Consider the following 57671-nt stretch of genomic DNA (forward strand, 5'->3'; position numbering starts at 1 on the left):
CTCTTCAGAAAGCTTATCTCCTATTGAAAGGGACATAGAAAAAGTGTTGCGTCCCCAGGCTTTTGAAGATTTTACTGGTCAGGAAAAAATCATGGAAAACCTGAAGATCTTTGTTAAAGCAGCTAAACTGCGGGGCGAACCTTTAGACCATGTATTACTGCACGGCCCTCCGGGATTGGGAAAAACCACGCTTTCTTATATTATCGCCAATGAAATGGGTGTTGGTATTAAAGTGACTTCCGGTCCTGTACTGGATAAACCAGGTGATCTGGCAGGGCTTTTAACAAACCTGGAAACCGGAGATATCCTTTTTATTGATGAGATACACCGTTTAAGCCCTCTGGTAGAAGAATATCTGTATTCTGCAATGGAAGACTTCAAAATTGATATTATGCTGGAAAGCGGGCCTAATGCCCGTTCTGTTCAGATTACTTTGAATCCATTTACATTGGTTGGTGCAACTACACGCTCCGGATTATTGACCGCACCATTAAGAGCAAGGTTCGGCATTAATTCCAGACTGGCTTATTATGACGCTAAATTACTCACTACCATCGTACTGCGCTCTTCAGAAATCCTTAAAACACCAATTACAGAAGAAGGTGCCTATGAAATTGCAAGACGAAGCCGCGGTACACCAAGGATTGCGAATGCTTTGTTAAGAAGGACAAGAGATTTTGCACAGATCAAAGGAAATGGTACGATTGATACGACTATAGCCAAATATGCATTAACAGCCTTAAATGTTGACGAACATGGATTGGACGAAATGGATAACAAGATCCTGCTAACTATTATCGATAAGTTTAAAGGTGGCCCGGTTGGTTTAAAAACTATTGCAACTGCCGTTGGTGAAGATGAAGGAACAATAGAAGAGGTATATGAACCTTTCCTGATTCAGGAAGGCTATATGATGCGTACCTCCCGCGGAAGAGAAGTTACAGAAGCGGCTTATAAACACCTTAAAAGACAGTACCAGGCACAGTCTGGCAAGTTATTTTAAGAAATATCTTTTTGAGGCATCATTTATGTATAGGAACAGATATTACATATCTTTCATGCCAATTCTTGCTTATAAATGGTTTTAATGACTATTTATAAGCAAGAATTGGCTATAAAATAACGCAAATGAATATTGAAACAAGAAAACTGACCCTGGAAGACTATGACGATTTGAAAGAGTCAATGTTACAGGCATATGATACCCTCGGCGGACAAATCTGGAGTAAACAGACCATCGCCAAACTACTCAAACTATTCCCAGAAGGTCAGCTCTGCATCGCCGTAGATGATAAAGTAGTGGCCTGTTCACTGGCACTGATCGTAAACTACGATGAATACGGCGATAAACACACCTATGAAATGATTACTGGTGGCTATACTTTTTCTACACACGATCCTAATGGAGATACTTTATATGGTATTGAGATCTTTGTTTCTCCCGAATATAGAGGATTGAGATTAGGCCGCAGGTTATATGAAGCCAGAAAAGAACTTTGCGAAAGCCTTAATTTAAAAAGTATCATTGCAGGCGGACGGATACCCGGCTACCATGAACACGCAGATGAATTGAGTCCAAGACAATATATAGATAAGGTTAAAGCCAAAGAAATCTATGATCCTACCCTTACTTTTCAAATATCCAATGACTTTCACGTCAGGAAAGTATTAAAAAATTACCTTCCGGGAGATCATGAGTCTAAAGAATTCGCCACATTAATTGAGTGGAATAATATCTATTATCAAGGTGTTGATGCTTCAGCACGTTCGGCTAAAACAATCAGAATCGGATTGGTGCAATGGCAAATGAGACTTTTCCCTGATATGGATGCCTTTTATGAGCAGGTGGAGTTTTTTGTAGACGCTGTAAGCGGTTACAAATCTGATTTTATCATGTTCCCCGAACTTTTTAATACCCCATTATTACAGCCTTATAATCATTTACCAGAAATGGAAGCTATGCGCAAACTGGCAGAGCTTACACCAGAGATTGTAGAGAAAATTCAGAGCTATGCGGTTTCTTATAATGTGAATGTTATTTCGGGCAGTATGCCGATTTTAGAAAACAACAAGTTGTATAATGCGACTTATCTATGCCACAGAAGTGGAAAAACTGAAGAGTATAGAAAGATTCATATTACACCAAATGAGCTGAAGTATTATGGTATGGTTGGTGGCGATAAAATCCAGGTATTTGATACAGATTGTGGTAAAATCGGTATTCTGATCTGTTATGATGTTGAATTCCCGGAATTAAGCAGAATTTATGCTGATCAGGGAATGCAAATCCTGTTCGTCCCTTTCTTAACTGATACACAGAATGGATATACCAGGGTGAGAAGATGTGCACAAGCAAGGGCAATAGAAAACGAATGTTATGTAGCTATTGCAGGTTGCGTAGGTAACCTGCCAAAGGTGAATAACATGGATATACAATTTGCACAGTCTGCAGTATTCACCCCTTCAGATTTCGCCTTTCCTACAAACGCAGTAAAAGCAGAAACTACGCCAAACACCGAAATGATGCTTGTTGTAGACGTAGACCTGCATTTACTTGATGAGTTGCACCATTTTGGTACAGTTAAAATATTGAAAGACCGTCGTACTGATCTTTACGAAGTCAAATTACTTAAATAGTAAAAAGATTATTTACGTAAAAACAACCAATAAATGAGCAGGAGCAATATAATAATGGGCACTCCCCATTTGATTACTGGCCCTGCTCCTTTATCATTATCTTCATTTACGGCCTGTGGAGATGGCCCCGGGTCATCCTGATGTTTTGGATAATCAGTCTCTACTTCTTTAGGTTTATTTTCTGGGTTCTCTTTGAAATCAGATTCTGTATTTTCCATGTTTGACAGTGTTAAAGTTAATTTCAGACAATTATTTTAGTTGATACATAGATAACAAAGAAAAGATCCAAAAGTTTCCCTCAAAGCAGGACATAGTATTTTCCAACGCGCTCTCAGTACTAAATTATCTTAGACAAACATAAGTCTCAATTTCAGCACCTACTTCTGAATCTGCATCTATAGCTGCATTTGAAGGTCGAGGTTGTGCTTCGCCACTTATCAGTGCATTTGCAATATGATCCAATACACTAGAAGGAATATAAGCAGGATAAACGCTACCTACATTTCCATCTTCATCTTCAACATCAGGTAAATAAACCGCAGAAAGTACACTGCCATCTCTTTTAAAAGCAGGTTCAACGCTCGTTCTTCTGTAACTTGATGTCAAAGTCACATCTCCTCCTAAATAAGCATACCAGGAATTAGCCATAATCAATAATACTTTTATTCATCAAAAAATATCAAAAACTTTAATTTACACCTACTCTTTTAAGGATTTTCAGTTTTCTCCTTTTTATATTTTTGTAGCACCAAATTATGGTTTAAAAAGACCAAATAATAGGGTCATATGACTCAAAAATCACCTCTTGAACGTCACATAACACCATACACCAATTTTTTTATAGACAACAGAAACGTACCTTTGCAGTGAGAAATGTACAATAACCCTTCAAAATACAGCCAGCTTATCAAGGATGAAGCCCTAAGACTAGGCTTTATGCAATGCGGTATAGCTAAAGCTGGTTTTCTCGAAGAAGAAGCGCCCAGATTGGAAAAATGGCTCAAAGATAATCGTCATGGACAGATGAGCTATATGGAAAATCACTTTGACAAAAGGTTGAACCCAACACTACTGGTAGACGATGCAAAATCTGTTATCTCACTCACTTTAAACTACTTCCCAGAAGAGCGGCAAACAGACCCGGATGCACCAAAGATCTCAAAATACGCCTATGGAGCAGATTATCACACGGTCATTAAAGATAAATTATTCTTATTGCTCAGTTTTATTGAAGAAAACATAGGTGAAGTAAGCGGAAGAGCTTTTGTAGATTCTGCACCAGTACTGGACAGAGCCTGGGCAAAACGCGCAGGTATAGGCTGGATCGGTAAAAACAGCAATATTATCAGTAAAAAAAGTGGTTCCTTCTTTTTTTTGGCAGAGCTGATTATTGACCTTGACCTGGTCTATGACGAACCCTTTGCTACTGACCACTGCGGTACCTGTACCAAATGTATAGATGCCTGTCCAACAGATGCGATCCTATCCCCTTTTATCATTGATGCTACCAAATGTATCTCTTACCTCACTATTGAGCTCAGAGATGAAATCCCTAAAAGCTTTGATGATAAAATGGAAAACTGGATGTTTGGCTGTGATATTTGTCAGGACGTTTGCCCATGGAACAGATTTTCAGTTCCGCATACTGAACCAAAATTCAAACCGAATGAGAATTTACTGGGAATGAAAAGAGAAGATTGGCTGGATATTACCGAAGATGTATTTAAACAGATTTTTAAGAATTCGGCAGTAAAGCGGACTAAGTTTAAAGGCCTAACCCGCAATATTGATTTCATCAGGCAGATTCCTGATGAAAGTTAAGAATTGATTAAGCTCAAAAAAGCTTATTTAACAAACAAAATGTTATTGTAATCGTTTTTATCAGGTACATAAGTACTTCCAAGCACAGCTTTCTTTATTTTCTTGCTGGTCTTGAAAGGAAGAGAAATATTCAGTTCAGGTTTCTCCCAGACACCAATATTCCAATGTGCTTTTTCTGTAGAACCATCATCATAAGTTAAAGTAAGGTCAACAGGTAATGGTTTAAGACTTTTGTTCTCTATTTTGAAAACATAACCATCAGCAGTTTTATCTGCACCAGTAATACCCAGGTCAATATCTCCCTCGCCAAAAAACCATCTGTTCCAGAACCAGTCCATATTTTTACCTGATCCTTCGTTCATACTGTAAAAGAAATCAAATGGCATTGGGTGTTTACCGTTCCATTGCTCAATGTAATGGTGTAAAGCTTTAGTAAACAATTCATCACCCAGATAGTCCTTCACAAACAAATAGCCCAAAGCAGGTTTAGGATAAGAGTTGGTAAAAGAACCTGAACCAACAAGGTCTGGAGTAAGGGTCATGATTGGCGTGTCATCTTTTTTACCAGAATTAAATGCTGTTGGCTGTACACCATATTCATCAACCATAGTAGAGTCAATCATTGGAGAAATTAACCACTCCCCTATAGTTGCCCACCCTTCGTCCATCCAGCCATATTTTGTTTCGTTGGTTCCCATGTAAAAAGGGAACATGGTATGAAAAATCTCATGGATAGTCAGCGTAATTGAGTTCTCACGTTTTTCAACTGGGTTATCATTCACCATCATTGGATATTCCATTTGGTCAAGACCATCAAAAATAGTCTCATGTGCATAAGGATATGGCCATTTCGGGAATTCATAACTCATCGCATGTACAGATTTACGTGCAAAATCTATCACTTCATAATAATCTTTATGAATTGGATTAAATGCAGCATCCACACGTGTTCTTCTATTGGTTTTCGGATCAACGACTAAACTCGTTGACTTCCACAAATAATGGTTACTAGTTGCAAAAACAAAGTCAGTTACATTTTTAGCTTCAAATTTCCAGGTATTAAAATCCTGGTTCTTAGTAATCGTTTGTGTCGCCAGGTCATTCTCATTGATTACATTGACAACACTATCTACCTGCTCCGCTAAAGCTAACTTATCTGCAATTTTCTTTTGAAACACACTTTTAGCATTCATCAGATCTCCTGTTGCCCAGATCACGTAGTTTTTAGGCACGGTTACCGCTGCCTTGAAAGTACAGAAGTCATTATAAAACTCAGCATCCCCAAGATAAGGATACTTGTTCCAACCATCAACATCATCGTAAACAGTGATACGCGGAAAGAAATAAGCCACAAAATAAGAACCTTCATCAACCATACCAGTTCTGTTATGAGATCCCTTATTCAAAGTATATTGATAAGCAATTTTAACTTTTATACTTTTTCCAGGAGCCAATCCAGCAATAGCAGTATGCATATTTGTTCCATCGATCTGAAGTGCATTCCCAGAAACCATTTTATCATTAATTGATAAGGAACCAATTTTCACCCCCTCACCCAAATCTCTGTCTGCAACCTTACTTGCACGCGGACTGCCATCTTTGTATAAGTTTGGATATAATTTAAACCAGACCTCCTTTAAAGTATCAGGACTTTGATTCTTATATATAACATCAACAGTACCTTTCAGCAATCCTGACACAGGATCGAAATCTACTTTCAGCTCGTAATCTGCTGTATTCTGCCAGTATTTTAATCCTGGTTTGCCATTCACAGCTCTTGTTCCTTTGTTATACGCTTGCTGAATATCCGCAGGGACAGGCAAACCTTGTTGAGCAAAAACGCTCAGACCTATCATACTGAATAGACTGAGCATTGTTATTTTCTTCATCGACTATATATTTTATTTTCCCTTTTATAAAAAAACCTGCATATGAATATAATATGCAGGTTTTTGCTGGCTATTTACCGAATTTCATTTTTAACTGTTCCAGCATGTCCGGTGTAACATTAACTGCTGGTTTCTCTTTTTTAGGTTGTGGAGCTGATTGTCCTCCAGCCTGTTGCGGCCTTGATTGTACAGCGGCAGGTTTAGGTTTTACAGGATTCCCGGCAGGATCTGCTGGCCTTGGCGTTGCTGGCATTTTTGCTGCTCTGCTCAATTCTTTTTTCTTGTTCCAGCGTGTCCAGATTTCTTCCAGTTTCTTTTTAGTATATAAAGGAAAATCTCCCTGTTTCATCCAGGCATAATAACTTGGCTCCGTATCAAATACCTGCTCAACTGTTTTATTTTTATGCTTTCCGAAATTAAACACTTCCTCCCCATTCTCATTGAAGACCATTCTGCCTGCAAAATCAACAGGTTTGTTCATGTTTGTAAAAGCATGAAGTGCATCTACATCATTTTTAACCGGCTGAGAAATATTACCTTGTTTATCTTCAAAATCTACATTCTCATAACGGTCAAGCTGTGCAAGTAAAACATGATAAGTAGCTTTAATATCTGCCTCTGCAGAGTGTGCATTGATAATATCCTGACCACAATAGAATTTATAAGCCGCACGCAAAGTACGTTGCTCCATTTGATGAAACACATTTTGTACATCTACAAATCTTCTTCCAGTCATATCAAAGTCTACACCTGCACGTAAAAATTCTTCCAGTAATACAGGAATATCAAAACGATTAGAGTTGTAACCTGCAAGATCCGCATCACCGATAAATTCAGCAATCTCTGCCGCTACCTCATTAAATTTAGGTGCGTCAGCAATATCCTTATCATAAATCCCATGAATCAGCGAAGATTGCAAAGGGATTGGCATATCCGGATGGACACGTAATGTTTTTACCAGCTCAGATCCATCTGGCATGGCTTTTAAAATTGCAATTTCAACGATACGATCAGAACCAACGTTAATTCCTGTGGTTTCCAAATCAAAAAAAGCAAGAGGACGGATTAGATTTAATTTCATTAGTATTTTTAATTTTTTGATGGTCAGATGGGGCCTTTGATCATTAAAATAATTATTGCCCTTCGGGATCTGATAATTATTTTAAATGCTGTCGGGTTCATCTATTTAATATGTTTTTTTAATGGATCAGATGGTGTAGTCAATGATACGATTTAAATCCCTGGCAGAGAAAACTAATTTTTAGCTAAGAAAAACAATACCTAATCCTATACCAATTATCATAATAAGATACATTAATATTTCAGTAGTAGCGAATTTTTTATACTTATTCCAAAATGATATCTCGTAATGCTTGTCTTTCATCTATTTATATATTGTGTCTTTTTAATCTTTTACAGGTCCTGCTTTAACCAGTACGCGCTGGTAAGCAGGCAGGCTTAAGTCATCTACAATCACACCACGCGTAGTAGAAGCATGTACAAAGAACCCGTGATTAAGATAAACGCCTACATGGTCTATTCCATTGCCCCCAAAAGAGAAAAAGATCAGATCTCCCTCTTTTAGCTGCGAAACATTTTTTTCTTTAATCACGTCGGCCTGGTCTTTAGAGCGTCTTGGTAATTTTAATCCATAAATCTCCTTATTCAAAAGTAAGGCAAATCCTGAACAATCTATCCCACTTTTATCTAATCCACCAAGCCTGTACCTCACACCACTCCAATCGGTAATGAAACGGTACAATTCCTTACTTTTAACATTTGCCATGGCTTCAGCAGCTTTGGCACCCCTGCTTTCTTTGTAAACTGTTGATCTTCTGCTTCCACAAGAAGAAAGAAAAGCCATTGCGGCCAACAATATGATCAGGTGAGAGGCACGGATACTGCGTAAAGTCATAAGCCTTATTTTATTGTTTAATTAATCGCTGAATTTCGTCCAGTTTCAGTAAAGCCTCCACAGGAGTCAGTACATTCACATCCAGATTGTTCAGCATATCTCTTATTTGTACCAGAACCGGGTCATCCACAGCAAACATATGCAGCTGGTAAGCCTGGTTCTGAACCTTTTTGAAACTATCTTTAATACTCTGTCCCTCAGTTCTGTCTATTTCAAGTTTTTTAAGGATCTCATTAGCCCTGTTGATCAATTTCGGAGGCATACCCGCAATCTTAGCGACATGAATACCAAAACTATGTTCACTTCCACCAGGAATCAGCTTACGTAAAAAGATAATCTTGTTGCCAACCTCTTTAATTGACACGTTGAAATTCTTAATCCGGTTCATCGTTCCCGCCAGCTCATTCAACTCATGGTAATGCGTAGCAAATAATGTTTTAGGTCTTGCCGAAGGATGCGTGTGTAAAAACTCAGCAATCGCCCAGGCAATAGAAATACCATCATAAGTACTTGTACCACGGCCAATCTCATCCAGCAAGATTAAACTTCTGTCAGAAATATTGTTCAGGATGCTCGCTGTCTCATTCATTTCTACCATAAACGTACTCTCTCCCGAAGAAAGGTTATCAGAAGCACCTACCCTGGTGAAAATCTTATCTACTAAACCAATATGAGCAGCTTTAGCAGGAACAAAACAACCCATCTGTGCCATTAACACAATGAGACCCGTTTGTCTTAAAATAGCCGACTTACCCGACATATTGGGCCCTGTAATGATAATAATCTGTTGCGTATCATTATCCAGGTAAACATCATTCGTAATATACTCTTCTCCCACCGGCAAACGCTTCTCAATTACCGGGTGCCTGCCACCTTTGATATCGAGTACTTTGGAAACATTCATTACCGGCTTAACGTAATGATTTTTAATCGCTAACTGCGCAAAACATAACAAAACATCGAGTTGTGCAACCAGGAAAGCATTCAATTGAATTGGCCTGATATAAGCAGCCACTTGTTGCATCAATGCCTCATAAAGTCTGACTTCTATCTGCTGTATCTTATCTTCAGCCCCTAAAATCTGTTCTTCGTATTCTTTAAGTTCCGGAGTAATATATCTTTCTGCATTCACAAGCGTCTGTTTACGGCTCCATTCTGCAGGTACTTTATCTTTATGCGTATGCGTAACTTCCAGATAATAACCGAAAACGTTATTAAATGATATCTTTAGTGAAGGAATACCAGTTTTTGCAGCCTCCCGCTTCTGAATTTCTACCAGGAAATCTTTTCCGCCCGATGAAATCTGGCGGAGCCTGTCCAGCTCTTCATCAATCCCATCCGCAATTACATTCCCTTTGATTAATAAAGCCGGAGGATCTTCCTGAAGTTCTCTCTGCAGTTTCTCACGAATACTCACACAGGGATCCAACTGCTCTGCAAGCTGAATCAGATACGGATTATCTGAAGTTAAAGCCGTATCCTTTATTTCTTCAATATGATATAATGCCTTTTTTAGTTGACTCAACTCCCTGGGCCCGCATTTCTGCAAACCAACTTTAGAGATCAGCCTTTCCAGGTCACCAATTAATTTAATATGTGTTAAAAACTCTTCGATCAGTCCTTCATGTGCCACCATAAACTCAACCGTACCCAGACGTTCCTGAATCGGTTTGATTTCCTTTAAAGGCATCACAATCCATTTATGAAGCATCCTGGCCCCCATAGGCGTAGAAGTCTGGTCCAGCACATTGAAAAGCGTCATTGCATTTTCATTGGCAGAACTTACCAGCTCAAGATTGCGGACTGTAAAACGGTCCAGCCACATATAATTATCCTCTTCCAGGCGGGAGATGGCCGTGATATGCTTTAAATTCCGGTGTTCAGTTTCATTCAGGTAATGTAATACAATACCCGCAGCAATAATACCAGTCTGGATCTTGTCTACACCAAAACCCTTTAAGGAACTGACTTCAAAATGTTTGTTTAAAGTTTCATTGGCATAATCAGTGGTAAAAGCCCAGTCATCCATCGGGAAAGTATAGAACTTATCACCGAATAGCTCAAAAAATTCCTGACGTTTACTTTTCTGAAAAATAACCTCAGTCGGCTTAAAGCCTTGCAGAAGCTTATCTATATACTCCGCATTACCCTGTGCAACATGGAACTCACCCGTGGAAATATCCAGAAATGAAACGCCAATCATTGACTTATCAAAGTATACTGCGCCTAAATAATTATTGGATTTCTGGCTAAGAATATTATCATTATATGCCACTCCTGGTGTCACCAATTCGGTAACTCCGCGTTTGACAATAGTCTTCGTGGTTTTAGGATCTTCCAGCTGATCACAAATTGCCACCCGCTGACCTGCGCGGACTAATTTAGAGAGGTAAGTATCCAGTGAATGATGCGGAAAACCAGCAAGCTCTATATAAGCAGCCGTTCCGTTTGCCCTCCTTGTTAAAACAATACCCAGTATCTGAGAAGTTTTAATGGCATCCTCGCCAAATGTCTCATAAAAATCCCCAACCCTAAACAATAATAATGCACCAGGATACTTTGCCTTGATCGCACTGTGCTGTTGCATTAATGGTGTTTCTTTCGTCTTATCTTTAGCCAAAATATATGTTACGTTACAAAAATGTAAATATACTATCTAAGGATTAGCTTTAGGTTTTTTTTTGAAAAATAAGGAAGAAGAATCACCACTAATATGACCTACAACTGTTCTATATAGGATAAAAACAATGATAAGGCTTCTCTTTTCTGAGCCGTCAGCTCAAAATCCAGCTTATGCATCAGGTAATCATCCAGATCAAAAACAGGATTTACCGGTAATGTTTTCAGTAATTCTTTTCTGGCTTCCAGCCCCGCTTTCAAAGCAGTATTGAACTCATTTATAAAGGCTTCAGGAATAACTTTATTCGCTACCCAGGCCGCATATACAAAAGGAAGACCAGTAAAATTCATCCATTCCTCTCCCATATCGTAAGCAAAAGCATAATCATCCTTTTTACCAAAAGTCCGGTCACCTATTAAAACGATCGCATCAGTTTGCGCATTAACGTCTGTGGTATAGCTCACTTCCTGCTTAAAATGGAATTTCAGCAACACTTTAGCTAAATTATTAGAAGTTCTGGAATGACTATCCAAACGCAAAGTCCTGATTTCACCCACAGGAACATTACTAAATATAAATACAGAGTTTACAGCACCTACAGACCCGATACAGTAATCAGAAATAATATTTGCATTCGGCACCTGCGGAATCGCCGCAACAGGGATCAAACCCAAATCAACAGTACCATCAATTAACTTGGCAGCACAATCTGAAGGGATATCTAAACTTAAATCTATCTGGTTTAATACTTCGGAATGATTGATCCCATAAATAAAAGGCTTGGTATTGGTATAGGCAACAGCAGAAATTCTGATCTTATTCAATGTTATACGTTTAAATGGTCGGTATTGTTCTGGGTTAGAACCGTAAAGGTATCACCCGTTAAATCAAGTCTGTAAAGACCCGTATTCTGATGCGGAAAGTCATACATTTCAGACAAAGGCTTGTTCATCAACAAACACATCAGCAAGCGTAAAGAACGTCCGTGCATACAAATCAAGATCAGCTTTTCGGCTGTTCTGGACTTAATCACTGCAACAATTTCTTTTAACCTGATTTCTACGTCTGCCGGGCTTTCGCCACCTGCAAAATGTGCCTCATAATCTCCAGCCTGCCACTTTTCAGTGATATCTTTGAAAGCTCCGATAACCAATTCACTGGTATGCTGCCCTTCAAATTCCCCCCAGGCCAGTTCATCCAGCTCCGTATGTTTCTCCCAGGGAAGGCCCGCATCAATAAACTGCTGAACAGTTTGCTGCGTACGTTTAAGCACTGAAGTATAAACCTTATCAAAAGGGACGTCTTTGTATAACTTATAAAATGCAGCAGCCTGAGCTCTTCCAGTAGCATTTAAATCGCTATCTATCCCTCTGCCCTGTATAATTCCTTGTTTATTTAGCTCCGTCTCGCCATGACGGATGATATATATTTCCTTATCCATTAATTAATTACCGGGAGCTTATAATACTGAGGCTTCACGTCCTCCTCAAAAACAAAATCTGTATAATCTGTAACTACATTATAAAAAGTATCTCTTTCGATAGGCTGACGGTGTACCTGTTTAATCAGATTAGCCAACTCGCGCGTACTCATACCAGGAGTCTGTTCTTCAGCACCCGCCATCGAATAAATCTTTGTTGTATCATCCAGCGTACCATCAATATCATCCACTCCAAAGTTTAAAGATAACTGAGCAGTCTGACGGCTGATCATTGCCCAATAAGCTTTGATATGATCAAAGTTATCCAGGTAAATACGTGCAATCGCATAGTTTCTTAAATCCTCTACCACAGAAACCTCAGGAACATGTTCCATCTGGTTATTCTGATTTCTGAACTTAAGTGGAATAAATGCCTGGAAACCACCTGTCTTATCTTGTAACTGGCGCAAACGTTCCATATGGTCAACCCTGTGCTTAAATTCTTCAATATGACCATATAACATAGTCGCATTCGTTTTTAAACCCAATTTATGTGCCTGCTCATGAATATCAAGCCATTGTTCAGCCGTACATTTATCATTCGCTATCTTTTCTCTTACCTCCGGATGGAAAATTTCCGCACCACCACCTGGCATTGAATCCAAACCGGCTTCTTTGAAATATTTTAATCCATCATAATGACTGAGTTTAGCCTTTTTAAAGATATAAAAGCATTCAACCGGTGTCAAAGCTTTAATATGCAATGACGGACGATGTGCTTTCACACTTCTAAAGAAATCTGCATAGAATTCCAGATTTTGCTTCGGTACTACCCCACCCGTAACATGTACTTCAGTTACTGGTTCATTATCATATTTCTTCAGGATATCCATCATCCCGTCTACACTCATTTCCCAACCGTCTTCTTTATTCTTAATCAAACGCGAATAAGAGCAGAAATTGCAGGTATAGATACAAACATTAGTAGGTTCAATATGAAAATTCCGGTTAAAATAAGTCTTGTCCCCGTGCTTTTGTTCCCTGATATAATTAGCTAAAACGCCTAAAAATCCTAGTTCAGCATGTTCATATAAATAAACACCTTCATCGAAAGTGATCCTTTCTTTTTGCTGAACTTTTAATGCTATCCCTCTCAGTTCCTGAGATAAATCGGCATTGTCCAGTATAAAAGTAAGCTTTGCAGTCGTATCCATCTTTGATTGATTTATACGTCAAAAGTAAGATAAAATCGACATAACACGGCGTAACAATACTTTTAAGCTGTCAGCTTTGTGTAAAAGCTATCTGAAACTACCTATAAAAGCTACCCGGAACTGCATGTAAAAACTATTCTGAACTGCTAGGTGACTGATGCTTTCAGACCCGGTTTTAGCTAACGCGGCAAGGACATTTAGCGCATAAAAAAAGCTGCATCTTGTTTAGAAGAAGCAGCTTAAAGATGTTATGTTTAATTAAAATCTATTTCATTGCTTTTGTAAAGTTCAGGATAATATAAGCTGGATTTTTTCCATAATCTACAGGTGATTTCAATACCAGACGATCTCCTGTTGCTTCAGAAAGAATTAACCTGTAACCTTCTGTTACATTCTTAGCTTTATCACCTTCATATAATTTCTTAAACTGGAAAGTCTGGTCTGCAGTACTTACTGACCAGAAAATACTTTGTGTTCTTGCTGGACAATCAGTAGTTCCAGGAAGCATATAAGATCCATTTCCACTGTTTGTTAATTTCCAGGTACTACCAATAAAACATTTGTACGAAGCTTCACTAAAAAGAGATTTTACGTTCATTGCAGGAACGCCATCAAAAGTGACGTCATTCAGTACCCAATTTCCAGACACATTTCCCCTTTTTAAACTAGCACCAGCAGATGCACCCTTAGGTGAACAGCCTTGTAAAACCATCAATGAACTACATAAAATGGCTGCTATAAATAATATTCTTTTCATATCTTGTATTTTCGAAAACAGCTTACACAAATCCTGCCAAAAAACCCAAAAACCTAAATTCTATGCAGACTGAAACCATTGCTATACACGCAGGAAATTTAACTCGCAGTACCACAGGGGATGTAACCGCTCCCATTAGCCTTTCCACCACATTTTTCAGAGACGAACAAGGTGGCTACCCTGGCGGACATATGTATAGCCGTGTCAGCAATCCAAACCGTTCTGCATTGGAAAAAGTAATGGCCGATCTGGAAAAAGGTGCAGATGCCTGTGCTTTTTCTTCTGGAAATACAGCTGGAATGACCCTTTTTCAGGCCTTAGCCCCCGGCAGCCATATTATCGCACCAGACGACATGTACTGGGGATTTAAAAAACAACTGCAATCTATCTTCGAAGGTATCCTGACCATAGATTTTATTGACCTGACTACCACAGCCACAATAGAAAGTTATATTCAAAGTAATACTGTGATGATCTGGGTAGAAACACCTTCAAACCCCCTGTTAAAAATCACCGATCTGGCAGCGATTTCCGTTATAGCTAAAAAACATCAGCTCATTTTTGCATGCGACAGCACATTTGCCTCTCCATGTTTCCAAAATCCAATTCTATCAGGAGCAGACATCGTGATGCATTCTTCTACTAAATATATTGGAGGCCATAGTGACGTATTGGGAGGCATCCTGATCACAGCTGCTAAAAATGAATTTTGGGATAAAATCAGGAATATTCAGCAAATCGGAGGCGCGGTACCCTCTCCTTTTGATTGCTTTTTGCTCTTAAGAAGTATCAAGACATTACCATACCGGATGCGCGGACACGCAGAGAATGGTATGGCATTAGCTAAACACCTCGCTGCACACTCAAAAGTTGAAGCCGTATATTATCCCGGCCTGCCTTCACATCCGCATCATGAAATAGCTAAAAAACAAATGAGCGCTTTCGGCGGCATGTTATCTATATTAATTAAAGGCGATGCTGAAAATGCAAAAAAGGTAGTGAATAAAGTCAAATTGTTTGCACAGGCTACAAGCCTTGGTGGCGTGGAAAGTCTGATTGAGCACAGAGCTTCTGTAGAAGGCCCCGACACCAAAACACCACAGAATTTAATTCGGATATCTGTTGGACTGGAACACATTGATGATCTGATTGCCGATCTGGAGCAGGCATTAGCCTGAATAAGCTACAAAAACAGCCTAGAATATTCAATTTAAATAGCTTAAAAACAGCGTATTAATTATTTTTCAGAATATTATTTTGGAAGTATACACAAATACACTACATTTGTAATTATATAGTGAAAGCTATTCAAGTCAACCCGTAATCTGGGTTTGATTTATAAAGAAGTGGCGAGAGACAGGCTCCGTGACCCACTGGCAACCCTCCCAAATGGAGAAGGTGCCAATTCCTGACCAGTTTGCATAGTGTATTCTGGAAAGATAAATTAAGACAAAATGAAAACTAACCACCAACTATCGCAATCAGGCGACCCTGTTTCTTACACGATCCAACACCTGCAAACTATTGCATGTATGTGTTGTTGCATCGGCTAAAAACAATCTTCCACGTAAAATTAGTTTTAGTTCAACCGGAAGGCCTTTTTTCAAAGGTATGCAATCCCTTATACGGATTCTGCAATCGCATTAAATCCCGTATCTGTCTGTAAAAATCCATTTTATCATTTTAAATCAGCGAAATCATGTCAGCTAATTATAGATTCGAAACATTACAACTTCATGCAGGTCAGGAAATTGACCCAACAACAGGTTCAAGAGCGGTGCCTATTTATCAAACTACTTCTTACGGATTTAAAAGTGCCGAACATGGTGCAAATTTATTTGCATTAAAAGAATTCGGTAATATTTACACCCGCTTAATGAACCCTACTACAGACGTTTTCGAGAAACGTGTAGCTGCACTTGAAGGCGGTGTTGCGGGACTGGCAGTAGCCTCAGGACAGGCAGCTCAGTTTATTGCCTTAAACAATATTCTGGAAGCGGGCGATAACTTTGTCTCTTCTCCTCATTTATATGGTGGTAGCTACAATCAGTTTAAAGTTGCTTTTAAACGTTTAGGTATAGAAGTAAGATTTGCTGAAAGTGATAACACACAAGATTTCGAAGCTAAAATCGATAAAAACACCAAAGCAATCTACCTGGAAAGTATTGGCAACCCATCTTTCAGTATTCCTGACTTCGAGAAGCTTTCTCTGATTGCTCAAAAATACGACCTTCCTTTAATCGTAGACAATACATTTGGTGCAGCAGGCTATTTATTCAAACCTTTAGAACATGGTGCGCACATCGTTGTACAATCTGCTACCAAATGGATTGGCGGACACGGCACAAGCATTGGTGGCGTAATTATAGATGGCGGAACCTATAACTGGGGAAATGGTAAATTCAAACAGTTTACCTCCCCTTCCGAAGGTTATCATGGCCTGGTCTTCAACGATGTCTTTGGAATTGGAAGTGACTTTGGAAATATTCAGTTTATCATCCGTGCAAGAGTAGAAGGATTAAGAGACTTCGGCCCTGCTATCTCCCCATTCAACTCCTTTCTTTTAATTCAGGGACTGGAAACTTTATCCCTGCGCGTGCAAAGACACGTTGACAATGCTTTAGCGCTGGCAACCTGGCTTGAAAACCATGAAGCCGTGAGTAAAGTATTTTATCCAGGCCTGGAAAGCAGCCCTTATCATCAAAACGCAAAGAAATATTTAAAGAACGGATTTGGCGCAGTGCTCTCATTCGAACTCCACGGTGGCAAAGAACAAGCAGTACAGTTTGTAAATGAACTGCAGCTCGTTAGCCATCTGGCCAATGTAGGTGATGCAAAAACACTGATCATACAACCATCAGCAACTACACATCAGCAATTAAGCGATGCAGAACAAGCAGCCGCGGGGATTACACCTCAATTACTCAGAGTATCTGTAGGAATTGAACACATCGATGACATCAAAGCAGATTTCGAACAAGCTTTTGAAAAGTTGTCATCAGGAAAATAGCTTTAAGCTTAAAAAAGAGAGAAATCAAATGTCATCAACACACCTATATAATTACCCAAAGCAATTTAAACTGGAGAACGGAAAGAAATTGCGCGGGATAGAAATTAGCTATCAGACCTTTGGAAAGCTAAATGCCAGCAAAGACAATGTGATCTGGGCATGTCACGCACTAACTGCCAATGCAGATGTCCTGGATTGGTGGAAAGGACTCTTTGGAGAAAAGAACTTATTTAATCCAGAAGAGCATTTTATAATTTGTGCAACGGTTATTGGTTCACACTATGGGAGTACAAACCCACTAAGTATTAATCCAGTAACAGGAAATCCATACTACTTATCATTCCCTGAGTTTACCATCAGGGACCTGGTTCATGGACATCAGCTCCTTGCCGAACATTTAGGCATTCAAAAGATCCGCGTATTGATCGGTGGATCATTAGGTGGACAGCAGGCTAGTGAATGGGCAATTATGGAAAGCAATAAAATAGAGAACCTGATTCTTGTAGCGACCAATGCGTATCATTCTCCCTGGGGAATCGCTTTCAACGAAAGTCAGCGCCTGGCCATCAGCACCGACCGTAGTTTTTACGCGCAACAACCTGATGGCGGTTTGAAAGGCCTGAAAGCAGCAAGAAGCATCGCACTGCTTTCTTACCGGACCTACGAAGCCTATAATGCGACACAACTAGAAAGTGTCAATGAAAAAACTGACGGCTTCCGTGCCTCTTCTTATCAGAATTACCAGGGAGAAAAACTTTGCAAAAGATACAATGCCTATAGCTATTGGTATTTAAGCAAAGCAATGGACAGCCACAATGTTGGCAGAGGAAGAAAAAGCGTTATTGATGCGCTGAAAACTATCAAGTCCAACACCTTGGTGATCGGAATTGAAAATGACTTCCTTTTTCCCTTAGTGGAACAGGAGTTTTTAGCCAAACACATACCAGGAGCAGAATTTCACAGTATCAATTCAGCTTATGGCCATGATGGATTCTTAATTGAAACAGACATACTAACTAATATCATCGGCAATTTCCTCAAAGAAAGTGTCAATAAAAAAATTATTAAACTGCATAAAACAGCATAAATGAGCAAGAAACTTAAAATTGGAATATTCGGTTTTGGAGTTGTGGGACAGGGACTACATGACATCATCCGTGGCCAGGATTTAAACCTGGAAATTATTAAAATAGCCATCAAAAATCCGGATAAGAAACGTAGTCTGGATGCCGGACTATTCACTACTGATCATGATGAGATTTTAAATAATCCAGAGATTAACACAATTGTAGAACTAATAGATGACGCGGATGCAGCGTTTGCCATTGCAAAAAAAGCATTGACCAGTGGAAAACACGTAGTCTCTGCCAACAAAAAAATGATTGCCAATCATTTAGCAGAATTGGTAGAATTGCAGGCTAAATACGGCGCTTCTTTACTTTATGAAGGTGCAGTATGCGGTAGTATTCCTATTATCAGAAACCTGGAAGAATATTATGACAATGAATTGCTGCATGGAATAAGCGGGATCTTTAATGGTTCATCGAACTATATCCTGTCTAAAATATTCAATGAAAACATGCCTTATGACGTGGCTTTAAAACAAGCTCAGGAACTTGGTTTCGCAGAAACCGATCCAATTATGGATGTTGGCGGCTATGACCCTAAGTTTAAACTGGCCATTGCAACAGCTCATGCTTATGGCTTATTTATTGACCCGGATAAGATCCTGAACGTTGGTATCCAGAATTTATCCGAACAGGATATTCAATATGCAAGAGAAAAAAATTACAAGATTAAGTTAGTGCCAACAGCCCGAAAAATCAGTACAAAACAGGTCATTACTTATGTATTGCCTAAGTTTGTAAAAGCTGATGATTTCTTATTTAACGTAGAAAATGAATATAATGGAGTTACTGTTCAGGCAGCTTTTGCAGACAAACAGTTCTTTTTTGGAAAAGGTGCTGGTGGCCACCCCACAGGTGCAGCAGTTTTATCTGACATCGCAGCGTTGAGATATGGTTACAGATATGAGTACAAAAAATTTCATCAGCAAAACGGACTCATCCATACAGACAATGTAAATATCGAAGTCTATTTAAGATATACACATGAATATACAGTTGAAAAGTTAAAGATCGAAAATATTGTAGAACGTTTTTCAAGGAATGATTTTAAGTATGTGATCGGTAGCGTAAGCTTGAAATCACTATTAGCAAATAAGGATTTACTCGTGCAGAAAGATGTTTTTATAGCACATACCGGAAGATTCACTTATACAGATAAACAAATCGAAGTGATTGCCGGCGAAGAAGCACTTGTGCACTAAAAGAGAAAGCTCTTATCTACCAAGAGAGAAAAGCTCTTATTTACGAAAAGAGAGAAAGCTCTTGTTCACTAAGGGAGAAAAAACTCTTATTAAGATACACAGCAACCCACTAATTAATAAACGAGAAAAGCCTTTCAGTTAATTCTGAAAGGCTTTTCTCGTTTATGTTTTTTTTACCAATTAGAATGCGGTAAATGATGCATAATGATCTCCGGTATAATATCGGCTGCCATCGTTACCAAGAACGATACGTTCCGCTCCTCTGTTTTGTCCGTTCACTTTTGGATTGACGTCATATTCTTTATAAGCCACCCCTTGTGGCAACAAACCTTCACGATTCTGGAATACTGTCCCTCCTACATAACCTTGAGGAGCTTTTCCATTTTTAGCTACATAATCAGCAACTGTATAAGCTTTTTGTGGAACTGTTACTGCTGCCTGTTCAGTCGTATGACCTGTAAGGCTAACTGTTGTGGCTTGCAGCGAATTTACTAAAGCTAAAGAAGGATTGCTGTCTTTCGTGAAAGATGAAAACAGCAAACCAAAAGTTAGCAGCGCGAATAAAATTTTAAAGTTTTTCATAGATCTTTTTTTTAGTGATTATTTATTGATGAATAGATAAATTAAAGATCAGTGATTTAAGTTAAACTTTTATGCGTTCAGCAAAACTTAATGCATTGTTCATAGTAAGCAAACATAACAGACAGTAAATATCATCAGCTTCTTAAGCAAAGGGACTTAGCCGTAATAACATAAATAAGCTACATCCTGATCACAGCTCACCTCAAATGAAGTACCCGCAGCAACATCAAATTCTTCTTGCGCACCGTAGACCTGGTAAGTATCCGTTAACTTCACTTTCATACTACCTGTGATCATGATCATCTTCTCTGGCGAAGAAGCCGAAAAAACATACGTTCCTTTCTTCATCACGCCTAGCGTAGCTTTACCCTTCTCGGTTTCCAGCCCAAGGCTTTGAACTTTGCCTTCAAAATATACATTATGGGATACTGTTTCATTTACAACAGCAGCATTAGTCTGATTACTCATGGTTTTATGGGTTTTTAGGTTATTCAAATATATTGACTATACACCCATTTACGTAAATTGCGGGCAGATATTTTCGAAGATAACAGTAGATGTTTATGAATATAATAGCAGACAATTTATACGGCAAATTCAGCATTTCTCCACTTATCAATGAATTAATTAACTCCAGGCCTTTTGAACGCCTTCAAAGAATACATCAAGGTGGTGGAATCTTTTTGGTGAATCCAAAACTAACATTGACCAGACATGAACATTCTATCGGGGTCATGTTATTGATTAAACTACTGGGCGGAACTGAAATAGAACAAGCAGCAGGATTACTTCATGACATTTCACATACGGCATTTTCTCACGTCATTGACTACGTATTTGAACATGCCGGAGAAGATTACCATGAAGAAATTTACCATAGAATTTTAAACAACTCTGAGATCCCGGAAATACTGAGCAAACATGGATACACACTTTCACAGCTAACAGCTCAAGACTTTAATATTCTGGAGCAACCCCTTCCTAACCTTTGTGCAGACCGGGTTGATTATGCTTTGAGAGACCTGTTTTATGCCGGGTTTATTAACAAAAAAGAAGTTAAAGACTTTATTTCAGCAATCTCCATTCATGAAGGAAGAATCATGCTGACTTCCATAGCAGCAGCAAAATGGTTTAAAAGTAAATTTGAGATTTTGAACAAGGACTATTTTGCAAAAAAAGAACACCTTTATGCCAATGAGAAACTGACAGCAATAATTAAACAGCTACTCTCTGAAAAGGCAATCACAACAGCCGACTTTGAAAAAGATGACACCCAGCTCCTGAAACTAATTGAAAATACGGTTGCCGGAAAGCAGCGTATTGAAGAAATTAAAAAACTACAGGATTTTGAAGCATACACACCCGGCTTCAACTTAAAAGACCGGGTAGTAGATCCGGAACTTTATATCGGCGGAAAATACGCCAGGCTCAGTGCGGTCTGAGACCAAATGTAATTCAAAACAAAAGGGGTATCCAGTTCACCAGATACCCCTTTGCTATAATTATATCCCTGCTCAGGGATTAAATTTCTCTGTTGATATCCCAGTTCTCCAGGTAATCTGCTACCCTGCGTACAAAAGTACCACCAAGCGCACCATTGACTACTCTGTGATCATAAGACAGCGAAAGGAACATAATATGGCGGATTGCAATTACATCACCGTATTCAGTCTCTAAAACAGCTGGTTTCTTTTTAATAGCCCCTACTGCAAGAATAGCTACCTGTGGCTGATTGATAATAGGTGTTCCCATTACGTTTCCGAATGAACCTACGTTAGTCAAAGTAAAAGTCCCCCCTTGCGTCTCATCAGGTTTCAGTTTAGAACCCCTTGCGCGGTTTGCCAGATCATTTACAGACTTAGTTAATCCAACAAGATTCAGCTGATCTGCATTTTTAATCACAGGAACGATTAAATTACCACTAGGTAAAGCAGCAGCCATACCAATATTTATATCTTTTTTCTTGATAATCTTAGTTCCATTCACAGAAACATTGATCATTGGAAAATCTTTAATTGCTTTAGTTACCGCTTCAATAAAGATTGGCGTAAAGGTGATCTTTTCGTTCTCCCTCTTTTCGAAGTTTTTCTTCACTTTATCTCTCCAAAGCACCATGTTCGTCACATCAGCCTCCACGAATGAAGTTACGTGCGCAGAAGTCTGCTTACTCATCACCATGTGGTCAGCAATGATTTTACCCATGCGGTCCATTTCAATGATCTCATCAGCACCACTTAAACTCACTACCGGCTGCGCACTAGCAGACTTTGCAGCCGCAACAGGCGCCGGTGCAGCAATAGTATTAACTGGCACATCTTTAACAGCAGCAACAGGCTGGCTTTGTTCAGCGCGGTTGGCTAATACAGCTCCGGTACTTTTACGGCCATTCTGAATATAATTTAACAGATCATCCTTAGTTAAACGGCCATCAGCACCACTACCAGCAATATCATCAAGTTCAGTTACACTAATCTGCTCCTGAGCAGCGATGCTCTTTACCAAAGGAGAATAAAAGCGATCCGAATCACTGCTATGCTGTGCAGAATTTACAGTTGAATCATTCAATTGTTCTGTTCCCGGAATATTTACCGCTGGCTCAGCTGCAGGAGCCTGTTCAGCCACTACTGGCTGCTCTTCCTTTTCAGCAGTTTTACTTTCAGCAGCATCCGTCTCGATTATTGCAATTACAGCACCAACCTGAACAACATCATCTTCTTTATATAATTGTTGGACCAATTTTCCAGCCACTGGTGACGGAACTTCTGAGTCCACTTTATCCGTTGCGATTTCTAACAGGGTATCATCCAAACTGATCATATCACCAGGTTGTTTTAACCACTTGATGACGGTTGCTTCTGCAACACTTTCTCCCATTTTAGGTAATAATAATTCGTATTGTGCCATTTAGTTTACAGTAAATTTGGTATTTCCTATCGGATGCAAAAGTAAGGCTTTTTTGCAGTTAATTGTTATCTTCTTTCAGCAGATTCAAAATCATTGTTAATGCAGCTATAGCCGAACGCTCAATATTCTGTGCTCTTTTACTTCCAAAAGTAAATAACTTAGCCACTACCCCATTCCTGTTTGCCACTGCTATCCAGACAGTTCCGACTGGTTTATCGACAGTTCCACCATCAGGTCCGGCGATGCCGCTTACCGCAACACTATAGTCCGTATTAAAATGAGTAATTGCACCAGAAGCCATTTCTTTTACAGTTTGCTCACTAACCGCACCATATTTTTCCAGCGTTTCCGCTTTTACACCCAAAACAGACTGCTTCAATTCATAAGAATAAACTACTGCACCACCAGCATAAACAGAAGAACAACCCGGATGCTGCGTAATTAATTGCGCAATAAAACCACCCGTACAGCTCTCCGCAGTAGAAAGCGTTAATCCCTTTTTATCCATGAGATCAAGAATTGCTTTCTCAATAGCAATATCATCCTCAGCAACAATATAAGGCTTGATTTTTTCAATAATCCGCTGCGCATACACCTCTACTTCTTCCTTCAATTGAGCCTCATTAGTACCAGAAGTACTTAATCTCAATCTTACCTGCCCAAGTTTTGGTAAATAAGCAAGTTTAATCGAAACAGGTAAACTATCTTCTATCTCCTCAATCTGCTGTGCCAGGAAAGACTCCCCTAAATTTGCCGTCAAAATTGTTTTGTGGTAAATGAAAGGCAATTCAAAAGCCTGCTTAAGTTTTGGCAAGATTTCTTCATCCATCAAATACATCATTTCAAAAGGTACACCCGGCATAGAAACAAAGATGGTCCCATCCCGCTCAAACCACATGCAAGGAGCAGTTCCATTTTTATTCGGGATCACCGTACAACCATCAGGGACATCAGCCTGCCTGATATTTGATTCAATCATCGGACGGTTAAAACGCCTGAAAATCTCTTCAACCTGTGCCAGTACCCCAGCATCACGGCGCATACCCATATTAAAGTATTTTGCCAATGTATATTTGGTAATATCGTCCTTAGTCGGGCCTAATCCACCGGTAATTAAAATGATCTTTGCTCTTTGCTCTGCCTGGCCCAGCGCCGCTATAATATGATCAGCATCATCAGAAACCGAGGTTATTTGTTTTACTTTAATGCCCGCAGCATTCAGTTGTTTGGCCATCCATGCAGAATTTGTATCCACAATCTGGCCGATTAAAATTTCATCGCCAATCGTAATAATCTCAGCTAACATAAAAATTCGTTAAAAACGTGTATAATAAGCTTGTTGCTTGCTCAGCTTTAAATCTTGTAAGATTGAAGCTTTTACCTTAATTGTCAAATTATAACTTCTGTAGGGACCAATAGGAATCCAGTTGATACTCATATCCCAGCAGTGTAAATCTCTGTATATCGCAAAAGACGTAGGTGACAAACCCGCACTTTTAAAATCATATCCAGAGGTAAACTGTACTTTCCACTTAGGGGTAACGTTAAAATCCCCGTTAAAGTTTAGTGTATTCGTTGCTGTCGGCAATAAACCAGTTGCTTGTCTGGAATAGTCAAAACGATAAGAGAAAGTAAAATTCCATGGAATTTTAAAATCGACAAAGGCATTAGGATCCTTGCTCACTTCTGCCAACTGTGCAGCCTGCTCCGGCGTCATCCCATTCTGCTGCACCTTTTTAGTCGTCTTATCCAGACTTTCATTACGTTTGCGGAAAGCCTCCGCATTTAAACTATAGCCAAATGAAACGCTAAACCTTGTTAACCTTGGAAGCGTATACCTGTCAACCAGTTTTTTAGTTTGATATACCCCATTAATCGTTGAATCCGCCACCGCATAAGGGTTAAACGATCCATCATAAGTGATTCCGAATTTATCTGTAAACTGTGAACGTCCACTAAAACTCAGCTCAGAAAGCTTAAAAGCTGGTGCAAGGAAGTTATAAGACCCATTAAACCCTAAACCCTGGATAATAGGGACCTTTCTCATTCCCGTACCCGTAGTATCTTTTTTTGACAATACCTTAGCCTCTAAAGTATTATCCAGTCCAAAGCTAATACTCGCATTTCTGCCTTCCCCTGGCCCACCATATAAGGTCCCCTCATGAATAGAATACCGTTTATTTCTACCATAAAAAGCATCATAAACCGGCGTACCATCCTGGTAAAGTAAAGTCTTGTAATTTCCTTTCGAAGGATCTGAAAAATCAGGGCGGTAACTAAAGTTCGCATTCGGTGTCATCACTAAACGCAAAGCCTTTAAATTACCCATTTTCTTAAATTGCAGCGTATTATAGATCTTGGTCGATAAACCCATATTAATACTATACTCACCAGAACGGTTAAAACCCTGAACCGTATCCCGGACAATCTGATCTGCCTGAAGAACACCATTGGACATAATTCCGCGGATTGCAGTTTGACGGACAGACTGGAACTGCCATTTCTCCAAATAAGTTCCACCTGCCGAAAAGTTAAAATACTTCAATGCCGTAAAGTTGATACTTACCGGAACCGTATGACTGAATCCATTCTTCAGCCTATCTAATGATTTTCTGGTAAAAAGCAAACTATCAGAAGTAGAAATAGAGTTTGAAGCTACCATCGAATAACCCACAGTAATCTTATTATACCATTTCTGCTCCCCTACACCCTTTTGCTTAAAAAGCGGAAAAGTCTGCACACCTAATGCAATATCCGGTAAAGTAACATCCACAGTTTTGGACTGTGTATTCTGGTTATGTCTTGCCGCAGCCGAGAAAGTAACCTTTCCATCAGCGAATGTCCTGCCATAACTTACACTGGAAGACAATGCATTTTCAGTAATCTGTCTGAAATCATAACTTGTCCCACCCGCAGTATTTAAATTGTAACCACTGGTTTTGATATTTACACTCGCCCCAAAGTTTGTTCCCGGATGCGCATTGGCATTCTGTGAATGCACCCACTGGATACTATAATCCTTTCTGGGTTCATATGCCGGTGTACCTTCCAAACCATAACGGTTACTGTTATAATCCACTTTGATACTTCCATTATACTTATAACGTTTCACATAATTTGAAGTTACCGACATCCCATAAGAACCCCGGGTATAAAGCGTACCCAGAATCTTCGCATCCCAGTAATCATTCAGGTTCAGATAATATCCACCATCCCTGAAAAAGAACCCCCTGGTATAATCATCACCCACATTGGGCATGATAATCCCTGAATTCCTTTTATTAGGTTTCGGAAAAAAAGCAAATGGCAAACCCAAAGGCAACGGTATATCCTCAATCTTAAGGTATACAGGGCCCGTAATAATTTGTTTATCCGTCACAATACCTTTCGTAATAAATATCCCAAAATGCGGATGCGGTAAATTACAGGTACTATAAGTCATTCCCTTCAGGTGAATTTCATTGTCAGGTTGTCTCTTACTCTGTCCACCAGAAAAGAATCCACCCTCCTGTTCAGTGAAAGTATTGAAGACCGTACCCTTCCCTGATTTAGTATTGTAGAAAAGTGAATCCGCAATAGAAGACCCTTGTTTCTCCATCTTAAAAATAGGTTTTCCCAAATATTTACCTTTGGAATCCTTTCTTCCGCTGGCAAAAACAGTATTGGTTTTAGAGTTATAAGTGATATAATCCGCATCAAGCTCAAAGGATTGATAAATAACCCGCGCCTTTCCATACAAATAGATGATACTATTGTCCTTACTGTATTTTGTTGAATCGACCGCAGAATATTCTATTTTAGAATCACCCTGTTTCACCACACCACCCTTAGCTCCTGCAGCACCACCAACCTTAACTTTGGAAGTGTCTTTTTTTGCTGTATCCTGCTGTAACCCAACTGGGATTTTAGCACCAGTAATCGAATTAGGTATAACTTTATTAATAGCTTTCTTGGTGGTGTCCTGCTGTTGCAATAGCTGGCGGGTAGAAGAACTTTCCAAGGCAAAAGCAGAGTGACCGGCCAATACCAGTAAAAAGATAGAATTCAGTAAGAGGATAGTTCGTAAAAATTTCAAATTCTTGTGTGAATGTAATAAGTGCAACTGTAGTTAAAGTCTGTCTAAATTTATAGATTAAAATTGTTTAATATCCATTTTTGAATGAAACAGCTCAACTGTTGCAAAGAAAGCTATTACCTTCCCGAAACATTTAACGCCATTACAGCCAAAAATTGTGCTTAAACAAATTAATAGCGCTGTTTAAAACAGCCTTTTAACCCAAAACGTCCAAAATTAGCGAAAAATATAGCATTGCCGGGGGCAAATGCCATTTTGCTTAAAAATATTTCCTAACACCTCTCTAAACACTACATTATCAACAAATTGAACAAGATAATTAATTAAAATCAACCCTATAAACCAATCGGGATATACCAGTAACACACCAGATCGCCAGGCCTGCTGCAAAGCAATTTGAAACAATAGGCACCATTTATGCGCTAAAAATTATATTATACTATCTTTGTGCGCAAATAAGCTACAATCAGGGGGTAATAATACCTGTTTAAGTTTATAAATTTAAAACAGATCTGAGGCTATTAAACAAAAAGATTAAATGATATTGAAAAGGAATATATTCTTATGCGCTATTTTTTTATTAATTGGTTCAAAAGCTGCCTTATCTCAGGGCTATAAAGTAAAGACCATTGTGATCGACGCTGGTCACGGCGGAGATAAACCAGGCGCTGCCGGAAGCTATTCCTTAGAAAAAAACGTAACCCTCCAGGTTGCCCTGAAACTAGGCCGGAAGTTTGAAGAAGATATGCCAGGCGTAAAAATCGTTTATACCCGAAAAACAGATGTTGACATATCCCTATACCGCAGACCAGAAATTGCGACAGCTGCAAAAGCTGATTTATTTATCTCTATTCATTGTAATTCGATGCCAGACCACAGGGTTGTGACCGGCTATACCACCAGAAAAGGGAAAAGAATACCAAAATACGGTTATGTAAAAAACAAAACTACCAGTGGTGCTGAAACATTTGTAGCTGGTAGTCACCGTTTAAACGAGCAAGACGGTGCACTCCGTGAAAATGCCGATATTAGTCTGGAGAAGGATTATAAAAAAAATTATAATGGTTATGATCCAAAGGATCCTGAAACATTTATTATACTATCTTTGTTTAAAAACATATACAGGGACAAAAGTTTGAAGTTAGCGCGGCTAATGCAGAACAATTACACCCACGACAACAAGAGATTTAACAGAGGTGTTAAAGAGCAAGGAATTTTAATCTTACAAAGATGCGGTATGCCTGCAGTGCTAACCGAGATTGGATTTATATCTAACCCAGCCGAAGAAGATTATATAAACTCTGCAAACGGACAAGCTGAAATTGTGAATGCAATCTTCAAAGCCGTAAAGACCTACAAACAAGAAACAGAAGTAAATTAAGTAAAAAGACTATAAGTGAAAATAACTAACGAAACCAAAGTAGGCATATTAGCAGCCTTTTCTATCGCCGCATTAATTATCGGATATAACTTTCTTAAGGGTAACTCATTATTTTCGAGCGAAACCTTATTATATGCCAAATACACTCACGTTGACGGTCTGGCCATATCAAAACCCGTATTAATAAACGGCTTTCAGATTGGTCGTGTAGATAAACTTGTCTTACAACCTGACGGAACTATTTTGGCTACCCTGAAAATAAAAGGTAAATACGACATTCCAAAATCGACCATAGCCAGATTGGAAAGTACAGACCTGTTGGGAAGTAAAGCAATTGTAATGGCATTAGGAACCGGTAAAGACTTCGCTCAGGACGGTGACACTTTAAACTCAAACGTAGAGAAAAACCTGATGGAGACTGTTCAGCCTGTCCAAAAGAAAGCAGAGCTGATTATCGGTAAAATGGATTCCATCCTGACCAGTGTCAACTCCATCCTCAACCCTGACTTCCAGAAAAACGTCAACAAGAGTTTCAACAGCATTGCTGGTACCCTTGCTTCCTTAGAAGGAACTTCTAAAAAAGTAGATGGATTAGTAGGAACTGAAAGTAAAAGGATCGCTGCTATTTTAGCAAATGCCGAATCAATTTCAGGAAACCTTAAAAACAACAACGAGAAAATTAACGCTATCCTGAGCAATATCAATAAAATCACTGATCAGGTTGCAGCAGCGAACTTCAAGCAGACTATTGACAACGCAAACAAAGCCGTTGCTGACCTTCAAGGCATCGTGAGTAAAGTAAATGATGGTAAAGGAACATTAGGCTTGCTGGTTAATGATACTAAGATGTATGACAACCTGAACAATGCCTCTAAAAACTTAGACGAACTGATTATCGATCTGAAAGCTAACCCTAAACGTTACGTACACTTCTCTGTATTCGGCGGTGGTGGTTCGAAAAAGGACAAATAAGAAATAAACACTAAATAAAAAGGGAAAGCGCTTTGCTGTCGACGTTCATAAAAAATGAACAATGTCAGCAAAGCGCTTTCCCTTTTTTAGTTTAATTCTCCCCCTATTTCCTGGGTAAGCTGATTGCTGGGAGCTTAAAGAAAACCTCGGTAATGAACTTAGATTAACAACTAGCTATCGCTATCAGTTAATCCTAAACTTTACCACGGACTCACACCCGTTTCCGGCGAATTATCATCACTAAAAAACTGGCCAGTTGGACCATCCTTCCCTAACGTTGCAGCTTTCACTACTCTTGCAGCAGCATCCTCTATAGTTCCCGGGCCACTATGATGATTAAAATCTGTCGCAGTATAACCAGGATCAACCGCATTAATCTTAAATGAAGTAAAGCGCTGATCATAAGCCAATACAATAGTATAAGCATTAAGCGCGGCCTTAGACGCTACATAACTCGTTGGTTTAACCGCATAATACTTCCATGCAGGATCATTATGCAAGGCCATTGAACCCAATCCCGAAGTTACATTAACAATTCTTGGCTCCTCAGACCCCTTCATTAAATCAACAAAAGCCTGTGTAACCTCTATTACCCCAAAAAAGTTAGTTTCAAACACCTCCCTAAACACCGTGATATCAGTTTCCAGTGGAGTCTGTGGCATAGCACCACCAATACCCGCATTATTAATCAATACATCCAATACCTTAATCTTATGCCCTAAAGCCTCACGCGCGGCCCCTACCGATGCAATATCATTCACATCAATCTCTATAGCCTCCACCTCACTTAAGCCCTCAGCACGCAGCTGGCTAACCGCCTGCTCACCCTTTTCAATATCCCGGCTACCCAGATATACATAATACCCCTGCCCTAACAATTGTCTTGCCGTTTCAAAGCCAATGCTTTTATTTGCACCCGTTATCAATACTGTTTTCATAATCTATTTTTATATCAACAAATCTACAAAGCCCATATCCTCCCAACATAGCACATCCATCAGTATTCATGGTACATTTTGCGGGTACTCGTACGATACTCAACCGGTGTAACCCCACACTCCCTTTTAAAAAAACGATTGAAATAAGACGCATCCGAAAAACCAAGATCAAAAGCAATCTCTTTCAGAGAACTGCCCGTATGAAAAAGCAAACGCCGCGCCTCCAGTGCTAACCGCTCATGTATATGTTTAATAGCCGGCTTACCACTCTGATTCTTGATCACCTCACTCAAATGCCCCGCAGAAATATTCAATAAAGAAGCATACTCACTCACCTCACGCAACTCCCGGAAGCGCTCATTAATCTCCGACTGAAAACTCTTTAACAACAACTGATCAACAGAAACACCACTATCCTTAAACTGCTCCACATACAAACGGCTCAAATAAGTAAGCAACACCGTCAAATAAGCAGCCAACATACTCTGCTGCCACTCACCAGGCATCCCATACTCCACATTAAGCTTAACTATCATATCCTCCACAAAAACAACATCACTCTCCGAAAGCAAAAGCTCATGCCCACTTTGCCGATTCTGAACCAGCGGTAACTTGCCTAAAGCCGCATTTCCCTGAACAGACAGAAACTCAGCCGTAAAAGCAACTCCCGTACTCCATAACTCATGTAAACCATCCTTTACAATAATCTGATTTGGTCTCGTAAAATAAATAGTATTATCCTTAAGCGGATAAGGAACCATATCTATCCATAAATTACTCCCACCCCGTCTCATAAACACCAATAAATAATGATCCTTACGATGCGGTATCAAAAAATCTTTATGCGCAGGTAAAGTCCCATTAAAATTATACATCCTAAAATGCCTGTTATTTCCTATTTCATCCGGCTCCAAAGCATAAACCGGCAACTGTTGATTATAGTTAAGCATATACGTTGACTAAAACTAATGATTTTTCCGAACACGCAGACCGCGTAATCAGCCCTAAAACTTACTAATTATCCAGGCCGTCAGTACCCATAAAATACTAACCAAAACAGCAAAGATCAAAAACAAAATAACCAATGCCGTTACGATTGTACCCTTTCCACTCCCCTGATGCTTACCCTGCTCATAATACTCCTCCATCAAACGCATATTCCGCGTATTCGACTTAAAGAAAAAATCCCAAACCTGTCCAACCCCAGGAATTGCCCCAATCGTCGTATCCAATAAAATATTGATACACATCAACACAACAATCTTACTCGTGAGTCCTTTACTCGCCATAGCCAATACCAACCCACCCGAAACAGCAAAACCAACGATATCACCAGCAAAAGGAATCAAATTCAGCAAAGGATCCAACCCAAACCTGTACTTAGTACCCGGAATCCTGAACTGTTCATCCATCAAAAAAGAAAGTCTGGAAACCCATCGCAAAACACGAACATCAGGAACCGAAGAATTTTTATAAGCAGAATCATATCCCATTATACCGTAACCAAATATCAGTCAGATTGTTTTCTCACACTTAACCTCTTTCGACTTTCTTCACTAAGCTTCCCCAGTATTACACACAGTGAGTTTCCCCAATTTCTCCAACAAACAAGTTTCCCCTATTTTCTCCACCAAACAAATTTCTCCAATTTTCCGCACCAAACAAGTTTCCCCTATTTTCTCCACCAAACAAATTTCTCCTATTTCTCTATCAACAAGTTTATCCAATTTTCTGCATCAAACGAGTTCTCCTATTTCTCCACCAACAAGTTTTTCCAGTTTACTGCATCAAACAAGTTTCGCCTATTTTCTCCAACAAACAAGTTTCCCCAATTTCTCCATCAACAAGTTTATCCAATTTTCTGCATCAAACGAGTTCTCCTATTTCTCCACCAACAAGTTTTTCCAGTTTACTGCATCAAACAAGTTTCTCCTATTTCTCCACCAAACAAGGTTCTTCTATTTCTCCACCAAACAAGGTTCTTCTATTTCTCCACCAACAAGGTTCTTCTATTTCTCCACCAACAAGGTTCTTCTATTTCTCCACCAACAAGGTTCTTCTATTTTCTCCACCAAACAAGATTCTCCTGTTTTCCACACCAAACAAGTTTCCCCTATTTTCTCCACCAAACAAGATTCTCCTGTTTTCTACATCAAACAAGTTCTCCAATGTTCTGCATCAAACAAGTTCTCCTGTTTTCTACATCAAACAAGTTCTCCTATTTTCTGCATCAAACAAGCGTCTCCTATCTTTTTTTCCTCCCAATCTGCATCATGCCCAAATTGAATGAACCTTTACTAATATTAGTGGTAAAAAAAAAGGAAGGCGTAGTAATGTCCTGACAATGATTCATTCTTCATGAATTCCGTCAGGACATGCTACCCTTCCTTTTTTTTCTAATTGAATTAAACGGTGAATGTAACCCCTTCCAAAGCCAACGCAGTATTTTCAAAAACACCCTGCGCCTCCTCCAACAACGGCAACAACGCCTTATACCTCGAAGAAAAATGACCAATAATCAACTTACCAGCACCAACCTCCTTCGCCACCAACCCCGCCTGTAAAGCCGTCGTATGATGCGTCACATTAGCCCTCTCCAGCAAATCGTCCATAAACGTCGCCTCATGATACAACATCGTGCACCCGCGGATACTCTCCAGATAACTCCCATCCGCCATCGTATCCGAACAATAACAATAACTCTTAGGCACATCCGAATCAATCGTATAATCCGCATTCAAAATCACCTCACCACCCGGCAAAGTCAAATCCAAACCCTTCTTCAACAACTGATAATAATCCGCAGGAATATTCGCAGCCTCCAGCTTATCCACTAAAACCTTACGTAACCTCTTTTTCTCCGTAAACTTGAACCCCGTACACGGGATCCTGTGATTCAGCACAATCGTTTCTACCGTCAAATCCTGATTCTGGAAAATTACCCTCGGCTCATCCGCAACAATCGGACAAAACTCAATCTCAAACCTTAAACTCGTCTCAGAATACCTGAACTGAATCTCCAGTATCTCCATCAAAGCAGCCGGCGCGAATATCTGGAAAGGCTTAATACGACCATTTAAATTCATCGTAGAAAGCAAACCAATCAAACCAAAATAATGATCACCATGAAGATGACTAATAAAAGCAACATCAATCTTGCTCGCCTTAAAACCAAACCTGATTAACTGCTGCTGAGTACCCTCACCACAATCAATCAAATAAAACTTATCCTTACAATTTAAAAGCTGTGCTGACGGATTTCTATTAAAAACAGGAGTAGCAGAACTACTTCCTAAAATGGTAACCTCAAACTTCATTAATTTTCCTGATCAAAGCTCCCTAGTAATTCCTTCTCTATCTCTTCCATGAAGAACAAATCTTCCGCCTCATCCAGGTTGCCCACGATGTTTAATGACTGGTCAATAGACGACATTTCCAATAACCTGGCAATACACTCCGCTACCCCTGTAACCAGGAATAACCCATTTGCCTTTTTACAAAGCCTGTTGCCGACCAAAAGACAGCTCAGATCCTGTGAATCATCACAATCACTCACCATCGATAAGTCCAGGACGATATTACAATACCCCTCAGCATTCAACAAAATGAATTCGGATTTCAATCCCGGCGTATTCTCAGCAGTCAGACTACTTTCATCCAACCTGATTGCCACATACTTTTCGTGTTTATCTACTGAAAATTTCATAATATCCCCCTTTTTTTAAGATAACAAATTAAGCAATTAATTTGATAACAGACTTCCTAAAACATTCTGCTCAATCCTGTTCAGAATATCATCCTGCTCATTCTTTACAAACTGATCACCAGTAATCTGCTCATACAACTCAATATAACGCTCAGAAATCGAAGCAATAATTTCAGGAGTCATCACCGGGATCTCCTGTCCATCCTTACCCTGGAAACCATTCTCAATTAACCACTTGCGCACAAACTCCTTAGAAAGCTGTTTCTGCGGTGTATTTTCCGCCTGGCGCTCCTCATAACCCTCCGCATAAAAATAACGCGAAGAATCAGGCGTATGAATCTCATCAATCAAATAAATCTCCTCACCAATTTTACCAAACTCATACTTCGTATCCACTAAGATCAAACCACGTTCAGCAGCCATCTCAGTTCCTCTTTTATACAAAGCATAAGTATAATTCTCCAGCTGATCATAATCAACAATGGAAACAACTCCCTTCGCTAAAATATCTGCTCTGGAAATATCCTCATCATGCCCAACAGACGCCTTAGTCGTTGGCGTAATAATAGGCTGGGGCAATTTATCATTCTCCTTTAAACCATCCGGCAACGCTACACCGCACACACTTCTTTTACCCGCACTATACTCTCTCCACGCATGACCAGCAAGATAGCCCCTGATCACCATTTCTACCTTAAAAGGCTCACAAATGCGACCAATCGTCACCATTTCATCCGGTACAGCAATCACCCAATTCTGAACGATATCCGCTGTTGCCTTTAAAAACTTAGCCCCAATCTGATTTAACACCTGACCCTTGAAAGGAATAGCCTCAGGTAAAACCACATCAAATGCAGAAATCCTGTCAGTCACTACCATGGCCATCAAACGATGATCAATAGTATATACATCACGCACCTTACCCTTGTAAAAACTACTCTGTTTAGGAAAATTAAAATTTGTTTCTTTAATTGCTTTCATGTTGTTGATGGATCACATCAATTATTGTTTATAAATTACTGTATATCTCCGTATGCCTTCAATATCCTTTTCACCAGCTTATGCCTTACCACATCCTCCCCTGTCAGGTAAATGATTTCAATACCCGGAATATCATCCAGAATACGCAAAGCATTATGCAAACCCGACATCTGTTTCTTTGGTAAATCAATCTGCGTCACATCACCAGTAACGATGAACTTCGCAGAAGGCCCCATACGCGTTAAAAACATCTTCAACTGTAAATCCGTTGAATTCTGTGCCTCGTCCAAAATTACAAAACAATTATCCAAAGTACGGCCACGCATAAATGCAAGCGGTGCAATTTCAATCGTTCTGTTCTCTAAATACAACTTCAGCTTTTCTGCCGGGATCATATCATCAAGCGCATCATACAGCGGGCGAAGATAAGGATCTACTTTCTCTTTTAAATCACCAGGTAAAAAGCCTAAGCTCTCCCCAGCCTCTACAGCCGGCCTGGTCAGGATAATTCTTTTAATCTCTTTATTTTTCAATGCCCGTACAGCAAGCGCTACCGCCGTGTACGTTTTACCAGTCCCCGCAGGGCCGATTGCAAAAAGCACATCATTCTTCACAATGCTGTCAACCATCCGGCGCTGATTGGCCGTCCGGGCCTTGATCATCATACCGCTATTCCCGAAGACAATGACTTCTCCACCGCCACCACCATTCACTTTTTCCGGTGCAGCATCAGCACCATAAGCATCAGCGTTATATTTAAACGCTAAAATTGATTCAATATCACCCGGACTTAAAGAGCCATATTGCTCCAGATGTCCGACCAATTTACCAAACTTTTTCTCAAAGAGTTTCTGCTCACCTTCATCCCCTAACACCTTAACCTCGTTGCCTCTGGCAACAACTTTCAGTTTAGGGAATGCATGTTTGATCAACTCATAATGCTCGTTGTTCGCACCCCAGAATTGTACCGGATCTACTGTTTCTAATGTTAGTTTTAGTTCGTTCAAAATATTGTTTTTTAGATTGGAGTGTATATTTTGATATAAAAGTTGAATATTTGTAGCGCTTTACCGCATACGCAAGAATAAGAATAAATATTCAATTTTTAATGGCCATTATCACTTTAACAACAGATTTAGGATCCAAAGATTTTTATCAGGCTGCCCTCAAAGGCAGTATCCTGACGATCTTGCCTACAGCTACTATTGTTGATATTACCCATGAAGTTCCATCCTTCAATATCTCTTACGCAGCCTTTGTATTAAAGAATGTTTACCACTATTTCCCTAAAGGCACTGTGCATCTGATAGGTATAGATTCTGTCTTCAGTGAAAATACAAAATATATAGGATTAAAATACCACGATCATTATTTTGTCGGCGCCGATAACGGAATTTTTTCTTTACTATTTGACGGCAAACCCGATGAAATCGTAGAACTCAATATTATGCAGGATTTAAAATACCTGCACTTCCCGCTCGTTGATATTTTTGTTAAAGCAGCCATTCACCTCGCAAAAGGTGGAAAGCTGAAAGACATAGGTTTACCAACAGCAAACATCGAAGAAAAGATGCTGCTTAACCCAGTTATCGAACAAGATATGATCAGAGGAAGCGTAATTTATATTGACACTTTCTGCAACGTCATTACCAATATAACCAAAGAACTATTTACTAAAATACAGCGAAACAGAGACTTCACCCTCTTTTTTCGGAAAAGCGAAACCATTACCCAGCTCAGCTGGCACTACAACGAAGTTTCCGAAGGAGAGAAATTATGCCTTTTCGGGATCAGTAACCATTTGGAAATCGCCATTAACAAAGGCAAAGCAAGCGGGTTACTCGGCCTGCACCTGGGTGACATCGTTCGTATCCAGTTTCACCCCTAAGCCGGGTTAAAATTCAGCTGAATCAGCAGAAACCCCTTTTATAAACCAACATAAGGCACAGATTTTGCTTTATAGACCAAAATATTTTACTATGATCAGACCTCTCCTGCTATTTATATGTTTAAGCATTAGTATTAGTGCCTCAGCCGTACAAAGTGACACCTCTGCCTATCAAGTGCAACGCTCAAAGATAAACGCCCTGCTTGCAGAGCGAAGTGCCAAATTCGGTCAGTACGATTTAAGCCTGAGCGCAAGGACCGGAATCTTCGGCCTGCAAACTAAAAATGACCTGAAGAATTCTAATGAAATATTGCGAGGTATCATCCTGAATGACAATAACATATTCAGAGAACTTAAAGTATTAATGAACTATAAAGATCAAGAAGTACAACAAGTGCAAACCAATGCAGGTAACAACGCAAAACGTATTGAAAGCTATATGCAGGCTATCAAAAAATTACAAGAACAGAATGACGAACTGAAGAAAAAGACAGAAGTTATTACAGCAGAAAAAAATACAGAAACCTATTCCATTATTTTATTAATCCTGATTATTATTATCGGAAGTATCTTCTTCTACAGTAAAATCCGTAAAAAATCTTAAATACAATAATTAGTCAGCATGCCTACCAAAAACTTGGGCTCTATCCACGTAGACTTTGGAGGCATGGTCTTATTCGCATCCGCAACATTGATAATCTGTTCCACAGAAACCGCATACAATGTAAATGCCACTGCATAAAGACTATTGTCAACCATTTTCTGAATTTCCACTAAAGGCGTGATCCCTCCTTCAAAAGTTACCCTCGCATTGGTACGCGGATCATCAATCCCCAATACAGGGCCTAGAAGCTGATGCTGTAAAATACTCACATCCAGTAAATCTACAGGATCATTCGCATCATAAGCATCCTCTTTTGGAGATAAAACATACCACTGCTTATCCAAATACATTCCAATACGATGCAACTGATCCGGATCTACTGGCTCCTCAGATTTTTCAATTGTAAAAGCATGCTCCAGCCTGGATAGAAAATCTGCAGTCGTTAATCCATTCAAATCCCTTACCAGCCTGTTGAACTGTAAAACCCTGATTTCATCCGTATTCATAAATACAGTAGAGAAATAATCCATTTTTGACATGGCTGCCGCGCGATGATGACCATCTGCAATATATACAGCCTCTATCTGCCCTATTTCACTGGTAATTAAATTAATATCCGCCTCATCATCAATTAACCAAACCTTATGTCCGGTCAGATCCGTAAATATAAAATCAATGACCGGCAGCTCCTGCACATACTTTCCGATCAGTTCATCTATAGCCCGCACCGGATGGTACGTAATCAATACCGGATTTGCATCCAGCCCTGTATGATGCAAATAATCAGCCAGCTGCTTCTCCCTTCTTTCTACCGTTAGCTCATGCTTTTTAATGCTTCCATCCAGATAACTCTGCACATCACTTAAAGCCCACAAACCTTTCTGCGTAACCCCATTACAAGTAACCTGGTAAATATAATAACAAGACCGGTTAACCGGAACAAGCACATTACCACTCAAAAAAGAATCGAAGTTTTCAGCAATCTTCCGGAAGATTAGTTCCTGGCTCATATCACGCAAATAAGCATGGTCCAAAGCCGGACTAATTAAATGAAGAAAGCTATAATTGTTTTCAGAAGCGATTAACTTTGCCTCACCCATACTATAATACTCAAGGGGACGTGTTACCACAGAAGACTGCAAATGTGCAGCAGGAATAAGCGCTGAAAAAGGCTTTATTAAAGGCATGAAACAGGTGTTATTTGGTTTGGGACCGAATATAATCAAATCCCAAACCATTTAACTTATTTTCCTGTTTTAATAATTATTTTTTAAAATGTGCAATAATCAATGAAGCTAATTCTTCACCAATACGCTCCTGTGCTTCGTTCGTTGCAGCACCAATATGCGGTGTTAACGAAATTTTAGGATGCTTTAAAATCGCCTCTAAAGGAGTAGGCTCATTGTCAAACACATCTAATCCAGCAAAAGCAACTTTAGCACTATCCAGCGCATTAATCAATGCCTGCTCATCAATAGTACCACCTCTTGAACAATTCACCACACCGACTCCTGGTTTCATTAAATCGAACTCAGCAGCACCTAATATAGGACGGTCAGCAAAAGGCGTATGTAAAGTAATGAAATCACTATTTTTGATCACTTCTTCCAGACTTACTGTTTTCACAGGAATATCAAGACTTAAATCACCCTGAAACTTCAAAGTTAATTTACCATCAAAAGGATAAAGATCATAAGCAAGCACATTCATACCCAAGCCTAAAGCTAAAGTAGCCGTCTCTCTTCCAATTCTGCCAAAACCAATGATCCCCAAAGTTTTACCTCTAAGCTCAGTACCTTTCGCATAATCCTTTTTCAGTTTATTGAAACTTGTAGCCCCCTCAACAGGCATTTTGCGGTTAGCATCCTGTAAAAAACGGATACCAGTAAATAAATGTGCAAAAACCAATTCAGCAACAGACAAAGAAGAAGCAGCTGGCGTATTTACCACCGCACGACCTTGTTCACGCGCATAATCCACATCAATATTATCCATCCCTACTCCACCTCTGCCAATCAGCTTCAAATTTGGACAAGCATCAATTACATCTTTACGGACTTTCGTTGCGCTTCTAACCGTAATTGCATCATAATTTTGCAGGGCTTCAATCAATTTATCCTGAGCAACAGTTTCTGTATCTACAATAAAACCGGCTTCTTCTAACAATCGTTTTCCGATAGGATCGATCCCATCGTTTGCAAGTATCTTAATCATTAAATTTTATTTTGGGTGTTTCTCTGCAAAAACCTGCATCAATTCCACTAGTCTGTGTACGCTTGTAATTGGTAACGCATTGTAAATAGAAGCTCTGAATCCACCTACACTTCTATGTCCTTTAAGTCCTTCAACATCATTTTCTTCTACAAATTTCAGGAATGGTTTCTCCAGTTCAGGATTTTCCATCACAAAACAGATATTCATTCTTGAACGGTCTTCGACAACAGCAGTACCCTTAAATAAAGGATTTCTGTCAATCTCCATATATAAAGCATTCGCTTTCGCAATGTTCTCTTTTTCAATCTCCGCAACACCACCTTTAGATTTTAACCATCTCAGGTTCAACATTGCTACATAAATTGCAAAAACAGGAGGCGTATTGTACATAGAACCACCTTCAATATGAACCTTATAATCTAACATAGAAGGGATCTTATTGGTAGTTTTACCTAAAATCTCATCCTTAACGATTACTAAAACTGAACCAGCAGGGCCAATATTCTTTTGTGAACCAGCATAAATCAGATCGTATTGTGAAACATCGATCACTCTGCTCATAATGTCTGAAGACATATCGCAAACAACCGGCACTTTAGTTTCAGGCAAGCTGAACATTTCAGTACCATAAATTGTGTTATTCGAAGTACAATGGAAATACGCACTATCTTCAGGAATAGAATATCCCTTAGGTACATAGTTAAAGTTAGCGTCCTTTGAAGAAGCCACTACATTTGCAGTACCAAAGTTTTTCACTTCCTTAATAGCTTTGTTAGCCCATACACCAGTCTCCAGGTAAGTTGCAGTTTGCCCTTCGCTTAACAAGTTCATAGGAACCATGGCAAACTGTAAACTCGCACCACCCTGTAAGAATAAAACGGAGTATCCTTCCGGTACATTTAACAACTCTTTAACCAACTTAACAGCTTCAGCTAATACGGCCTCGAACTCTGGTGTACGGTGGGAAATCTCTAAAATCGATAACCCATCCTTAAAATCTAAAACGGCTTGTGACGCCTGTCTAAACACTTCCTGAGGTAAAATACAGGGGCCTGCTCCAAAATTATGTCTCATTTTATATGCTAATTAATTATTGTAAATGTAATTGTTTTATCCAAATAATATTTGGTTTTTTGAAATAACTACTAAACGAATGGATTTTATATACTGCGCAGAGCGGATGCTGATATATCCTTCATGGTCTCTATCATTTCCAAAGGCGACTCAGCGCTGAAAATAGCATTTCCAGCTACAAAAACATCAGCACCAGCAGCAATTAAATCACCCATGTTCTGGATACTCACACCACCGTCTACCTCAATCAGTAAACCCGGATTTACAGCAGCAGCCATTGCTTTCAGCCTTCTTATTTTGAGCAGCGTATTGGGGATAAACTGCTGTCCGCCAAAACCAGGATTCACAGACATGATCAATACCATATCCAATACCGGAAGGATATCAATCAGTAACTCTACAGGCGTATGCGGGTTGAGCGCCACACAAGCTTTCGCTCCGGTTTTATGGATCGCCTGAACCGTTTTGTTCAAATGCACACAAGCCTCATAATGTACCGTAATACTATTGGCACCTGCCGCTGCAAACTGCTCAATGTACAAATCAGGATTTACAATCATCAAATGGACATCCAAAGGCTTCTTTGCATGTTTTTTAAGCGCCTCCATCACTGGAAAACCGAAAGAAATGTTCGGCACAAATACGCCATCCATAATATCTACATGAAACCAATCTGCAGCGCTGGAATTAATCATTTCTATATCGCGTTGTAAATTGGCAAAATCAGCAGAAAGTACAGAGGGGGCAATCAGGTGTTTCATGTGGTTAAATTGTAATGCTATTGAGAAAGTAAATATAAAAAAATAACCCGTTTATAGCGCAAATTCATCTAGATAAAAGGTACATTCAGCCAAAATTGTAATTCAGAAAACGGACGTATAATTACGAAATCGTACACCTGCTGTTCATTTACGGGCAGTTTAAAATTCACAGGAATTAAAAATCGTCGTTTATGCCACCAACAACCACTTAGCAAGCAAATGGCATACGTTTAGCTTTTGGCACGAAAAGAATATAACCTCAATTACATGTTTAGACTTGACCTTAAAATAGCTTTACGGAGCCTTTGGAAAAATAAAGGATATACCATAATTAATATAGGAGGCCTGGCCATCGGGCTGGCCAGCTGTATGATCCTTTTACTCTATGTCGCCTACGAATGGAGTTACGACAAACAGTTCACGAACTATGATAAAACTTACGTCATTTATAACAACTCTAAAGCCAGCACACAAACCTTTAGCTGGGCATGGACACCAGGCGCTATGGCCGATGAAGTGCGGACTAAAATAACAGGCGTTGCCTATTCCTCCCACTCCACCTACCCACAAGAAGAACTGATCAGTAATGGAGAAAAGAACTTCAAGAAAAAAGCCGTTTACACAGACCCAACCTTCCTGAAAATATTTGATTACAAATTTATTAAAGGAAACCCAAATACAGTGCTAACCAACATCAACTCGGTTATTCTGACTAAGACCATGGCTAAAAATCTCTTTGGCGATGAAGACCCCATTAACAAAACAGTAAAATTACAGCATACCGAAGTCTTAAAAGTAGAAGCCGTAATTGAAGATGTTCCCATCAACAGCAGTATTCAATTCGACTACCTGATGCCTTATGCCCTATTTCTCAAACAAAATCCCTGGGCAAAAGACATCAATTGGGGAAATAGCATGTGCCTGACCGTAATTCAGCTTCAAAGCAATACCTTTTTTGACAAAGCCAACAGTCAGATCAGGGATATTTTCAAAAACCACTCCAAAGACGCTACCAATGTAGGGCTGATGCATCCTTTAGCCAAATGGCATTTATACGATAATTTTGAGAACGGAAAATCCGTTGGAGGCAAAATAGATCAGCTCAGGATATTTCTGATCCTGGCCTTCTGTATACTTTTAATTGCCTGTGTAAACTTCATGAACCTTTCTACAGCCAAATCAGAAAAAAGAGCTAAAGAAGTTGGCGTCAGAAAGGCTATTGGCTCTTCAAGAGGAGCCCTGATTGGTCAGTTTATGATAGAATCTGTTTTACTCTCTTTTATGGCGATGCTGGTTGCTTTTATTTTAATGGAGATCAGTCTTCCCTACTTTAATGCCCTGTTAAACATTAAACTGACTATCAATTATTACAATTGGATATTCTGGGTAGTGCTCATCAGCCTCACTGCATTCACAGGCTTTATAGCAGGAAGTTATCCAGCATTTTACCTCTCCTCCTTTGAACCCGTTAAAGTACTAAAGAGCTTCAGTACCGCAGGCAGCTCATCCCTTTCCGTAAGAAAAGCTTTAGTGGTCTTTCAATTCGTATTTGCAGCTTCTTTAATCATCTGTACAATCGTTATTTATCAGCAGCTCAACTTTATTAAAAACAAACCAATAGGTTATAACAGGGCCAGTTTAATAGAAATACCCATACAAGGAAATCTTGCAGGCAAAGAAAAACTAGCACTCTTAAAAGAAAAGTTACTTAAAACAGGAGCAGTTACCGGCGTAACCGCCTTTAGCAGAAGTATAAGTGAAGGCGGAAACAACACCTTTAACGTTTCCTGGCCAGGTAAAAACCCTAAAGAAGATGTCTTGTTCAATCACCGTGATGCAGGAGAAGATTTTGCAAAAACTGTGGGTTCCGAAATGGTCAATGGCAGAGATTTTTCTGCCCAATTTACCGCAGATTCTACCAATATAGTGGTTAATCAAGCAGCAGTGAAAGTAATGGGCTTGAAAAAACCCATAGGTACAGTTATCAATATTATGGGTAAACCCTTTACCATTATCGGTGTAATGAAAGACTTTGTCATGGAATCTCCCTACAAAAATGCAGCTCCTATGTTTATCAGCAATCGCATTGAGGGCGCTACTTATGTGATCGCCAAACTGAATCCTGCACAAAGCATCCTGAACGCGACCACAAAAGTTGACGAGGTAGTTAAAGCATTAAACCCTAATTTCCCGGTAGACAGGAAGTTTGTAGAGGATAGCTTCCAGCAGAAATTCCAGGATGAACGCTTATTAGGTATTCTATCTAACTGGTTTGGTGGCTTCGCTATTTTCATTTCCTGCCTTGGCTTATTAGGACTTGCCCTGTTCATGGCAGAACAAAGAAAAAAAGAAATCAGTATCCGTAAAGTTCTGGGCGCAACCACGCTGAATATCCTGACACTGCTCAACAAAGACTTCATTAAACTGGTCGCCATCGCTAACCTGATTGCCTTTCCCCTATCCTATATTATTATCAGCAAATGGTTATCAGCCTTTGAATTTAATGTAGGGATAACCATTCTGCCCTTTGCCATAGCTACAGGCTTGTCCCTGATCATCGCTATACTCACCGTTAGTGTACAATCAGTAAAAGTTGCCAAAGCTACCCCTATAGACTCCTTAAAACACGAATAGAGAAGATCTTAAACATAAAAAAACGCCTCACGAGATATTCGTGAGGCGTTTCCTATTTATATGTTAATGATAAACTAAGCAGGCTTAGTCTCTACACCTTCTGGTTTCGGAGGACGAGGCAATAAAGCTTTTCTGGAAAGTTTCATTTTACCTTGTTTATCAATATCTAACAATTTAACCTGGATTTTGTCACCTTCTTTAAGGACACCATCCATAGTTTCTAAACGTTCCCAGGCAATCTCAGAAATGTGAAGTAAACCATCTTTACCTGGCATAATCTCAACGAAAGCACCAAACGGCATGATAGATTTTACTTTACCATCATAAGTAGCACCTATGTCTGGTTTAGCAGCGATTGCGTTAATACGTTTAACAGCAGCATCAATAGCAGCTTTATTATCCGCGAAGATTTCAACGATACCTTTGTTACCAACCTCTTCAATAGAGATAGATGCGCCAGTTTCACGTTGCATTTCCTGAATAATTTTACCGCCTGGGCCGATTACAGCACCTATGAATTCCTTGTCAATACTTAAAGAAACGATACGAGGAGCGTGATCCTTGTAATCTTCACGTGGAGCAGAGATAGTTTTAGCCATCTCATTTAAGATATGTAAACGAGCCTCATTAGCTTGTTTCAGGGCAGCAGTTAAAACTTCCCATTTCAAACCATTGATTTTTAAGTCCATTTGACAAGCAACGATACCTTTTTCAGTACCAGTAACCTTAAAGTCCATATCACCTAAATGATCTTCATCACCAAGGATATCAGTAAGGATCGCATATTTACCAGTTTTCTCATCAGTAATTAATCCCATTGCAATACCCGAAACCGGAGCTTTGATTTTAATACCTGCATCCATTAATGCTAATGTACCAGCACAAACAGTTGCCATAGAAGAAGAACCGTTAGATTCAAGAATATCAGAAACGATACGGATTGTGTATGGGTTTTCTTCTAAACCTGGTAATACTTTTCTTAAAGAACGCATAGCCAAATGACCATGACCAATTTCACGACGGCCAGCACCTCTGTTCGGGCGAACTTCACCTGTAGAGAAACCTGGGAAATTGTAGTGCAATAAGAATTTGTTGTAACCATTAACGAAAGCACCATCAATCATTTGCTCATCGTCTTTAGAACCTAAAGTAACCGTAGTTAATGATTGAGTTTCGCCACGCGTAAATACTGCCGAACCGTGAGCAGAAGGCAAGTAACTTACCTCACTCCAGATAGGACGTACAGTACGTACATCACGACCATCTAAACGCATACCTTCGTCTAAAACAAGGTTACGGATAGCATCGTATTGTACATCATGGAAATATTTTTTAGCTAAGAAAGCAGTAACTGCATCAACCTCTTCACCAAGCGTTGCTACGAAAGCTGCTGAAATCTCAGCAAATTTCTCCGTACGCTCACCTTTAGAAGTCTGGCTTTTAGCCACAGCATAAACCTGATCATAAGTAGCCGCATAAACCTGCTCTTTTAATTCCGGGTTGCTATCTTCGTGTGAATACTCACGTTTTTTAGTTTTACCTACTGCCTCAGCAAGTTCTTTTTGAACTTTAACCTGAATAACGATCGCTTTATGTGCGAATTCGATAGCTTCAACCATTTCTTCTTCAGAAATTTCATCAGCTTCACCTTCAACCATAACGATGTCATTTTCAGTACCAGCTACTAAGAATTCTAAAGTAGCACGTTCTAAATCACTAACATATGGATTGATCACTAATTGACCATCAATTTTAGCCACACGAACTTCAGAGATTGGTCCGTTAAAAGGAATATCAGAAACAGCGATGGCAGCTGAAGCAGCTAAACCAGCCAATGAATCTGGCATTATATTTTTATCAGAAGAAATCAATGTGATCATTACCTGAGTATCAGAGTGATAATCTTCAGGGAACATCGGACGCAAAGCACGGTCAACCAGACGGGAGATTAAAACCTCATAGTCAGATAATCTAGCCTCACGACGTAAGAAACCACCTGGAATACGACCAGCAGCCGCATATTTTTCCTGGTAATCTACAGATAAAGGTAAAAAGTCAACACCAGCTTTAGCACCTACTGAAGAAACTACAGTCGCTAATAACATTGTGTCACCCATTCTTACCACAACGGATCCATCAGCCTGTTTAGCTAATTTTCCTGTTTCAATTTCGATGGTTCTTCCATCTCCAAGATCGAACGATTTTTTTATTACATTCATTTACAAATTGTTGCGGTGTGTTTTCCTCTTTCGACACACCAGATTTATATATTATATTTTTATATTTCAATTAAAAAAGCCATCCCTAAGAATGGCTTTTCTTGATATTTTAACGCTTATTTGCTATCTCTTGTCGAACCTAATGGTTTGATAATGTCTCTCAGCCCTAAAGCTTTGATAATAGCACGGTAACGATTGATATCTTTTTTAAACAGGTAAGCCAAAATACCACGGCGTTTACCTACTAATTTTTGAAGAGACAATTGAGTAGAAAAATCCTTACGGTTTTTCTTTAAGTGTCCTGTTAAGTGCGCGATACGGTAAGTGAATAACGCTACTTGTCCTTCAGCAGATCCTGTGTTAGTTTCTACTTCGCCGTGAGTTTTGAAAATGTCGGCTTTTACTTCTTTACTTAAATACATTGCTTGAATTATACTAAAGTGTATATTGATTAATTAATTACGCGCAAAGATAGTGTAAGTTTTCAGGATAAACACGTATCCTGATAAAATATTTCAATAACAAGTCCTCAAACTTTACTTTTGCACGATGGAAAAGACTGAATATAGTGTATTTGAGACAGAACTCAGCGTAAGGCCCGATGATATAGACATGTTTAACCATGTACACAACAGTAAATACTTTGACTACGTATTGGCCGCCCGTTACCATCAGATGGAGAAATTCTACAAAATGCCGATGGAAGACTTCTTGAAAAGCGGTTTCGGCTGGGTGGTCAGAACTGCCCACGTAGACTATAAAAGACCACTGATTTTAGGGGATCAGCTTAAAATAAGAACAGGCATTTTTACTATTAATGACAAAGGATGCCGCGTGCAATTTGAAATAGAAAACGTGCGTACAGGAAAAATAGCCTCAGATGGCTGGTTTGATTATGTTTTAATCGATACTATTACAGGAAAAGGCTGTAAAGTAAGTGAAGATATGATCCAGGCCTATTCTGTATAAAAAGCTCGTTGGTGTAAAAAACTTGTTCAGTGTACAAAAAAGCCTGTTCAGTGTGAAATGACAACTTTTATTACATAATTTATTTATATTGAACAGCCTATTATTGCATAGGATAATAATTACATGACAACACAACAAAACAGCTCTACCAGCAAAATATTTGACTTACTCAAACAAGCAATCCAGGGAAAAGAATTAGACTTTACCCAGGGCAGTATGCGCAGAGCTGTTTTACTGCTGGCCATCCCGATGATGCTCGAGATGATCATGGAATCTGTCTTTGCACTGGTAGACCTTTACTTTGTAGGCCATCTTCACAATAGCAGTGAAGCCATACAAACCGTTGGTTTAACAGAATCTGTACTGGCAATTATTTATTCCCTTGCAGTTGGGATGAGTATGGCAGCTACCGCGGTAGTAGCCAGAAGGATCGGAGAAAAAGATCCCGTTGCTGCTGCAAAAGCGGGGATGCAGGCTATATTAGTCGCTGTTGCCTTCAATCTGGCACTTAGCGTAGCTGGATTTATTTATGCGTCTGAAATCCTGATGCTGATGGGCGCTTCGGCAAGCACAGCTGCAGCAGGCACACCTTTCATCCAGATCATGATGTGCGGAAGCACTATTATAGTACTATTATTTCTGATCAACGGAATTTTCAGAGGCGCCGGAAATGCAGCTATTGCCATGAAAAGCTTATGGGTAGCCAATGTTGCCAATATCATTTTATGTCCGATACTTATTAATGGCTTTGGCCCTATTCCAGCTTTTGGATTAACCGGAGCTGCCATAGCAACAACGATAGGCAGAGGACTGGGCGTGTGTTACCAGGTCTATCAATTGATTAAAGGCAACGGTCAGTTAAAAATAAAACTAACCTATTTTATCCCTCAATCACAACAAATCATCTCACTGCTGAAAATTGCAGTTCCCGCTATATTCCAATTCGTCATCGCTTCCTGCAGCTGGATTTTCCTTGCACAACTGGTTGCCACTACAGGTGGAGATCACGGCTCAGCAGGTTATCAGACCGCATTAAGGCTCATGATGTTCTTTATGCTGCCAGCCTGGGGCTTAAGTGGGGCAGCCGCAACACTGGTTGGACAAAACCTGGGTGCAAAAAACCTGAAAAGAGCGGAAGATTCCGTATGGCAAACCACTAAGTATATCTTAATTTATATGGGGATAGCCATGGTGCTCTGCCTTTTGGCCGGACACTATTTCATCTCCTTCTTTACAGACGACGTCCTTATTCAGCAGGTAGCTGCCAGAGGACTGAACATGATGAGTGCAGGATTTCTATTTTATGGTGTAGGCATGGTCATGACCAGTACCTTTAACGGTGCAGGAGATACCACAACCCCTACGCTGATTAACTTCTTTGGCTTCTGGTTATTCCAGATCCCACTGGCATTTGTATTGGCTAAACATTTCAATATGGGGCCAGATGGTGTATTTATAGCGATCCCAGTTGCAGAAACAGGAATTGCCATTGCAGGATATTTGTTATTTAAAAAAGGCAGCTGGAAAACTAAGCAGGTTTAACGACCTGCTTAGTCAAGAGCGTTAATTTCCTTTAAAGCATTCCCCTTACTTATTCCCCCCACCCATTCAACTCCATACTTTAATGTACATTCCTCAACTATTCCCGCCCGTTCAACTCCTTAATAATATTCCTGTAAAACCGCTGCAACAGCGAACTCTCTTCAGTGATAATCTCTGCATTACCCAACATACCGTTTTTGAGTACTATTTTATGTAAATTATCTTTGCTTTCAAACGTCTTAAAGCCAACCTTGGCAATAAAAACACTATCTCTGAATGCCACATCCGAAATGTAATTGATGTTCCCTCTGATCATACCAAACTGCTCATAAGGATAACTATGCATCTTGATTAAAGTACGCTGACCAATACGGATCTTTCCCATATTATTCTGCGGAATCTGTATCTCCCCAAAAAAGTCAGTATTTCCAGGATTAATCACAAACAACTCCTGATTCACCGCCACACTCTGATTCTGCTGAATAACCCCGGCATAACCAAGCGTTCCGGAAACCGGCGCCAATACCACATACTGATTAATCCATACTTCCGTATCACTGATCACACTATTAATTGCCTGTAAAAACTTAGCCCGCTGCTCTGCGATCGTATTCTCAAGATCCAGAATTTCCTTTTCCTTGGTAGCATAAGCGACCGAATTATTCAATAAAGCCGTTTCAGTTTGCTGCAAAGGATATTTTCCAGATAAGTATTTATTTTCCTGTTCCTGAAACTCACTTTTCGAAATGACATTTTTAGCCATTAACTTTTGATAAGAAAGATACTGCTGCTCAATATTCGCATACTCCTTTTGCTGTATCTTCTGCTGGGTCATAATCTGGCTCTTAAGCCCCTTAATAGACTGCAAATCTCTTTCCAGATAAATACGCTTTTCCTGATAATAACCGCCCTTTTGAGTAGAAAGATATTTCACATATTCCTGGTAGAAATTCTGATAAGCAGCCTGCAATTCACCCAGATTACTATTTGGCGACAACAAAGACAGACTTAACGGTTTAGCGCTCAAAACCAACTCACGCAACGCCTTTAATTGCGCTGAAAGCTTAAGCACATCCCGGTGCGAACCCGTACTTTCCAAAAAAGCCAATGGTGCCCCTATTTCTACCTTTTTATTTTCTGGCAGCAACAACTCCATTAACTTACCCGCCCGCTTTGCATAAACAGGCTTAGGCGCATTGAGTGAATTAATTTTCAAACTCGTACTAATCACATCCGGATACCGGATAAAAGCAGCAAGCAGAATTATACTTAAGATGACAAAAAAGACAACCATAATACCCCGGCGAAGTATCCATGCCGGTACAGCCGTGATAATTTCATTCACCTCTTCACTATGATTCTCCTGATATATAGGTTCTTGTGGCATTTATATTCCGTGTAATTTGATCCGTTAATTCCCAAGTTCAAGCTGATTCCTGACCAGCTGATAATATTCACCCTTCAATGCGATCAGTTCAGCGTGCGTTCCCTCTTCCAGCATACGCCCCTTATCCAGCACCACAATATTGTCCGCATTTTTCACCGTACTCAAACGATGCGCAACAACCACCACCGTCCGGCCTTTAAAAAAGCTTTCCAGATTATCCATAATTACAGATTCATTTCTTGCATCGAGCGCATTTGTCGCTTCATCAAAAAACAAATAACGCGGATCCTTATAAACGGCCCGGGCAATTAAAATCCTTTGTTTCTGACCCTGGCTTATTCCATTTCCTTCAGACCCTATTTTAGTATTTAACCCTAAAGGCAAGCTCTGTATAAAATCATTGATATTAGCCACTTTCAAGGCATGCTGAAGCTTCGCATGGTCAGGATAACGATCACCAACAGCAATGTTGCGCGCAATAGAATCCGAGAAAATAAAACCATCCTGAGTAACCGCACCACACTGACCCCGCCAAAAACTAAAACCCATCTGGTTGAGATGTGTATTGCCAACATAAATATCCCCGCGCTGTACCTCATAAAAACGAAGTAATAACTTAAGAATAGTCGTTTTTCCACTACCACTCATCCCAACAATAGCCGTAGTTTTGCCCATTGGGATAGTCAGATTAATCTTAGACAGTACCGGCTCATTACCAGCACCAGGATAAGTAAAATCTACATTGTTCAAGCGAATACTACGGTCCTCTGGCAAATCCATTACAAAAGTCTGGTCTGCCGGTTCCTCATCCTCCAGTTCCCGGATCTCATTCAACCTTTCCAGAGAAATCTTAGCATCCTGCAACTGCTGCAGGAAACCAATCATCTGTTCAATAGGACTGTTCAGCTGGCCAATGATATATTGAATTGCCATCATCGCACCAAGCGTCAACTGCCCTTCTATCACCAGTTTGGCAACCAGAAAAGTAATCAGAATATTTTTTCCCTCGTTAATAAAGAATGCACCAACCTGCTGATACTGCCCCAGCGCCAGGCTTTTCACATTGAAACGAAACAATCTTGACTGTATCCGCTCCCACTCCCAGCGCTTATCCTGCTCACAATTGTTCAGCTTAATTTCCTGCATCCCATTAATCAGCTGTACAACCGTACTCTGGTTTTTAGAAGAAATATCAAAGCGCTTAAAATCAAGCTCCCTTCTTTTCTTTAAAAAAATCGTGACCCAACCCGTATACAAAGCAGTACTGATCGCAAAAACAACAAAAATGCTGATGTTATAATAAGCCAGCACTACAGAAAATATAACCAGGTTGAACATCGAAAAGATAATGCTCAATGTCGGGCCGGTCAGAAAAGTCTCAATACGCTTCTGATCATCCATCCGCTGTAAAATATCACCAGTCATCTTCGTATCGAAGAAAGACATCGGCAATTTCATCAGCTTGATCAGGAAATCAGTTAAAATAGAAATGTTAATCCTCGTACTAATATGCAGCAAAATCCACGCACGTATAAAATCAACACTCATCCGCCCGATAAAAAGCATCACCTGGGCAATCAGAATAATATAGATAAAATTAAGGTTGCGGGTATTAATCCCCACATCCACAACAGACTGTGTTAAAAAAGGAAGAATAATCTGTAACACACTACCCACCAAGAGCCCAGCAAAAAGCTGTAAAATCAGCTGCTTATACCGGTAGAAATATTTCAGCAGGTAACGGATATCCATCCCATCTTTTTTGTCTTCCTCCACCGCATAAAAATCCGGAGTCGGAGCTACAATTAAGACCACACCCTCCACGGCTCCCTCATTAAATGAACTCAGCCAATGCGATGAAATTTCTTTCTCATTATACCGGATCAAACCCTTTGCCGGGTCTGCCACCATGAATTGCCCATTTTTGATCTGATAAAGCACCACAAAATGATCCTGATCCCAATGCAGAATAGCAGGAAGATCTACCTGCTTCAGTACCTCTAAAGATAACCGCGCACCAGTAGTCCGGAAACCTATCTTTTCTGCAGCCTCACTGATCCCCAACAAAGAAACACCTTCCCGGTTAATCCCCGAAATTGCACGCAGACGCTGCAGACTTATATTTTTACCAAAATATTTGGCAATCATCCGGAGGCAGGTAGGCCCGCAATCCATCTGATCAAACTGCTTATAGAAAGTGAATTTTTTCAAAATTTTATTACCTAACAATAGCCAAACACAACCACAATAGCTTAATTTAAATAAAACAACAGTTAAAATAAAGCCATTTTACTATCTAAACAAGATCATATTTTTTTAAATATGCGAAATTCTTACCAAAGGATGCAAACATCTTCAGAAGATAGTTTTAGAGAAGGAAGTAAGTATTTGAAGAAGAGGTATTCTAAGCGTTGAAGATCAGCTAACCCCTGAAATTACAACAGTCCCTGCTTAGACAACAGGGACTGTTTATATACTTAAAAAAATAAGCTGCCGGAAAACTAAGCAGGTTTAATGACATTTTTTGGTTCATCACCACTGCCAGGAACATAACCCAACCCAGGGGTTAACCAATGTAAAAGCATTACCCTTGAATAGCGGTAATTAAACGGAGAACAGACAAATACTGTCAATAGCAAAATACCTACATAATACCATAGGTTATCATAAACAAGTGCTAAACCCAAAACATAAGTAGCTACACTTGCACTAATCATTTCTGCTACATTCATTGCATAACTAATAAACATTGACACATAGAAATATCCAGGCTCTCTTTCGAAACGAAGATTACAATGCGGGCAAAACTCATTAGTGATCTGTCCTTTGAACGAAAAAGAATACATTTTACCAGTAAATATGTCGCCCTGTCTACAACGGGGGCATTTACAATGGATGACGGCTTCTAACTTTGTAATAGGGACCATAACGTTAATTTTATTCGTAATAATTAATTAGACAAATTTAATCATTATAAAACATTCATTTTATGATCTGCATCATATCCTGTTTTAACAATCTTCCCGCGGATAAGTTTGAGCTCTCCGCTGGCAGCCAGTTTCTTTATCGTTCTGATCACAGTTTCCACTCTCAAACCACTCATATCGGCCAATGTTTGCCTTGTAATGTTCAATGCAGCGCCATCCTCCAGATCCTGAGACAAGTAATTGATCAACGTAAACAAGCGATGTTCTGCCTGCTCATTGGCCAGTTCCTCCAGCATCATAGATTTGTAAAATAACCTTTTACTCATGGTCATGATCAAATCCATACTGAAATCGCTGTTTTCTACGATCATTTTCAGGAAAGCCGGTTTATCCAGCTGAATCACTTCCGTATCACGCGATGCAATTGTATAAGCCAGATACGGACGGTCCAACAACAACGCAGGCTCCCCAAAAAGCTGTTTTGACTTAAAAACACCTTGAATAAACTCTCTCCCATCCTGGTTAACCGTTGCCATCCGAACCTCCCCGCTTTTAATAAAGTAGGCATATTTTGGATGCTGTCCGGGCTCATAGATCACTTCCCCTTTTTTATAAAGGGTAGTCTTGAAATGATGAGCTGTTAAATACTGAATATACATTTATAACTGCCTAACCAATAGTCTCTTTAATCAGTTTCGTGTAGAAATCATTCAGCTTCATACCAGATGCAGCTACCTGCTGAGGAATAAAGCTCGTTACCGTTTGCCCCGGAATCGTATTGATCTCAATAAAGTAGAAATCACCCTCATCACCCAGTAAAATAAAGTCAATCCTCACTACCCCTCTGCAATTCAATTTCGCGTAAACCGCTGTTGCAATTTCCTCTACTCTTTTTTTAGTCTCCGGGCGAATTGGTGCCGGCGTAGTTTCCACAGCCACACCCGGCGTGTATTTAGCCTCAAAATCAAAAAACTCTTTAGCCGTTTCTACTTCAGTAGCAGGCAGGACAGTAATTTTACCATCTAACTTCACCACACCTACCGTAAACTCGCGTCCTTCAATAAACTCTTCAATCAGTACTTGTTCATCCTCTTTAAAAGCCTTGTCAATAGCCGTTTGCAAATCATACTGATTTTTCACTTTACTCATTCCAATACTACTGCCACCATTGTTTGGTTTCACAAAATAAGGTAAGGTCAGTGAACTTTTAATATCAGCTAAATGATAAGGCGTATTTTTAAAGATCTGTACAGACTTAGCTACAAATAAATTCGGGATATCCTGTACAATTGACTTGGTATACCCTTTATTCATCGTCACTGCCGAAGTCAACGCATCACAAGTTGTATAAGGTAAATTCAGCATATCAAAATATCCCTGCAACTTACCATCCTCACCCGGAGCACCATGAATCGCAATAAACACCCCGTCAAAAGTGATCTTTCTTCCATTGTAAAGCACCGAAAAATCATTGCGGTCTACCTCTATTCTTACCGAATCTACCGGCTCATAAAACCAGCCCTGCTGCGTCAGCATAATTTTGTAAACATCAAACTTATCCGGATCCAGATTATGTGATATCGTTGCGGCGCTTTTTACAGAAATGACCCTTTCTCCTGTTGTACCTCCAGTTATTAATGCTATTACTTTCTTCATAAAATATATTTCTTTAACAGCCGTTATGAAGCCTTTATGCTTTCAGATTTCATTCCGGATATTCCTGATTAATCAAATTAAACGATAAGATATGGGTCAAAAATATTAAAATAGTTTATTCAGATCTCATTTAAATTCCGATAAAATATATTTTTAGTCTAAATTTGAGCCAAATAACAGGCACACAAAATAAATAAATGGCAAAATTCATCTCCTACTTACAAACTAAATCATTCAGAAACAACCTTATCGCTGCCATCGCCACTGTGGCAATACTCTTGTTCATTGCTTTCTTCAGTCTGCGTTATTATACCAAACATGGCCAGGGATTAAACGTACCAGCTGTAAAAGGCATGGCTTTTAACCAGGCTGTATCAAAATTAGAAGCTTTAGGTCTGCGTTACGAAGTAGACTCCGTATATATTATGGACTTGCCTCCAGGAACTGTAATTGACCAGGATCCAGAAGCCAATACATTTGTAAAAGACAACAGAACAATTTATCTGACTATTAATACCGCGCAAGCTCCAAACGTTAAATTTCCCGACGTTCAATTCAAATCTTTCATCGAAGCACAAGCTATTATTGCCAGCTTTGGCTTAAAAGTTGGTGACACTGTTTATAAAGCAGATGTGAGCAGAGATGTCGTATTGGAAGTTTCCTTCGGTGGGTCAAGTATCAAACCAGGAGACGTTATCCCTAAAGGCTCTAAAATAGATTTATTATTAGGAGACGGCAGAGGAAACGAAGATGTAGAGATCCCTGCACTATTAGGTTTCACTAAAGACGAAGCAGCCTTCTCACTCAGAGGCTCGAACCTTAAACTGGGCACAATAACTTACGAAGGAAATATAACCGACACTGCAAATGCCGTTATTACTGCACAAAGCCCGGCGCTTTCAGATACACTTTCAAAAGTTAAAATCGGAACCCCGGTAAACATTACCCTATCTAACAAGCAATAAGCGCATAAATCAGAATTCCAAATTCTATGACTACTGAAACAACCAAAGAAATTAAAAAGAGTACTAAATTTATATGGGCCGCCATCTTAATCCTGCTTGCTGTAGGTGCATTTTATGGCCTGAAAATGTATAAAGTATACTTCGCCCCCAATATTTCGGGCAAAGAACCATACCTGTATATCAAAACCGGTTCTACCATTGATGACTTATATAAAGAAATCAAAAATAAAGACCTGTTGCTTGACGTTGGAAGTTTCAGCCAGGCCGCAGCGAAGATGGATCTGGCAGAACGTTTAAAACCAGGACGCTATAAATTGCCTAAAGGCATGAATAACCGCAGCCTGATCAACCTGATTAAAGCCGGTAACCAGGAGCCCGTAAAACTGAAATTCCATAACATCAGGAAAAAAGAAGAATTTGCAGCCTACCTTGCTAAAAGCCTGGAAGCAGACTCAGCAACCTTTATCAAAATATTGGATTCAGCAGCACTGGTAGAAAAATACGGCTTTACAGTTGACAACAGCTATACCATGTTCATCCCGAATACTTATGAGATGTACTGGAATACCACTCCTTTAGAATTCTTTGACAGGATGCAAAAGGAATATACCAAATTCTGGACAGCAGAACGCAAGCAAAAAGCTGCTGCATTAAACCTGACACCTCAGCAAGTTACTATCCTTGCTTCTATAGTTGATGCAGAAGCATTGTATGACAAAGAAATGCCATCTATTGCAGGTTTATACCTTAACCGCTTAAACAAAGGCATTTTATTACAAGCAGACCCAACCGTAATTTTTGCTAACGGCGACTTTACCGTAAAAAGAGTAACAGGCCCATTATTACGCGTAGAATCAAAATATAATACTTATAAATACGCAGGTTTGCCTCCAGGCCCGATTATGATGCCAAGTATCAATGCAATTGATGCGGTATTAAACCACGAACACAACAACTATATTTATATGTGTGCTAAAGCAGATTTCTCAGGCTACCACGCCTTTGCAGAAACCAAAGCACAACACGAAATTAACGCAAAAGCATACAGAGCAGCCCTGGACAAACGTAACATCTTCAAATAGGCCTAATGTATACGCACAGCACAAAGATCAGAGTAAGATATAGCGAGACCGATCAAATGGGATACGTTTACAACGGAAACTATGCCCAATACTATGAAGTCGGAAGAGTAGAAATGCTGCGCAGCCTGGGCATGACCTATGGCAAAATGGAAGAAACAGGGATCATGCTCCCACTGCTGGAACTTAAATGTAAATTTATCAAGCCAGCATATTACGACCAGGAGATTACGATCAAAACGTACATGAAGGAGCTTCCGGGCATCCGCATGTTATTTGATTACGAATTATTTAACGAAAAAGAAGAATTGATCAATATCGGAGCTACTACCTTAGTATTCTTCGATATGGTCAAGAAGAAACCGTGCCCCCCACCAGATTACTTTCTGGAAAAGATTGCACCATACTATGAATAAATGAATTGGGTACACAGACAACTTTTAAAGATTAGGCTATATTCATTGTTTATAGACTGGACAAAAGTTTATGTACTGCCAGGATTTAGCCCTATCCCACTCTACACAGTGGCTTCATTTTTTTTTAAGGAGCTCGGCAAAGACTCTTTAGTAAACAAAGCATCATCGCTCGCCTATACCTTTAT

The 57671-nt window shown here is 39.6% G+C and carries 52 protein-coding genes and 1 riboswitch (2 of these 53 running past the window's edge); of the genes, 19 read left to right on the top strand and 33 right to left on the bottom strand.

Annotated elements, in window-relative coordinates; translation table 11 throughout:
- Together ruvB and AY601_RS08375 are read left to right on the top strand one after the other, a co-directional pair.
- Positions 1-1003: the 3' portion of a Holliday junction branch migration DNA helicase RuvB gene (gene ruvB, locus AY601_RS08370; RefSeq protein WP_068399147.1), read on the top strand. Its footprint begins 20 nt before the window's first position; 1003 of the gene's 1023 nt are visible here — the last part of the coding sequence; its start codon lies beyond the left edge, outside the window; the stop codon is at positions 1001-1003.
- 125 nt (positions 1004-1128) lie between these two features.
- Positions 1129-2637: a carbon-nitrogen hydrolase family protein gene (locus AY601_RS08375; protein ID WP_068399148.1), complete on the top strand. Its 1509-nt coding sequence runs from the start codon at positions 1129-1131 to the stop codon at positions 2635-2637.
- A gap of 8 nt (positions 2638-2645) precedes the next feature.
- Here the strand turns inward: AY601_RS08375 and AY601_RS08380 are convergent, their stop codons facing one another.
- Both AY601_RS08380 and AY601_RS08385 read right to left on the bottom strand, forming a co-directional pair.
- Positions 2646-2855 carry a hypothetical protein gene (locus AY601_RS08380; protein WP_068399150.1) on the bottom strand — a complete coding sequence of 70 codons (210 nt, stop codon included), beginning with the start codon at positions 2853-2855 and terminating at the stop codon, positions 2646-2648.
- Positions 2856-2979: 124 nt separating this feature from the next.
- Entirely contained in the window at positions 2980-3285 is a 306-nt protein-coding gene (locus AY601_RS08385; RefSeq protein ID WP_068399152.1) for a hypothetical protein, read from the bottom strand.
- Between the two features lie 225 nt (positions 3286-3510).
- On the opposite strand from AY601_RS08385, the gene queG reads away from it, so the two are divergent.
- Entirely contained in the window at positions 3511-4458 is a 948-nt protein-coding gene (gene queG / locus AY601_RS08390; RefSeq protein ID WP_068399154.1) for a tRNA epoxyqueuosine(34) reductase QueG, read from the top strand.
- Between the two features lie 23 nt (positions 4459-4481).
- Here queG and AY601_RS08395 read toward each other — a convergent pair whose 3' ends face one another.
- The 8 genes from AY601_RS08395 to AY601_RS08430 all read right to left on the bottom strand — a co-directional run bounded on the left by AY601_RS08395 (position 4482) and on the right by AY601_RS08430 (position 14273).
- Positions 4482-6347: a M1 family metallopeptidase gene (locus AY601_RS08395; protein ID WP_068399157.1), complete on the bottom strand. Its 1866-nt coding sequence runs from the start codon at positions 6345-6347 to the stop codon at positions 4482-4484.
- Between the two features lie 70 nt (positions 6348-6417).
- Complete coding sequence (locus AY601_RS08400) at positions 6418-7428, bottom strand: 3'-5' exonuclease (RefSeq protein ID WP_068399159.1); 1011 nt, start codon at positions 7426-7428, stop codon at positions 6418-6420.
- A 324-nt stretch (positions 7429-7752) separates the two neighbouring features.
- Positions 7753-8262 carry a C40 family peptidase gene (locus tag AY601_RS08405; protein ID WP_068399162.1) on the bottom strand — a complete coding sequence of 170 codons (510 nt, stop codon included), beginning with the start codon at positions 8260-8262 and terminating at the stop codon, positions 7753-7755.
- A gap of 10 nt (positions 8263-8272) precedes the next feature.
- On the bottom strand, positions 8273-10882 hold the full coding sequence (gene mutS, locus AY601_RS08410) for a DNA mismatch repair protein MutS (RefSeq protein WP_068399165.1): 2610 nt from the start codon (positions 10880-10882) through the stop codon (positions 8273-8275).
- Between the two features lie 98 nt (positions 10883-10980).
- Positions 10981-11706 (bottom strand): menaquinone biosynthetic enzyme MqnA/MqnD family protein, encoded by a 726-nt coding sequence (locus tag AY601_RS08415; RefSeq protein WP_068399170.1) that lies wholly within the window; start codon positions 11704-11706, stop codon positions 10981-10983.
- A 2-nt stretch (positions 11707-11708) separates the two neighbouring features.
- Entirely contained in the window at positions 11709-12323 is a 615-nt protein-coding gene (locus AY601_RS08420) for a histidine phosphatase family protein (RefSeq protein WP_068399173.1), read from the bottom strand.
- On the bottom strand, positions 12323-13516 hold the full coding sequence (mqnE, locus tag AY601_RS08425; protein ID WP_068399178.1) for an aminofutalosine synthase MqnE: 1194 nt from the start codon (positions 13514-13516) through the stop codon (positions 12323-12325). The genes AY601_RS08420 and mqnE overlap by 1 nt, the downstream gene beginning before the upstream one ends.
- Before the next feature lie 265 nt (positions 13517-13781).
- Positions 13782-14273 (bottom strand): lipocalin family protein, encoded by a 492-nt coding sequence (locus AY601_RS08430; RefSeq protein WP_068399181.1) that lies wholly within the window; start codon positions 14271-14273, stop codon positions 13782-13784.
- Positions 14274-14335: 62 nt separating this feature from the next.
- Here AY601_RS08430 and AY601_RS08435 point away from each other — a divergent pair, with 62 nt between their 5' ends.
- The 4 genes from AY601_RS08435 to AY601_RS08450 all read left to right on the top strand — a co-directional run bounded on the left by AY601_RS08435 (position 14336) and on the right by AY601_RS08450 (position 19612).
- A complete protein-coding gene (locus tag AY601_RS08435; protein ID WP_068399184.1) occupies positions 14336-15451 on the top strand; it encodes a trans-sulfuration enzyme family protein in 1116 nt (371 codons plus the stop codon).
- Between the two features lie 155 nt (positions 15452-15606).
- Positions 15607-15719: riboswitch (SAM riboswitch) on the top strand.
- Positions 15720-15972: 253 nt separating this feature from the next.
- Positions 15973-17283 (top strand): O-acetylhomoserine aminocarboxypropyltransferase/cysteine synthase family protein, encoded by a 1311-nt coding sequence (locus AY601_RS08440; protein WP_198163648.1) that lies wholly within the window; start codon positions 15973-15975, stop codon positions 17281-17283.
- Positions 17284-17311: 28 nt separating this feature from the next.
- A complete protein-coding gene (locus tag AY601_RS08445; protein WP_068407328.1) occupies positions 17312-18370 on the top strand; it encodes a homoserine O-acetyltransferase family protein in 1059 nt (352 codons plus the stop codon).
- Positions 18371-19612 carry a homoserine dehydrogenase gene (locus AY601_RS08450; protein WP_068399190.1) on the top strand — a complete coding sequence of 414 codons (1242 nt, stop codon included), beginning with the start codon at positions 18371-18373 and terminating at the stop codon, positions 19610-19612.
- A gap of 180 nt (positions 19613-19792) precedes the next feature.
- Here AY601_RS08450 and AY601_RS08455 read toward each other — a convergent pair whose 3' ends face one another.
- Both AY601_RS08455 and AY601_RS08460 read right to left on the bottom strand, forming a co-directional pair.
- Complete coding sequence (locus tag AY601_RS08455; protein ID WP_068399193.1) at positions 19793-20194, bottom strand: ribonuclease domain-containing protein; 402 nt, start codon at positions 20192-20194, stop codon at positions 19793-19795.
- Positions 20195-20350: 156 nt separating this feature from the next.
- Positions 20351-20662, bottom strand: coding sequence for a pyrimidine/purine nucleoside phosphorylase (locus AY601_RS08460; protein ID WP_068399197.1), 312 nt, complete (start codon positions 20660-20662; stop codon positions 20351-20353).
- Positions 20663-20757: 95 nt separating this feature from the next.
- Between AY601_RS08460 and AY601_RS08465 the strand changes: the two genes are divergently transcribed.
- Positions 20758-21636 carry an HD domain-containing protein gene (locus tag AY601_RS08465; protein WP_198163649.1) on the top strand — a complete coding sequence of 293 codons (879 nt, stop codon included), beginning with the start codon at positions 20758-20760 and terminating at the stop codon, positions 21634-21636.
- A gap of 79 nt (positions 21637-21715) precedes the next feature.
- Here the strand turns inward: AY601_RS08465 and AY601_RS08470 are convergent, their stop codons facing one another.
- From AY601_RS08470 to AY601_RS08480, 3 genes are read right to left on the bottom strand one after another with little or no spacing between them, the layout of a single operon-like run.
- Positions 21716-23098, bottom strand: coding sequence for a dihydrolipoamide acetyltransferase family protein (locus tag AY601_RS08470; RefSeq protein ID WP_068399204.1), 1383 nt, complete (start codon positions 23096-23098; stop codon positions 21716-21718).
- A gap of 58 nt (positions 23099-23156) precedes the next feature.
- Entirely contained in the window at positions 23157-24404 is a 1248-nt protein-coding gene (locus AY601_RS08475) for a competence/damage-inducible protein A (protein WP_068399206.1), read from the bottom strand.
- A gap of 9 nt (positions 24405-24413) precedes the next feature.
- A complete protein-coding gene (locus AY601_RS08480; protein WP_084359165.1) occupies positions 24414-27173 on the bottom strand; it encodes a putative LPS assembly protein LptD in 2760 nt (919 codons plus the stop codon).
- 538 nt (positions 27174-27711) lie between these two features.
- On the opposite strand from AY601_RS08480, the gene AY601_RS08485 reads away from it, so the two are divergent.
- The gene (locus tag AY601_RS08485) at positions 27712-28554 is read left to right on the top strand and encodes an N-acetylmuramoyl-L-alanine amidase family protein (RefSeq protein ID WP_068399208.1); all 843 of its coding nucleotides are present in this window, start codon (positions 27712-27714) and stop codon (positions 28552-28554) included.
- Between the two features lie 15 nt (positions 28555-28569).
- Positions 28570-29526, top strand: coding sequence for an MlaD family protein (locus AY601_RS08490; protein ID WP_068399210.1), 957 nt, complete (start codon positions 28570-28572; stop codon positions 29524-29526).
- Between the two features lie 200 nt (positions 29527-29726).
- Here AY601_RS08490 and AY601_RS08495 read toward each other — a convergent pair whose 3' ends face one another.
- From AY601_RS08495 to AY601_RS08525, 7 genes are all read right to left on the bottom strand, one after another.
- Complete coding sequence (locus AY601_RS08495) at positions 29727-30464, bottom strand: SDR family oxidoreductase (RefSeq protein ID WP_068399212.1); 738 nt, start codon at positions 30462-30464, stop codon at positions 29727-29729.
- Positions 30465-30523: 59 nt separating this feature from the next.
- The gene (locus tag AY601_RS08500; RefSeq protein ID WP_068399215.1) at positions 30524-31414 is read right to left on the bottom strand and encodes a helix-turn-helix domain-containing protein; all 891 of its coding nucleotides are present in this window, start codon (positions 31412-31414) and stop codon (positions 30524-30526) included.
- A 54-nt stretch (positions 31415-31468) separates the two neighbouring features.
- A complete protein-coding gene (locus AY601_RS08505; protein ID WP_068399219.1) occupies positions 31469-31957 on the bottom strand; it encodes a DUF4112 domain-containing protein in 489 nt (162 codons plus the stop codon).
- A gap of 912 nt (positions 31958-32869) precedes the next feature.
- Entirely contained in the window at positions 32870-33781 is a 912-nt protein-coding gene (locus AY601_RS08510; protein WP_068399221.1) for a ribonuclease Z, read from the bottom strand.
- Entirely contained in the window at positions 33781-34170 is a 390-nt protein-coding gene (locus AY601_RS08515) for an STAS domain-containing protein (protein ID WP_068399223.1), read from the bottom strand. The genes AY601_RS08510 and AY601_RS08515 overlap by 1 nt, the downstream gene beginning before the upstream one ends.
- Before the next feature lie 36 nt (positions 34171-34206).
- A complete protein-coding gene (locus AY601_RS08520) occupies positions 34207-35151 on the bottom strand; it encodes a phosphoribosylaminoimidazolesuccinocarboxamide synthase (protein WP_068399225.1) in 945 nt (314 codons plus the stop codon).
- Between the two features lie 35 nt (positions 35152-35186).
- A complete protein-coding gene (locus AY601_RS08525) occupies positions 35187-36158 on the bottom strand; it encodes a PhoH family protein (protein WP_068399228.1) in 972 nt (323 codons plus the stop codon).
- Between the two features lie 101 nt (positions 36159-36259).
- Between AY601_RS08525 and AY601_RS08530 the strand changes: the two genes are divergently transcribed.
- Both AY601_RS08530 and AY601_RS08535 read left to right on the top strand, forming a co-directional pair.
- Positions 36260-37039: an SAM hydrolase/SAM-dependent halogenase family protein gene (locus AY601_RS08530; protein ID WP_068399230.1), complete on the top strand. Its 780-nt coding sequence runs from the start codon at positions 36260-36262 to the stop codon at positions 37037-37039.
- 91 nt (positions 37040-37130) lie between these two features.
- Complete coding sequence (locus AY601_RS08535; RefSeq protein WP_068399238.1) at positions 37131-37643, top strand: hypothetical protein; 513 nt, start codon at positions 37131-37133, stop codon at positions 37641-37643.
- Here AY601_RS08535 and AY601_RS08540 read toward each other — a convergent pair.
- The 4 genes from AY601_RS08540 to rpe form a co-directional block, all read right to left on the bottom strand.
- Positions 37640-38830 (bottom strand): DUF1015 domain-containing protein, encoded by a 1191-nt coding sequence (locus AY601_RS08540; protein WP_068407334.1) that lies wholly within the window; start codon positions 38828-38830, stop codon positions 37640-37642. The two genes, AY601_RS08535 and AY601_RS08540, sit on opposite strands and share 4 nt — an antisense overlap.
- A gap of 76 nt (positions 38831-38906) precedes the next feature.
- Positions 38907-39857: a D-2-hydroxyacid dehydrogenase gene (locus AY601_RS08545; protein WP_198163650.1), complete on the bottom strand. Its 951-nt coding sequence runs from the start codon at positions 39855-39857 to the stop codon at positions 38907-38909.
- A gap of 6 nt (positions 39858-39863) precedes the next feature.
- Positions 39864-40931: a 3-phosphoserine/phosphohydroxythreonine transaminase gene (gene serC / locus AY601_RS08550; RefSeq protein ID WP_068399240.1), complete on the bottom strand. Its 1068-nt coding sequence runs from the start codon at positions 40929-40931 to the stop codon at positions 39864-39866.
- An 86-nt stretch (positions 40932-41017) separates the two neighbouring features.
- Positions 41018-41692 carry a ribulose-phosphate 3-epimerase gene (rpe, locus tag AY601_RS08555; protein WP_068399243.1) on the bottom strand — a complete coding sequence of 225 codons (675 nt, stop codon included), beginning with the start codon at positions 41690-41692 and terminating at the stop codon, positions 41018-41020.
- A gap of 267 nt (positions 41693-41959) precedes the next feature.
- Here rpe and AY601_RS08560 point away from each other — a divergent pair, with 267 nt between their 5' ends.
- The gene (locus AY601_RS08560) at positions 41960-44326 is read left to right on the top strand and encodes an ABC transporter permease (RefSeq protein WP_068399249.1); all 2367 of its coding nucleotides are present in this window, start codon (positions 41960-41962) and stop codon (positions 44324-44326) included.
- Between the two features lie 74 nt (positions 44327-44400).
- On the opposite strand, the gene pnp is transcribed toward AY601_RS08560, so the two are convergent.
- Positions 44401-46545, bottom strand: coding sequence for a polyribonucleotide nucleotidyltransferase (gene pnp, locus AY601_RS08565; protein WP_068399252.1), 2145 nt, complete (start codon positions 46543-46545; stop codon positions 44401-44403).
- 116 nt (positions 46546-46661) lie between these two features.
- Complete coding sequence (gene rpsO, locus AY601_RS08570; protein WP_068399255.1) at positions 46662-46967, bottom strand: 30S ribosomal protein S15; 306 nt, start codon at positions 46965-46967, stop codon at positions 46662-46664.
- A gap of 127 nt (positions 46968-47094) precedes the next feature.
- Here rpsO and AY601_RS08575 point away from each other — a divergent pair, with 127 nt between their 5' ends.
- Positions 47095-47514, top strand: a complete 420-nt coding sequence (locus tag AY601_RS08575) for an acyl-CoA thioesterase (protein ID WP_068399264.1) — start codon at positions 47095-47097, stop codon at positions 47512-47514.
- A gap of 123 nt (positions 47515-47637) precedes the next feature.
- Positions 47638-49056 carry an MATE family efflux transporter gene (locus tag AY601_RS08580; RefSeq protein ID WP_068399268.1) on the top strand — a complete coding sequence of 473 codons (1419 nt, stop codon included), beginning with the start codon at positions 47638-47640 and terminating at the stop codon, positions 49054-49056.
- Positions 49057-49153: 97 nt separating this feature from the next.
- Here the strand turns inward: AY601_RS08580 and AY601_RS08585 are convergent, their stop codons facing one another.
- From AY601_RS08585 to AY601_RS08605, 5 genes are all read right to left on the bottom strand, one after another.
- Complete coding sequence (locus tag AY601_RS08585) at positions 49154-50443, bottom strand: HlyD family secretion protein (RefSeq protein ID WP_068399271.1); 1290 nt, start codon at positions 50441-50443, stop codon at positions 49154-49156.
- 24 nt (positions 50444-50467) lie between these two features.
- Entirely contained in the window at positions 50468-52654 is a 2187-nt protein-coding gene (locus tag AY601_RS08590; RefSeq protein ID WP_084359528.1) for a peptidase domain-containing ABC transporter, read from the bottom strand.
- A gap of 290 nt (positions 52655-52944) precedes the next feature.
- Positions 52945-53289 (bottom strand): DUF983 domain-containing protein, encoded by a 345-nt coding sequence (locus tag AY601_RS08595; protein WP_317047983.1) that lies wholly within the window; start codon positions 53287-53289, stop codon positions 52945-52947.
- 125 nt (positions 53290-53414) lie between these two features.
- Positions 53415-54029: a Crp/Fnr family transcriptional regulator gene (locus AY601_RS08600; protein WP_068399277.1), complete on the bottom strand. Its 615-nt coding sequence runs from the start codon at positions 54027-54029 to the stop codon at positions 53415-53417.
- 10 nt (positions 54030-54039) lie between these two features.
- Positions 54040-55026: a D-alanine--D-alanine ligase gene (locus AY601_RS08605; protein WP_068399280.1), complete on the bottom strand. Its 987-nt coding sequence runs from the start codon at positions 55024-55026 to the stop codon at positions 54040-54042.
- 197 nt (positions 55027-55223) lie between these two features.
- Between AY601_RS08605 and AY601_RS08610 the strand changes: the two genes are divergently transcribed.
- The 4 genes in view from AY601_RS08610 to AY601_RS08625 are tightly spaced (at most 26 nt apart) and all read left to right on the top strand, a layout consistent with a single transcriptional unit that may run on beyond the window.
- Positions 55224-55991, top strand: coding sequence for a PASTA domain-containing protein (locus tag AY601_RS08610; protein WP_068399282.1), 768 nt, complete (start codon positions 55224-55226; stop codon positions 55989-55991).
- 26 nt (positions 55992-56017) lie between these two features.
- Complete coding sequence (gene mltG, locus AY601_RS08615; protein WP_068399285.1) at positions 56018-57073, top strand: endolytic transglycosylase MltG; 1056 nt, start codon at positions 56018-56020, stop codon at positions 57071-57073.
- Positions 57074-57078: 5 nt separating this feature from the next.
- The gene (locus AY601_RS08620) at positions 57079-57486 is read left to right on the top strand and encodes an acyl-CoA thioesterase (RefSeq protein ID WP_068399288.1); all 408 of its coding nucleotides are present in this window, start codon (positions 57079-57081) and stop codon (positions 57484-57486) included.
- On the top strand, positions 57487-57671 hold the 5' portion of the coding sequence (locus AY601_RS08625; RefSeq protein WP_068399290.1) for a YihY/virulence factor BrkB family protein. 781 nt of this gene lie beyond the right edge of the window; only the first 185 of its 966 coding nucleotides appear in the window; it begins with the start codon at positions 57487-57489; its stop codon lies beyond the right edge, outside the window.

Origin of the sequence: Pedobacter cryoconitis, assembly GCF_001590605.1 — a bacterium.
Lineage (GTDB): Bacteria > Bacteroidota > Bacteroidia > Sphingobacteriales > Sphingobacteriaceae > Pedobacter > Pedobacter cryoconitis_A.

Coding starts and splice junctions, on each gene's coding strand:
- AY601_RS08375 (WP_068399148.1), top strand. CDS start 1,129: ATGAATATTGAAACAAGAAAACTGACCCTGGAAGACTATGACGATTTG.
- AY601_RS08380 (WP_068399150.1), bottom strand. CDS start 2,855: ATGGAAAATACAGAATCTGATTTCAAAGAGAACCCAGAAAATAAACCT.
- AY601_RS08385 (WP_068399152.1), bottom strand. CDS start 3,285: ATGGCTAATTCCTGGTATGCTTATTTAGGAGGAGATGTGACTTTGACA.
- queG (WP_068399154.1), top strand. CDS start 3,511: ATGTACAATAACCCTTCAAAATACAGCCAGCTTATCAAGGATGAAGCC.
- AY601_RS08395 (WP_068399157.1), bottom strand. CDS start 6,347: ATGAAGAAAATAACAATGCTCAGTCTATTCAGTATGATAGGTCTGAGC.
- AY601_RS08400 (WP_068399159.1), bottom strand. CDS start 7,428: ATGAAATTAAATCTAATCCGTCCTCTTGCTTTTTTTGATTTGGAAACC.
- AY601_RS08405 (WP_068399162.1), bottom strand. CDS start 8,262: ATGACTTTACGCAGTATCCGTGCCTCTCACCTGATCATATTGTTGGCC.
- AY601_RS08420 (WP_068399173.1), bottom strand. CDS start 12,323: ATGGATAAGGAAATATATATCATCCGTCATGGCGAGACGGAGCTAAAT.
- mqnE (WP_068399178.1), bottom strand. CDS start 13,516: ATGGATACGACTGCAAAGCTTACTTTTATACTGGACAATGCCGATTTA.
- AY601_RS08430 (WP_068399181.1), bottom strand. CDS start 14,273: ATGAAAAGAATATTATTTATAGCAGCCATTTTATGTAGTTCATTGATG.
- AY601_RS08435 (WP_068399184.1), top strand. CDS start 14,336: ATGCAGACTGAAACCATTGCTATACACGCAGGAAATTTAACTCGCAGT.
- AY601_RS08440 (WP_198163648.1), top strand. CDS start 15,973: ATGTCAGCTAATTATAGATTCGAAACATTACAACTTCATGCAGGTCAG.
- AY601_RS08445 (WP_068407328.1), top strand. CDS start 17,312: ATGTCATCAACACACCTATATAATTACCCAAAGCAATTTAAACTGGAG.
- AY601_RS08450 (WP_068399190.1), top strand. CDS start 18,371: ATGAGCAAGAAACTTAAAATTGGAATATTCGGTTTTGGAGTTGTGGGA.
- AY601_RS08455 (WP_068399193.1), bottom strand. CDS start 20,194: ATGAAAAACTTTAAAATTTTATTCGCGCTGCTAACTTTTGGTTTGCTG.
- AY601_RS08460 (WP_068399197.1), bottom strand. CDS start 20,662: ATGAGTAATCAGACTAATGCTGCTGTTGTAAATGAAACAGTATCCCAT.
- AY601_RS08465 (WP_198163649.1), top strand. CDS start 20,758: ATGAATATAATAGCAGACAATTTATACGGCAAATTCAGCATTTCTCCA.
- AY601_RS08470 (WP_068399204.1), bottom strand. CDS start 23,098: ATGGCACAATACGAATTATTATTACCTAAAATGGGAGAAAGTGTTGCA.
- AY601_RS08475 (WP_068399206.1), bottom strand. CDS start 24,404: ATGTTAGCTGAGATTATTACGATTGGCGATGAAATTTTAATCGGCCAG.
- AY601_RS08485 (WP_068399208.1), top strand. CDS start 27,712: ATGATATTGAAAAGGAATATATTCTTATGCGCTATTTTTTTATTAATT.
- AY601_RS08495 (WP_068399212.1), bottom strand. CDS start 30,464: ATGAAAACAGTATTGATAACGGGTGCAAATAAAAGCATTGGCTTTGAA.
- AY601_RS08500 (WP_068399215.1), bottom strand. CDS start 31,414: ATGCTTAACTATAATCAACAGTTGCCGGTTTATGCTTTGGAGCCGGAT.
- AY601_RS08505 (WP_068399219.1), bottom strand. CDS start 31,957: ATGGGATATGATTCTGCTTATAAAAATTCTTCGGTTCCTGATGTTCGT.
- AY601_RS08510 (WP_068399221.1), bottom strand. CDS start 33,781: ATGAAGTTTGAGGTTACCATTTTAGGAAGTAGTTCTGCTACTCCTGTT.
- AY601_RS08515 (WP_068399223.1), bottom strand. CDS start 34,170: ATGAAATTTTCAGTAGATAAACACGAAAAGTATGTGGCAATCAGGTTG.
- AY601_RS08520 (WP_068399225.1), bottom strand. CDS start 35,151: ATGAAAGCAATTAAAGAAACAAATTTTAATTTTCCTAAACAGAGTAGT.
- AY601_RS08530 (WP_068399230.1), top strand. CDS start 36,260: ATGGCCATTATCACTTTAACAACAGATTTAGGATCCAAAGATTTTTAT.
- AY601_RS08535 (WP_068399238.1), top strand. CDS start 37,131: ATGATCAGACCTCTCCTGCTATTTATATGTTTAAGCATTAGTATTAGT.
- AY601_RS08540 (WP_068407334.1), bottom strand. CDS start 38,830: ATGCCTTTAATAAAGCCTTTTTCAGCGCTTATTCCTGCTGCACATTTG.
- AY601_RS08545 (WP_198163650.1), bottom strand. CDS start 39,857: ATGATTAAGATACTTGCAAACGATGGGATCGATCCTATCGGAAAACGA.
- serC (WP_068399240.1), bottom strand. CDS start 40,931: ATGAGACATAATTTTGGAGCAGGCCCCTGTATTTTACCTCAGGAAGTG.
- rpe (WP_068399243.1), bottom strand. CDS start 41,692: ATGAAACACCTGATTGCCCCCTCTGTACTTTCTGCTGATTTTGCCAAT.
- AY601_RS08560 (WP_068399249.1), top strand. CDS start 41,960: ATGTTTAGACTTGACCTTAAAATAGCTTTACGGAGCCTTTGGAAAAAT.
- pnp (WP_068399252.1), bottom strand. CDS start 46,545: ATGAATGTAATAAAAAAATCGTTCGATCTTGGAGATGGAAGAACCATC.
- rpsO (WP_068399255.1), bottom strand. CDS start 46,967: ATGTATTTAAGTAAAGAAGTAAAAGCCGACATTTTCAAAACTCACGGC.
- AY601_RS08575 (WP_068399264.1), top strand. CDS start 47,095: ATGGAAAAGACTGAATATAGTGTATTTGAGACAGAACTCAGCGTAAGG.
- AY601_RS08580 (WP_068399268.1), top strand. CDS start 47,638: ATGACAACACAACAAAACAGCTCTACCAGCAAAATATTTGACTTACTC.
- AY601_RS08585 (WP_068399271.1), bottom strand. CDS start 50,443: ATGCCACAAGAACCTATATATCAGGAGAATCATAGTGAAGAGGTGAAT.
- AY601_RS08595 (WP_317047983.1), bottom strand. CDS start 53,289: ATGTATTCTTTTTCGTTCAAAGGACAGATCACTAATGAGTTTTGCCCG.
- AY601_RS08600 (WP_068399277.1), bottom strand. CDS start 54,029: ATGTATATTCAGTATTTAACAGCTCATCATTTCAAGACTACCCTTTAT.
- AY601_RS08605 (WP_068399280.1), bottom strand. CDS start 55,026: ATGAAGAAAGTAATAGCATTAATAACTGGAGGTACAACAGGAGAAAGG.
- AY601_RS08610 (WP_068399282.1), top strand. CDS start 55,224: ATGGCAAAATTCATCTCCTACTTACAAACTAAATCATTCAGAAACAAC.
- mltG (WP_068399285.1), top strand. CDS start 56,018: ATGACTACTGAAACAACCAAAGAAATTAAAAAGAGTACTAAATTTATA.
- AY601_RS08620 (WP_068399288.1), top strand. CDS start 57,079: ATGTATACGCACAGCACAAAGATCAGAGTAAGATATAGCGAGACCGAT.